Genomic DNA, 55,860 nt, shown 5'->3' with positions numbered 1-55,860 from the left:
AGACCGCGACGGCGGTGCGCCATCCCGGCTGGTAGCTCTCGCGCACGACCGCGGCGTAGGGGGCGGGGCTCACCGCGGCGCGCACGGCGAACTGCTTGTGCGGCTGGACGGTCGTCTTGCGGCTCCCGCCGTCCGGCTCGCCCCAGACCACCGTGACCTCGGCACCGAACGGGACGTCGGGGTTCACCGTCGCGAGCGACAGCGCCTTGCGCTCGTTCGCGCTGTAGCCGGTGAACAGCGACAGCCCGACCTGGTTGCCGTCGGCGTCCAGCACGGAGTCGAAGTTGGACGAGCCGTAGTTGGCGTTGGGCAGGTCGAAGAACTGGTAGCCGGGGCCGTCCAGGTCGACGGGGGAGGCCAGCAGCTTCGCGACGTCCTCGGCGTTCCAGGCGAGCGTCACCTTGCGGCGCTGGGTCTCCGGGTCGACGGCGGCGAGGGCGTCGCGGCCCACGAAGTCGTGGTCGAACTTCACGAAGGAGCCGTAGCCGAGCTCCCAGGGGTTGAGGTAGTAGTCCTCGATCCGGTCGGACACGAAGCTGCCGGCGAGTGCGTTGGTGGCCTCGTAGCCGTTCGCGGACAGCCACTCGCGGTACGAGCGCAGCTCCTCGCTCGTGTACACGGCGGGCAGCGGGGAGGGGATCCAGCCGGATTCGAGGGTGTTGCAGGAGTAGGCGCGGGCGGCGACGGGCTCCATGCCGAACTCGCGGCCCGCCTCGAGGATGGCCTCGCGGACCTTGTCGTAGGTCGCGTACGGGCCCCAGATCTCCAGGCCCGGCGCCCCGGCCATGCCGTGGCGCAGCGTGCGGATCTGCTCGCCGGCCACGTTCATGGTGCCCATGCGGAAGAACTTGACCTGCTCGACCGGCCCGCCGTTGACCTTCTCGATGACGTCCCAGGCACGCGGGCCCTGGATCTGGAAGCGCCACAGGTCGCGGGTGACCGGCTTGCCGTAGGGCCGCGACGGCGAGCGGTCGTCCTGGCGGATCTCGACGTTGTAGCCCTTGGTGGCCTGGTAGGTCAGCCAGTTGGCGACCGGCGCGCGGCCGACGAAGACGAACTCCTCCTCGGCGAGGCGGAAGAGGATGCCGTCGCCGATGACGCCGCCCTCGGGGGACACCGGGACGAACTGCTTGCCGGTGTCCACCGGGAACCTCGCCGTGCTGTTGATGCCGGTGTCGCTGATCAGCGCCAATGCGTCCGGCCCCGAGACGAAGAGGTTGACCATGTGGTGGGTCTGGTCGAACAGCACCGCGGTCTCGCGCCAGGCGATCACCTCGCGGCGGAAGTTCGTGAACTCGGCCGGGACGACCGGGTAGATGTAGGTGCCCAGTTGCGAGTTGCGGAGCAGCTCGACCGTGTTCCCCGCCCGATCCAACACGTCCTGCAGATTCTTCACGTTCATCGCCACCCGTTCTCGCTCGTGGTACTCGACGGGCCACGCTACGGACGCGCCGTGGCGGCCGGGACAGCGAAATGGCGGCATCGCACCGGCCACGGCGGGCAGCCCGGGCCACGTCATATGACGTACCGTCGCACCGTCATCCGCGAGATGGCCGGGAGCGCACCGCGCTCTACGGTCGACCGTCGAGCACCCTCGACGGTCAGGAAGCACCTCCATGAGCAGTGAGCCGAAGCCGGCCCCGCAGGGCACCTATGTCTTCGACGGCGCGACCAGCCGTCTGGGATACCGGATGAACAAACTGTTCATGACCTTGCGCGATGCATCGGCCCGCGAGGAGTTCCTCGCCGACGAGGCGGCCTACTGCGACCGTTTCGGGCTGCCGGCGGAGCAGAAGCGGGCGGTGCTGGACCGGGATTGGCAGGCGATGCTCGATCTCGGCGGCAGCATTTTCTACATCTACAAGCTGGCGATGATGGACGGGCGGTCCATGCAGTATCTCGGTGGTGTGTTCACCGGCATGAGCGAGGAGGAGTTCGTGGCGGCGATGCGGGCGGGAGGACGGACCGATGGCTGAGGTGATCTGGGGCCTGGCGACCTCGCACGTCCCGTCGATCGGGGCGGCGATGGACCGCGGCAAGACGCAGGACGACTACTGGAAGCCGCTGTTCGACGGGTACGCGCCCGCGCGCGAGTGGCTCGCCGGGAACGCGCCGGACGTCGCGATCCTGATCTACAACGACCACGCCAACGGCATCGACCTGGACATCGTCCCGACGTTCGGGATCGGCACCGCCGAGCGGTACCGGGTGGCCGACGAGGGATTCGGGCGGCGCCCGGTGCCGGACGTGGTCGGCGCGCCCGAGCTGTCCCAGCACCTGCTGCAGAACCTGATGGACGACGGCTTCGACCTCACCGTCTTCCAGGAGCTCGACGTCGACCACGGGTTCACCGTGCCGCTGTCGATCTGGACCCCGGACCCGGGCGACGCCTGGCCGTGCCCCGTCGTCCCGATCCTGGTCAACGTCATCCAGTACCCGCAGCCGACCGCGGCCAGGTGCTACGCGCTCGGGCAGGCGCTCGGCCGCGCGACCGCGAGCTTCGACGGCGCCGGCACGGTCGGGATCCTCGGCACCGGTGGCATGTCACACCAGCTGGCCGGGGCCCGCGCCGGGTTCGTCAACCCCACGTTCGACCACATGTTCCTCGACGCGATCGAGCACGACCCTGCGAAGCTCGCCGCCCTGACCCGCGAGGACTACATCCGCAAGGCCGGCTCCGAGGGGATCGAGATGATCATGTGGCTGGTCATGCGCGGGGCCATGAACGACCGGAGCCGCAAGGTGCACTCCACCTACCACGTGCCCGCGTCGAACACCGCCGCCGGACTGGCCCTCTTCGACAACCGCACCGCGCAGCCGGCCTGACCACCGCCCCGAGGAGAGGACCTGGATGCCCCCGTCGAGAACAGCTGAATCCCTGCTGGTGGTGAGCGCCCACGCCGGCGACTTCGTCTGGCGTGCGGGCGGGGCGATCGCCCTGACCACCTCGCGCGGCGGCCGGGCCACCGTCGTCTGCCTCAGCTACGGCGAGCGCGGCGAGTCGGCGCGCGCGTGGCGGGAGGGGAAGTCGCTCGAGGAGATCAAGGCGATCCGGCGGGCGGAGGCCGAGCAGGCCGCCGCGATCCTGGGCGCCGACATCCGGTTCCTCGACGCGGGGGACTACCCGCTGGTGGAGACGCCCGAGCTGACCGACCGGCTGGTGCGGGTCTTCCGCGAGACGGTGCCGACCGTCGTGCTCACCCACACGCTGACCGATCCCTACAACGGCGACCACCCTGCCGCGGCCCGGATGGCCGTGCAGGCGCGCATCCTCGCGCAGGCCATCGGCTACGACGCCCCCGGCGAGCCGCTCGGCGCCCCGCCGCTGTTCCACTTCGAGCCGCACCAGTCGGAGATGAGCGGGTTCACCCCCGACGTGCTGCTCGACATCACCGAGGTGTTCGACACCAAGCGCAAGGGGATGGAGAGCCTGCCGGCGCAGCAGCATATGTGGGACTACTACACCGACCTCGCCACGCGCCGCGGCGTGCAGCTCAAGCGCAACGGCGGCCCCAACCTCGGGCTGCCGGCGAACGCGATGGGCGAGGCGTACATGCGCCTCTACCCGCAGGTCACGGACCGGCTCGCATGAGGAGGACCGTCGTCGTCACCGACCCGCCGCGCGCCGACACCGGCGACGCGGAACGCCTCGGCGAGTACGGGGTGGCCACGGTGCACGAGGCGCTCGGGCGCGTCGGCTACCTCGGCCCGGCGTTCCGGCCGGCCTGGGCGGGCGCCCGGGCGGGCGGCACGGGGTCACCGTGCTGTGCTGGCCGGGGGACAACCTGATGATCCACGTGGCCGTGGAGCAGTGCCTGCCCGGCGACCTCCTCGTGGTGGCCACGAACTCCCCGTCGACCGACGGCCTGTTCGGCGAGCTGTTCGCCACCGCGCTGGCCCAGCGCGGCGTGCGCGGCGTGGTCCTCGCGAGCGGTGTCCGCGACGTCGCCGACCTCCGGGAGATGCGGTTCCCGGCGTGGTCGACCGCGGTGAGCGCGCAGGGCTCGGTGAAGGCCACGCCGGGCGCGGTCAACGTTCCCGTCGTCCTCGGCGGCCAGGTGGTGCAGCCCGGCGACGTCGTACTGGGTGACGACGACGGCGTCATGGTCGTCCCGCGGGCCGACGTGCCCCGTGCCCTGACCGCCGCCCAGGCCCGGATCGACAAGGAGGCGGCGTCGCGCGAGGCGTTCCGGAACGGCGAGCTCGGGCTCGACCGGTACGGGCTGCGCTCCCGGCTGCCCGACCTCGGCATCGAGTATCTGTCGCATGAGGAATGGGTGAAGGAGTCATGAGCACGTTCGTCCTCGTCCACGGGGCCTGGCACGGCGGCTGGTGCTGGGACCGCGTGGCCCCGCTGCTGCGCGCAACGGGCCACGAGGTCCACACCCCGACCCTCACCGGGCTGTCGGAGCGGGCGCACCTGCTGTCGCCGACGGTCGGCCTGGACACCCACGCCGAGGACGTCGTCCGGCTGCTCGACGTGCTCGACCTCCGCGAGGTGGTGCTCGTCGGGCACAGCTACGCCGGGCAGATCGTCACCGCGGTCGCCGACCGGCGCCCGGAGCGGATCGCCCGCCGGGTGTACCTGGACGCGTTCGTCGGCTCCGACGGCGAGGCCGCCCGCGACCTGCTGCCCGAGACGGTGGAGCACCACTGGGCGGAGTCGGCAGCGGAGGCCGGGTTCGGCTGGCTCGTGCCGGTGCGCAAGCTCTCCGTCCTGGGCGTCACCGAGCAGGCGGACGTGGACTGGCTGACCCCGAAGCTCACCCCGCACCCGTGGAAGACCTACACCAACCCGCTGCGCCTGACCGGCGCCGTCGACGGGGTCCCGGCCGCGTTCGTCGAGTGCGTCTCGTGGATGCGGGTGTTCCAGCGGCACGCCGACCGGGCCCGGGAGCGCGGCTGGCCGGTGCACGAGCTCGACACCGGCCACGAGGCGATGGTGACCGCGCCGAAGGCACTGGCCGAGGTGCTCCTCGAGCTCTGACCGCTACTGGAGCACCACGGTCTTCGTGCCGTTCAGGGCCACGCGGTTCTCGGTGTGCCAGCGCACCGCGCGGGCGAGTGCCCGGCACTCGACCTCCCGGCCGTGGGCGGCGAACTCCTCGGCGGTCATCGAGTGGTCCACGCGCATGAGCTCCTGCTCGATGATCGGGCCCTCGTCGAGGTCGGCGGTGACGTAGTGCGCCGTCGCGCCGATGTGCTTGACCCCGCGCGCGTGCGCCTGGTGGTAGGGCCGCGCGCCCTTGAAGCTGGGCAGCATCGAGTGGTGGATGTTGATGGCGCGCCCCTCCAGCTGCTTGCACAGGTCGTCGGAGAGGATCTGCATGTAGCGGGCGAGCACCACCAGGTCGACCTGCTCGTCACGGACCATGTCGAGCAGCGCGGCCTCGGCCTGCGGCTTGGTGTCCGGGGTGACCGGGATGTGCCGGAACGGGACGTCGTAGCTGTCGGCGAGGCGGCCGAGGTCGGGGTGGTTGGACACGACCGCGACCACGTCGAGGTTGAGCTCGCCGACCGAGGTGCGGAAGAGCAGGTCGTTGAGGCAGTGCGCGAACCTGCTCACCATGATGACCACGCGCTGTCGTTCGGCGGCGTCGACCATCCGCCAGGTCATCCCGAACAGCGCGGACGTGTCGGTGAAGGCGCCGCGCAGGCCGGCGACGGCGAGCGCGCCGCCGTCGACGCGGGCGAACTGGACGCGCATGAAGAAGGTGCCGCTGCCGGGATCGGTGAACTGCTGGCTCTGCACGATCGTGCACTGCTGATCGACGAGGAACCCGGTGACGGCGTGCACGATGCCGGGGGCGTCGGGGCAGGACAGCGTGAGGACGCAGTTGCGACCGATGGGGGCGGGGGTCACGATGCCTCCACGAGGGCTCGGGCCGGGCGGGCAGCCGTCACGGTGTTGCGCAGCAGCCACACGTCGGTGACGGGGCCGACGCCGCCGGGGACGGGGGTGATCGCCCGCACCCGCGGGGCGACCGAGGCGAAGTCGACGTCGCCGACCATGTGCACGCGGCCGGCCGGGCCCGTGCGGGGGTTGATGCCGACGTCGAGGACGACGGCGCCGGGCTTGACGTGTTCGGCCTTGATCAGCCCGGGCCGGCCGGCGGCGACGATGAGGACGTCGGCGCGGCGGGTGTGCCTGCCCAGGTTTCCGGTGCGGCTGGCCCATTCGTCCACCGATTCGACGGTGGCCTCCCGGTGGTAGCCGAGCGAGATCGCCGGCTTGCCCACGTTGTTCGACCGACCGACGACGACGATCAGCGAGCGGTGGTAGAAGTCGGTGCGGTCCTCCCCGGCCTGGTCCAGCCAGGTGTCCAGCAGGTGGAACACCGACGCCGCGGTGGAGGGGACGAAGCGCGGGACGCCGAGGGCGAGCAGCCCGGCGTTCTCCGGGTGGACGGCCTCGATGTCCTTGGCGGGGTCTATGGCCCGGAACACCGTGGCCTCGTCGATGTGCGCGGGGAGGGGGCGCAGCACGAGGATGCCCGATACCTCGGGTGCGGCGTTCAGCTCGGCGATCACGGCGAGCAGATCCGCCTCGGTGGCGGTGCCGGGCAGCGTCCGGGGGAGGTACCGCACGCCCAGTTCGGTGGCCAGCCGGCGCAGCCGTCGTTCGTAGGCCGCCGAGCTGAACCCGTCCCCGACGAGGACGGTGGCCAGCCCGACGCCGAGCCCGTCCTCCTGCAGCCGGGTGACCTCCGCGGTCAGGCCCTCCGTGAGCAGGCGGGCGGCGGCGCGGCCGTCGATGGTCCGGCCGCTCATCGGGACAGCTCCGCGAGCCGGGCGCGCCGCCAGGCCTCCGTCTTCTCCAGCTCGTTGAACGTGAAGACGTGGAAGCCCGCCAGGTTGTTGTCGGGCTGGCCGAAGCTGGGGGTGAGGCGCTCGACCAGGCGGTTCGGGCTGTAGCCGCCGGGGAGGAAGAACCGCCAGAACATGCTCTGCTGCTTCTTGAGGAAGCGGGCGGACTGGCCCAGCCCCAGCCCGGCCGAGATGCGCACCAGCTTCTGCCGGCTGACCGCGCCGGGGATGCCGACGCGGATCGGCAGGTCCACCCCCCGCGCACCCACGGTCCGGGCCCACCGGGCCGTCGTCTCCGCGTCGAAGCACAGCTGGGTGATGACGTGCGTCGCGTGCGGCGCCTTGCGCTCCAGCGCCTGCTCGATCAGCACGTCGCCGATGTGCCCGTGCCCTTCCGGGTAGCCGCCGATCCCCACCGTGCGGAAGGGGTGTCCGATGGCGTCGAGCCGCTCGAGCAGGGTCAGGGCTTCGGGGAAGGTACCGGCCGGTTCGGCGGCGTCCCCGCCGATGACGAACACGCTGTCGATGCCGGCCTCGCGCAGCTGCGCGACGATGTCGGTCAGGTGCGTGTCGTCGCGCACGAGCCGAGCTGCCAGGTGCGGCGCGGCCGAGTACCCGTGCCGGGAGAGGCGCTCGGCCAGGTCGAGGGTGGGACCGAGGCCCTTCGCCTCCGTCGTCGTGACGGTCAGCGCCACGTCGCGGGGGACGTGCGCGACGACCTTCTCCTCGGTGCTCGTGAACGGCAGGACCTCGTAGCTGGCGTTCCGCAGGGCCTGCGCCAGCGCCTCGCGCCGGCCCGCGCGGCCGCCGAGGCGTGGAAGTGCTCGACCCGGGGCTTCGTCGACGGACATGGTCGGTGCGGCCTTTCCTCGGTCGAATCGATCTCTCGTTCGACCGTACGAATCGGCGCCCCGGCCTTCATCGCGCGGATGACGGCATCTGCCCGGAGATCCGTCCATGGTCGAGTACGACAAGTGACGTAGGCGCGGAGGCCGGATCCGTGCCGTAGCTGCACAAGTCGGTGGGGGTGTGGCGCCCCCGGCCGAGCGTGTGCGCTCGAGCGGAACACCACAGTTGTTCGATCTTGCGCTGAGGACCGTGATGTTCCGTTCACCCGTCGAGCCCCATGACGACATCGACGGATGGCCCACCGCGCAATGGTCCCGCGTGGAGTCCGGAGCAACCCCCGCCTCAGCCCGGCGGGGGGATCAACCCCTCGCGGATGGCGAGCAGCGCCGCCTGCGTGCGCGACGACAGTTGCAGCTTGGTCAGCACGTTGCTGACGTGGGTGCGCGCGGTGCGCTCGCTGATGACCAGGATCCGCGCGATGTCCCGGTTGGAGTTGCCCTGTGCGACGAGCGTGAGGATCTCGCGTTCCCGGGCGGTGAGCTTGCCCAGCCCGGCGGGCGGTCCCGCCATCCGCCGGGTCAGCCGCCGGGCGACCGCGGAGTCGAGGTGCACCTCGCCCGCCGCCGCGGCCCGCACGGCCCTGGCGACCTCGTCGGGGTCGGCGTCCTTCAGCACGTAGCCGGCCGCCCCCGCGGCGAGGGCGGCGTGCACCCGCTCGACCTCGCCGAAGCTGGTGACCACCACGACCTTCACGCCCGGGAAGTCCCGGGTGATGGCGGCGGTGGCCTCGACGCCGTCGAGCCGCGGCATCTGCAGGTCCATCAACACCACCTCCGGCAGGGGCACCTCGAGCGTCCGGCGGCGCTCCAGCTCGGCGAGTGCCTCCTGACCGTCGGCGGCCTCGCCCACGACCTGCAGGTCGGCGACGGTGTCGACGTAGGCGAGGATGCCGCGGCGCACGATCGCGTGGTCGTCGACGACCATCAGCCGGATGACGTCCGTGCCGGGCGCAGAGCTCACCGTTGCGTTCCTCCCTCGGCGTGCGTGGACAGGGGGAGCCGGACCGTGACGGCCCACCCGCCCGTCTCCCGCGGCCCGGCCGTGAGCCGGCCGCCCCACCGCTGCGCCCGCTCCTGCATGGAGACCAGTCCCAGCGTCCGCCGTCCCGCGCCGGGAGGTGGGGCGGCGGATCCGTGGCCGTCGTCGGTGATCTCGACGAGCAGCGCGTCCGGGGGCTCGCCGACCGTGAACCGCACCGTCACCTCGCTCGCACCGGCGTGCTTGACCACGTTGTGCAGCGCCTCCTGCACGATGCGGTAGAGATCCTCCTGCATCGCGAGGTCGTCCGTCGGGGGAATCGCGGGCGGCGCGTCCACCGTGACGACCAGGCCCGCGCGCGCCTCGAGGCTCTCGGCGTGCGCCCGGACCGCCGCGACGAGCCCGCGCTCGGCGAGGTCGAGCGGCCGCAGCTCGAACACGAGGTCGCGCAGGTCGGCCAGCGCGCTCTGGGACAGCTGGGCCAGCTCGTGCGCGGCGGCGCGCAGCGAGGCCGGGTCGGGCGTCGCGTCGAGCCTGCCGCTGAGCGCCCTCGCCTGCATCCGCATGGAGAACAGCTGCTGGACGACCGAGTCGTGCAGGTCCCTGGCGAGCCGGTGGCGCTCGTCGTTGATCGCCTGGGAGCGGGTCTGCGCCAGCAGCGCGGCGGTGTCGATCGCGACCGCGGCGTGGTCGGCCATCGCCTCCAGGAAGGCCAGCGAGCTCGGTCCCGGGTCGTCGCCCGGCCGGTAGTAGGCGTTGATCACCCCGACGGTGCGGCCGCGGACGGTCAGCGGCATCGCCACGAAACTGTCCCAGTCCGGGTGGGCCATGATCTCGTGCAGCGGTGCCCAGCGCGGGTCGGCCAGTATCGCCGCCCTGCGGTGGAGGACGACCACCGGCTGCCCGGAGCGGAAGGCGTCCAGGAACCGCACCTGGGCGCCGAGGCGCCGGCAGGCGCTGAGCCGGTCGGTGAAGTCGGCGGCCGCGCCGAAGCCCGCCATGCCGAGGATCCGGATCTCCTGGCGCGGATCGTCGAGGGTGAGGATCTGCGCGGCGGCGATGCTCGCGGTCCGCGCCACCTCCTGGGCCACCGCGTCCAGGGTGGCGGCGAGCGAGCCCGTGCCCGCGACGCGGGACGCCGCGCGGATGATCGCGGTGAGCCGTTCCTGCTCGCGCAGGGCGTCGGTCACGTCGCTGAACCACACCGCATGGGCGCCGTCGGGCAACGGCAGCACGCGGTAGCGCAGCGTGCGCCTGCCGCCGTCCGGGGTGGGCCAGGTGGCGACCCGGCCGTCGTCGACGGCCTGCCCGCCCGCCGTGCGGAACGGCGCCTGCACACCGATGAGGTCGGACACGGGCCTGCCGAGCAGTTCCACGGCCGCCGGGTTGAGGAACGTGAAGCGGTCCTCGCCGTCGAGGACGCCGAGCCCGTCGGCCGAGACCGCCGCGAGGGCGTGCAGGAGGTCCGGCCCGAGGTCTGCGGGCGGCTCGGAGGGCCGTGCCATGGGCGGTAGTCTCCCGCACGCCGGTGGCGTGCTCAGGCGGGGAACCCGATCGCGCGGGTGTCCATGAACTCGCGGACCCCCTCGATGCCCATCTCCCGGCCCATCCCGCTGTGTGCGAAGCCGCCGAACGGCGCCCGCTCGTCAAGGTGCGCGGCGCCGTGCGCGTTGACGAAGACGTAGCCGGCGCGCAGCCTGCGGGCGGCCGCCGCGACGCGGTCGGGGTCGGCGCTCCACACCGAGGCGGCGAGCCCGGCCCACGTGTCGTTCGCCCGGGCCACGGCGTCGTCCTCGTCGTCGAAGGGCAGGATCGGCACAGTCGGGCCGAACTGCTCCTCCACCACGACGGGGGCGTCGTCGGCGGGGTCCAGCACCAGGGACGGCCGGAGGAAGTGACCGCGGGTGAGGTCGCCCGCCGCCTCGCCGAACTCCCGGACCTCCGCCCCCGAGGCGCGTGCGGCGGCGGTGAGCTCGCGGACGAACGCCTGCTGCCGGGCGCTGTGCAGCGGGCCCATCGTCACGCCGGCGTCGAGCCCGTGGCCCAGCCGGGTCCCGGTCAGCAGGGTCGAGAGCCCGTCCACCACCTCGTCGTAGCGCGAGCGGTGCACGTAGATCCGCTTGGCGGCCATGCAGATCTGGCCGGTGGAGTCGTAGACACCGGAGAAGAGGCGCTGCATCGCCTCGGGTCCGAGGTCGGCGTCGGCGAGCACGACGGCCGGGTCGTTGCCGCCGAGCTCGAGCGCGACGCGGGTCAGCGATCCGGCCGCCATCTCCATGATCCGCTTGCCGCCGCCGGGGCTGCCGGTGAAGCAGACCTTCGCCACCCGGTCGTCGCGGATCAGGGCCTGCCCGATCTCCGCGTCGGTGCCGGTGACGACGTTGACCACGCCCGGCGGCAGCGCCCGGGCGATCAGCTCGACGGTCCGGGTGGTCGCCAGCGGTGCCGTGGGCGGCGGCTTGACGACGACGGTGTTGCCGGCGAGCAGCGCATAGGGCAGCGACGCGGCGAGGATGGCCAGCGGCCAGCTGAACGGCACGATGATCGTCACGACGCCCAGCGGGAGGTGTCCGACCTCGGTGCGGTGCGGCTGGGCGGGCAGCTGCGTCACCTGCTCGACCCGGTCGGCGAGGCCGGCGGCGAGCGCGAAGCGGTGGGCGAACACGAGGGAGTCGATGACCGACTCGGCGAGGATCTTGCCGTTCTCCCGGGTGAGCACCTCGGCCGTGGCCTGCCGGTCGGCCTCCAGCGGCGCCAGCGCCGCGGTAAGCAGGGCGGCGCGCTCCTGGGGGCTGCGCGCGGCCCAGGCCGGGAACGCCCGGTGGGCGGCGGCGACCGCCGCGCTGGCCTGGTCGGCCGTCGCCGCGGCGGCGTGGCCCACGGTCGTCCCGTCGGCGGGGTCGAGCACCTGCAGCACGTCGTCCGTGCCGTGGGGAACACCGTCGACGAAGAGCTCGATCCTGATCTCGGTGAGCTGGTCCGCGGAGGCCATGAAGGGACCGTAGGCGTGTGCCCCGCCACCCTCCCGCGACCCTCGACGCGATGCGGCTGGTCCGGGCGGCAGGTCGGACCGAGACATTCGACTCGACATCCGGTCCGGTCCGGTCCGCGGGCGAGCCGGGGCGAGCGCGGTGCGGATAGCGTCGGCGGCCCCTGCCGCGTCGCCGAGCCCGAGGAGAGCACGACGTGCCGACCGTCCGCGAGACCACCTACGAGCTGCTTCGCGGATGGGGCCTCACCACCGTCTTCGGCAACCCGGGCTCGAACGAGCTGCCGTTCCTCGACGGCTTTCCGGCCGACTTCCGCTACGTCCTCGGGCTGCACGAGGGGGCGGTGCTCGCGATGGCCGACGGCTACGCGCAGGCGATGGGCCGCCCGGCCCTGGTCAACCTGCACTCCGCGGCCGGGCTCGGCAATGCGATGGGGAACCTCGCGAACGCCCGCGCGTCGCACACCCCGCTGGTGGTCACGGCAGGCCAGCAGACCAGGGCGATGATCGGGCTGGGCTCGGTCCTCGCCGAACCCGAGATGACGCGGGCCCCCGAGCCCCAGGTGAAGTGGGCGTACGAGCCGGCCCGCGCCGAGGACGTCCCGCGTGCGCTGTCGGAGGCCGTTCCACCGCGCGACGCTGCCGCCCGCCGGTCCGGTGTTCGTCTCCCTCCCGCTGGACGACTGGGCCCGGCCGGTGGACCCCGACGAGGTGGGCCTGTTGCCCGCCCGGCGGGTTCGCTGGGCGGGAGCCGCGGACCCGGACCTGGTCGCCGAGCTCGCCGGTCGGTTGGGCGCGGCGCGCACGCCCGCACTCGTGGTGGGGCCGGAGGCCGACGACGAGCGCGCCTTCCCCTCGTGGTCGAGCTGGCCGAGCGGCTGCGGGCCCCGGTGTGGACGGCCCCGACGCCGCCGCGCTGCCCGTTCCCCCACCACGCATCCCCTCTGGCAGGGGGTGCTGCCGCCGAGCATCGCGGGCGTGCGCGAGCACCTGGACGGCCACGACCTCGTGCTCGTCCTCGGGGCGGCCGTCTTCCGCTACCACGCCTACCGGCCCGGGCCGTGGCTCCCGGAGGGAACGGCCCTGGTCGCCGTGAGCAGCGACCCGGGGTCGGCGGCGCGGGCCGCGTTCGGGGACGCCGTCGTCGGCGACGTCGCCGCGATCGTCCCCCAGCTGCTGGCGGCGCTCACCCCGGCCGACCGCCCACAGCCCGCCGTTCGACGTCAGCCGGACGCGCCCGCCGCAGACGCGGCGCCGATCTCCGCCGATGCGCTGTTCGCCACGATGGCGCGGGTGCTACCCGCCGACGTGCGGCTGGTCAACGAGTCGACGGCCAACACGACCCAGTTCTGGGCACACCTGCCGATCCGGCACCCGCGGAGCCTGTTCTTCCCCGCGGCGGGCGGGCTGGGGTTCGGGCTCCCGGCCGCGGTGGGCGTGGCACTGGCCGACCCGGGGCGGCCCGTGGTCGCGGTGCTCGGCGACGGCGCCGTCCAGTACGGGGTGCCCGGGCTCTCGACCGCGGTGCAGCTCGGCCTGCCCGTCACGTTCGTGGTGCTGCGCAACGGGGGCTACGGGGCGCTGCGCAGCTTCGTGGCCCAGCTGGGCGTCGCCGACCCTCCGGGACTGGACCTGCCCGGCCTGGACGCGGTCCGGATCGCCGAGGGCTACGGGATGCCCGCCACGCGCATCCGGGACGGGGCGGAGCTCGCCGCCGCGCTCGCGTGCACGGCGTCGACGGAAGGGCCGCGCCTGCTCGAGGTGCCCGTGGTGACGGAGACACGGCCGCTGGGCTGAGGTGCCCGACACAGGACACATGACGTAGGCGGGATGGGCCCCCGCGCCCGTGAGCGGTGTCGGGTGACCTGCTTGCATTCCACCCGTCGTGCGGCCCACCCGACCGGCCCGCCACCCGCCGGGACGGCCGCGCCTGTCCCTGCCGGCGTCCAGAGGAGTGCGTCCCCGTGGCCCCACCAGAGTCCCGCTCCACCCCGTCGAAGCGGGGCATCTTCGCCGCGAGCTTCGTCGGCACCTCGATCGAGTGGTACGACTACTACATCTTCGGGACCGCCGCCGCCCTGGTGTTCGGTTCCCTGTTCTACCCGGGTGCCGATCCGGTCGCGGGCACGCTCGCGGCGTTCGCGACGTTCGCGGTCGGCTTTCTCGCCCGCCCGCTGGGCGCCGCCGTGATCGGCCACTTCGGTGACCGCATCGGGCGCAAGTCGATGCTCGTGCTCACCCTGCTGATGACCGGTGGCGCGACGTTCCTCATCGGCGTGCTGCCCACCTACGCCGCGATCGGCATCGGCGCGCCGATCCTGCTGGTGGTGCTGCGGCTCATCCAGGGCTTCGGCGTCGGCGGGGAGTGGGGCGGCGCGGTGCTCATCGCGACCGAGCACGCGTCCCCCCGGCAGCGGGCGGTGTACGGCAGCTTCGCGCAGTTCGGCGTCCCGGTCGGCGTGCTCACGTCGAACCTGGCGTTCCTCGCCGTGTCCGGGATGTCGAACGAGGACTTCCTCGCCTACGGCTGGCGGATCCCGTTCCTGCTGAGCCTCGCCCTGGTGGTCGTGGGCTTCCTGGTGCGCAGCAGGCTGCAGGACGCGCCGGAGTTCGAGAAGGTCAAGCAGCAGAAGGCGGTCAGCAAGGTGCCGGTCGCGGAGCTGCTGCGTCGGCAGCCGCGCAACCTCGTGCTCGGCAGCCTGGCCTCGATCGCCCCGCCCGCCGTCGGCTACACGGTGATCGTCTACATGCTCACCTACGGCACGACCGTCGTCGGTTTCGACCGCACCACGCTGCTGACCCTGATCCTCGCCTCGACCGCGCTCTGGATCGCCACCATCGTCGGGGCCGCTGTCGTCGCCGACCGGTTCGGCTCGAAGCGGACGTTCGCCGTGGGCGCATTGACCGCCGTGATCTGGCCGCTGCCGATGTTCGCCCTCGTCAACACCGGCGACACGTGGCTCGCGCTGCTGGCGTTCACCGTCGCCGCGATCGTGCAGGGGATCATGGCGGGTGCGCAGGGCGGGCTGTTCACCGAGATCTTCGACGTGCACGTCCGCTACAGCGGCATCTCCATCGCCTACCAGCTCGGCGGGATGATCGGCGGGGCGGTGACGCCCATCGCCGCCACCGCCCTCTACGGGGCCTACGGCTCGTCCACCCCGATCGCGATCTACGTGACGGTCCTGTGCCTGCTCAGCTTCGTCTCCGTGTTCGGGCTGCGGAGCATCCACCCGGAGCAGACGGAGCGCGCGGGGGCGGCACCGGCAGGCGAGCGCGTCCGCTGACGCCCGCCGTACCGACGCCGGGACGGCCGGGGCGAAGCTGCACATCATGCTCGTCACCGGTGCCCTCCCGGCCGACCTGGTCGAGACCCTCCGGCTGATCGACGGGCTGATCTCGGCACCGACCGCGCGGCTGCGGGTGTCGGGCCTGCGCTGCGCCGAGTTGTTCCGCGACCGCTGGGTTTGCATGGTCGCCGCCGACACCGTGCCCGCCGCGTGCACGCGGCTGCCGGCGACCGAGCTCGAGCGGCGGCCGTGGGCCGTGCGCAACTCCGGGTTCCGGCTGGACGCGTGGCCCGAGGGCGGCTTCCCGGGCAGCGACCTGCTTCACCCCGACCGCGCCCACCCCCGACAACCCGGACCTCGTCGCGCAGGAGGGGCCCGGCGGCGTCCTCGACCGGCCGCGGCGGGGCGGCGGCATCGGCGGGGAGACCGGGGACGAGCCGTGGCGGCGCCCGGCGCGCTGGGCGGGGGAGCGGACGCCGCTGGTCCCCATGGGCACGACCGGCACCCCGACCGACATCGGCCACGCGGTGGCCTGGCTGTGCTCGGACTACGCCCGGTTGATCATCGGGTGCGACCTCGTGGTCGACGGGGGCGCGCGAGCGAAGAACTTCGCCTACACGCCCGCGACCCCCGCCGACCTGGCGGGTCCCGCGCCGCTGATCCCCCTCGACCTCTGAGCGGAACACCACGGTAGTTCGATCTTGCCCTGACGACCGTGGTGTTCCGTTCACCCGTCGAGTTCGGTGAAATGGCCCCGCGCGAGGGGCGTGGTGCCGGAGCCTGTGCGGCATGGGCGTGGCGGGATGGCCGGAGGTGTTCCGCGGTTCGGAGGCCGTCGCGGCAGGGCTGGTCACCCCGGGCATGCTGCGGGGGCCGCGGTTCGACCGGCTCTTCCCGGACGTCTACGCGCCGATGCGGGCCGAGGCCCCCGATCTCGCGGTGCGGTCCCGGGCTGCGGCGCTGCTCGTCGCGGGACGCGGGGTGGTGTCGGGGTACTCGGCGGCCGAGCTGCTCGGCGCGTCCTGTGCCCCGCCCGGGGCCCCCGCCGAGGTGACGCTGCTGCACGGCCGCCGGCGCGCCCACCCGGGACTGCTCGTGCACCGGGACCGGGTGGCGGCGGGTGAGCTGTGGCAGGTCGGGGAGGTCCGGCTCACCGGCCCGGCCCGCACGGCCTACGACCTGGCCCGCCGCTGCGATCTCGTCGAGGCTGTGGTCGCGGTCGACGCGCTGGCGAACGGCCACCGCTTCGCTCCCGACCTCCTGCTCAACTTCGCCGTCCACTATCCCCGGGCCCGCGGCAACGCCCAGGTCGCCGACGTCCTCGCGCACGCGAACCCGTACGCCGGATCGCCGATGGAGTCCCGGCTGAGGATGCTCCTCGTCGGCGCCGGCCTGCCGCGGCCGGAGGTGCAGTGGGTGGTGCAGGACCCGGCGGCGCGCACCGCGGTGTGGCTCGATCTGGCCTACCCGGACCTGATGATCGGGATCGAGTACGAGGGCGAGGACCACACGACGCGGGAGGGGGTGCTGCGCGACGTGGGGCGCTACACGCGCCTCGTGGATCGAGGCTGGCGGATCTACCGCTACACGAAGTACGAGATCCGGGGCGAACCCGACCGCATCGTCGCCGAGATCAGCAGGGCGCTCACCCGGTGAGCGCGGGTGAGCGGAACACCAGCGCTGTTCGATCTTGCTGTGAGGACCGTGGTGTTCCGTTCACCCGTCGAACCGCGGCAGGACCTGCCGGCGCACCCTCACAGCGCCCGGCGCCCGCCGCGACGACCCCGTGCGGGGTCTCGATGCGAAACCCGTAGGACGGGAAGACCGGCGGGTGGTGGACCAGGCTCGCGCGGATCCGCACCTTGTCGTCGCGGTAGACCTCGAAGGGCTCCATCTCCGGCGCGAGGTCGGCGCGCGGGCCGGCGGCGATCCCGCGCGGGAGCGCGATGTCGGTCGGCCGGACGAGCTCGTCGAGCGGCGGGCGTGCCTCGTCGTGGGTCCGCACGTTGATGTCGTAGGCGTACGCCGACATCAGGTTCCGCACGAGCTCCGCCGTGCCCGGTGCCGGGGGCGCGACGACGGGGCGGGCGCCCTCCGGCAACGCGCCCGCCGACCCCGGGCCGATGATCGGGAACGGCTCGCCGAACCCGCCGACCTGGGTGCCCCAGTTGTAGAGCAGCAGGGCGGGCAGCTCGGCGATGTGGTCGGAGTGCAGGTGGGTGAGCAGGACCGCGCGCAGGCGGTTCACCGGGAGCTCCGTCTCGGCGATCTGGCGGACGACCCCGAGGCCGCAGTCGACGAGGTAGAGGTCACCGTCGACGACGACGCCCGTCGCGATGCCCCGGCGCGGGCTGCGCACCACGGGGCCCGCGGCCGTGCCGAGGGTCACCACGTGCGTCCCGGTCGGCGGGACGGGCGCGGCCGGCGTGGCCGCGGCGGCGGAGACCGGAGGCGAGCACCGCGGCTCCGGCCGCCGACCCGGTCAGGAACGTCCGCCTCGGGAGAGTGCGTGTCACGCGCTGCGTCCTTCCGTCGTGCGGCGGACGGCGACCCGTCCCCGCTCGTGGTTCGTCGTCCGACGCTAGGGGGACGGCCCCTCGACGGCACCACTCATCCGACGTGGCGACGACGCGCCGCCGTGGCCGGGCCGGGCGGGACGTTCGACGTAGCCGCACTGCAACGGGACCGTACGCGGCGTCCCGATCTCCGCCTTCCGCGTCGCGAAAGCACTCTCGCTCCTGGTGACGCGGGCCCGGCATCGTGAGATCACGCCAGGAGCCGCAGCGGACGGCGACGCCGGCCCGGAGGAGATGTCCGGCGGTCCGGCCACTGCAGGCGGTCACCCCGCAGAAAGAAGCCCACATGAGCATGACCACCCGCGCCGCGATCTGCCGGGAACCCGGCAGGCCCTGGGAGATCACCGACGTCGAGCTCGACGAGCCGAGGGCCAACGAGGTCCGCATCCGGTTCCACGCCGCGGGGCTGTGCCACTCCGACGACCACATCCAGAAGGGCGACGCCCGGATGCGGTTCCCGGTCGTCGGGGGCCACGAGGGCGCGGGCGTCGTCGAGGCGGTCGGCGAGGGCGTCACCCGGGTCGCCGTCGGTGACCACGTCGTCTGCTCGTTCATCCCGGCCTGCGGCTCGTGCCGGTACTGCTCGACGGCGCAGCAGAACCTCTGCGACGCCGGCAAGAACGCCTCCACCGGGGAGTTCCCGGACGGGACGTTCCGGTTCCACCTCGACGGCGAGGACCTGGGCGGGCTGTGCGTGCTCGGCACGTTCTCCCGGCACGCGGTGGTGTCGGAGTTCTCCTGCATCCCGATCCCGGACGACATCCCCTTCGGCGTCGCCTCCCTGGTCGGCTGCGGGGTCCCGACCGGCTGGGGGTCCGCCGTGCACGCGGCGGGTGTGCGCGCGGGACAGACGGTCGTGGTCTACGGCGCGGGCGGGGTGGGCAGCAACGCGGTGCAGGGCGCGCGGTACGCGGGCGCGAAGAACGTCGTCGTGGTGGACCCGGTGGAGTTCAAGCGGGACATGGCGAAGGTCTTCGGCGCCACCCACACGTTCGCCGACGCGCAGTCCGCGCACGACTTCGTCGTGGAGACGACCTGGGGTGAGCTCGCCGACCACGCGATCATCACGGTCGGCGTGCTGCACGACGAGGTCATCGACCGGGCGGTGCAGATCGTCGGCAAGAGCGGGCAGGTGACGATCACCGCCGTCGGCAACGGGTCGCTGAGCACGGGCGCCGGAATGCTGATCGGCTACCAGCGGCGCGTGCAGGGCGCGATCTTCGGCGCCTGCAACCCGCTCTACGACGTCCCGCGGCTGCTCGGCCTCTACCGCTCCGGCGACCTCAAGCTCGACGAGCTGATCACCCGCCGCTACCGGCTCGACGAGGTCAACCAGGGCTATCGGGACATGTTGGACGGCAAGAACGTCCGCGGTGTCATCATCCACGAACACTGAGGAGCCGAGCCATGACGACCGCCCCTCCCGCTCCGCTCCTCGTCGAGGACACCCACCTGATCGGTGGTGACTGGGTCCCCGCGGCGAGCGGGGAGACCATCGAGGTGATCAACCCGGCCACCGGTGAGCTGCTGGCCAGGGTGCCGCGCGGAACCGCAGCCGACGTCGACGCGGCGGTGACGGCCGCCGAGGCCGCCTTCCCGGCGTGGCGCGACACCAACGCGACGGCCCGCGGTGCCCTGGTCGCCCGCTGGGCCGAGCTGATCCAGCAGCACGAGGCGGAGCTGGACCGGCTCGAGTCGCAGGAGGTCGGCCGCCCGCACTGGGGCCCGCCGCCGATGGCCCGCATCCTCACCTTCATCGCGGGCCAGGCCGACAAGGTGCAGGGCCACTCCCTGCCGACCTACACCCCGGACGTGCTGGGGCTGACCCTGCGCGAGCCGTTCGGCGTGGTCGGCAGCGTCATCCCGTGGAACGCGCCCGGCCCGATGTTCGTGAACGACGTCGGTGCCGCGATCGCCGCGGGCAACACCATCGTGATCAAGCCGGCCGAGGACGCCCCGCTCACCCCGCTGGCGCTGGCGAAGCTCGCCCTGGAGGCCGGGATCCCGCCGGGCGTCGTCAACGTCGTCAGCGGCTACGGCGCCGAGGCCGGCGCGGCGATCCCGGCCCACCCGGGGATCCGGCGCATGAGCTTCACCGGCTCACCGGAGACGGGCGCACTGGTGATGGCGGCGTGCGCGGCGAACCTGGTGCCGCTGCACCTGGAGCTGGGCGGCAAGTCGCCGCAGGTGATCTTCCCCGATGCCGACCTCGACGCCGCGATCCCGGCGATCGTCGCGGGCATCACTCTCAACACCGGGCAGATCTGCGCCGCGGGTTCCCGGGTGGTCGTCGACCGCTCGGTGCACGGCGAGGTGGTGCGGCGGCTCGCCGAGCACATGGGGCGGGTGCGCGTGGGCCCGTGGCACGAGCAGGTGCAGATGGGCCCGCTGATCAATGCCAAGCAGCACGCGCGGGTGCTCGACTACGTGCGCGCGGGCCGGGAGGAGGGCGCCGAGCTCGTCACGGGCGGCGGCCGCCCGGCGGGCGAGGCGTTCGAGCACGGCTTCTTCGTCGAGCCCACGCTGTTCGACCGGGTCGCCCCGGACATGCGGATCGCCCGGGAGGAGATCTTCGGGCCGGTGCTGTCGGTGATCGGAGTCGACGGCGAGCGGGAGGCCCTGGAGGTCGCCAACGGCACCGACTACGGGCTGGTGGCCTCGGTGTGGACGCGCGACGTGGGGCGGGCAGTGCGGATGGCGCGCGGGCTGCAGGCCGGACAGGTCGCGGTGAACGCCGCGCTCGGCGCGGGCGTGATCGGCGGGCCGTTCGGCGGCTACAAGCGCAGCGGCTTCGGCCGGACGATGGGCGCCGACGCCGTGCTGGAGTACACGCAGGTGAAGACGGTGTCGTTCCGTGGGTGATCTGCGGCTGCGGGTGCTCATGGAGCCGCGCCACGGCGCCCGCTACGACGAGGTCCTGGCGCTCGCGCTGGCCACCGAGCACGCCGGCTTCGACGCGTTCTTCCGGTCCGACCACCTCATGGGCGTCGACCCGACCGACCCGTCCTACCGGCCCACGGACTGCTGGACGACGCTCGGCGGGCTCGCCCGTGACACCGCGCGCGTGCGGCTGGGTGCGCTGGTGGGCGCGGCGACGTTCCGGGCGCCCGGGCTGCTCGCCACGATCGTCGCTTCGGTCGACGAGATGAGCGGCGGCCGCGTCGAGCTGGGGCTGGGCACCGGCTGGTACGCCCGCGAGCACGCGGCGTTCGGGTTGCCGTTCCCGGGCACGGGGGAGCGGTTCGACCGGCTGGAGGAGCAGCTGGCGATCATCACCGGCCTGTGGGGTGCCGGTGACGGCCGCGGCTTCTCCTTCGACGGCACGCACTACCGCGTCGAGGACAACCGCACCCCACCGCGGCCGGCGCAGGACCCGCACCCGCCGATCATCATCGGCGGCACCGGGCCGAAGCGGACCCCGGCCATCGCGGCCCGCTACGCCAGCGAGTTCAACGGGGCGCTGACCGTCGACGGCGGGCTCGCCGGCCTGCGCGAGCGGTTCGCCGTGTTCGCCCGGGCCTGCGAAGCGATCGGCCGCGACCCGGCCGGTGCGCGCCGGTCGGCCGTGCTGCCGGTCGCCTGCGGGGCCACGGCGGCCGAGGTCGAGCGGCGCGGGGCCGTCATCGGGTCCGAGCTGATGCGGGCCAACGCCGCGATCGGCTCGCCGGAGCAGGTCGCCGAGCGGATCACCGACCTCGCCGACGCCGGCGCCGACACCGTCTACCTGCACATCTACGACATCCACGACCTCGACCACATCGCGCTGATCGGTGCCGAGGTGCTGCCGCACGTCGCATCCGTCCCGCTTTCGAGAACGGGAGCACTGTCATGAGCCTGACCACCCGTGCCGCGATCGCGCGGCAACCGCACACCGGCTGGGAGCTCGTCGACCTGCAGCTGGACGAGCCGAAGGCGCACGAGGTGCGCGTGAAGTTCCACGCGGCGGGCCTGTGCCACTCCGACGATCACATCACGCAGGGTGACGCCCCGGTGCGGTTCCCGGTCGTCGGGGGGCACGAGGGCGCCGGCGTGGTGGAATCGGTCGGCCCGGACGTGCGGCGGGTCAAGCCCGGCGACCGGATCGTCTGCTCCTACATCCCGGCCTGCGGGGCCTGCCGACCGTGCTCCACCGGCCACCAGAACATGTGCGTGAAGGGGCTCAACGCGGGCACCGGGATGTTCCTCGACGGGACGTTCCGGTTCCACCTCGGCGACGAGGATCTGGGTGGCTTCTGCACGCTCGGCACGTTCTCCCAGTACGCGGTGGTGTCGGAGTGGGCGTGCATCCCGCTGCCCGACGACATCCCGTTCGAGGTCGGCGCGCTGGTCGGCTGCGGAGTCCCCACCGGATGGGGGTCGGCGGTGCACGCCGCGGGCGTCCGCGCCGGGGACACCGTGGTGATCTACGGCGCGGGCGGGGTGGGCAGCAACGCGGTGCAGGGCGCGCGGTACGCGGGCGCGAAGAACGTCGTCGTGGTGGACCCGGTGGAGTTCAAGCGGGACATGGCGAAGGTCTTCGGCGCCACCCACACGTTCGCCGACGCCCGCGAGGCGCACGACTTCGTCGTCGAGACCACCTGGGGGCAGCTCGCCGACCACGCGATCTGCACCCCCGGCGTCCTCACGGAGGAGGTCGTGGACTCGGCGGTGCAGGTGGTCGGCAAGGGCGGCAAGGTCACTCTCACGGCGGTCGGGAAGCTCGGCGTGAACACCGTGCAGGTGCACGCCGGCCACATGATCGGCTACCAGCGGCAGGTCCGCGGCGCGCTGTTCGGCGACTGCAACCCGCTCTACGACGTGCCCAAGCTGCTCGGGCTCTACCGGTCCGGCGACCTGAAGCTCGACGAGCTGATCACCCGCAGGTACCGGCTGGAGGAGCTGAACGACGGCTACCGGGACATGGCCGAGGGCAAGAACATCCGCGGCGTCGTCGTCCACGAGTCGTAGAAGGGACCATCGTGGTCACACCGAGTTTCATCGCGCCCGAGGACTGCGACGCCGTCGCCGAGCTGCTGCGGGCCCAGCTCGAGGGGCTGCCCGCGCGGTCACCGCTGTACGCCGACCTGTTCGCCGAGCACGGGGTGACACCCGCCGCGTTCTCCTCGCTCGAGGACCTGCGCAAGCTGCCGTTCACCAGCAAGCAGATGCTGCGCGACTCCCAGGCCGCCGCCCCGCCGCTCGGCAGGCACGCCGGCGTGCCGATGAGCGAGATCGTCCGGGTGCACGCCTCCACGGGCACGACGGGCCGGCCCAGCTGGGTCGGCGTCACCCGCCGCGACGCCGCCGCCTGGACCGACATGGTGGCCCGCGCGTTCCGCACGATGGGGGCGACGCGCGAGGACGTCGTGCTGCACGGCGCCGGGCTCACGCTGTTCGTCGGCGGGCTCCCGATCCGCGACGCGCTGGAGCGGATCGGGTCGACGATGGTGCCGATCGGGACCGGCGCGTCGGAGAAGGCGGTGCTGGCGCTGGAGACGCTCGGTGTCACCGCCCTGCACTCGACCCCGTCCTACGCCCGCTACCTCGCCGAGCACCTGCGCAGCCTGGGCCGCGACCCCAAGGAGTTCGGCCTGCGGAAGATCTTCGTGGGCGGCGAGCCCGGTGGCGGGGAGCCGGCCTTCCGCGCCCACGTCGAGCAGGAGTGGGGCGCCCCGGTGACCGAGGGCCTCGGCAACGCCGACATGGCCCCGGTGTTGTTCGGGGAGGCGCCGGGCAGCGGCGGAATGCGGTTCACCGGCGGACGGCACGTCGTGGTCGAGCTGATCGACCCCGAGAGCGGCGAGCCGATCGACGCCGAGCCGGGCGCGTCCGGCGAGCTCGTCTACACCTCAGTCGACCGGGAGTGCTGCCCGCTGGTCCGGTTCCGCACCCGCGACCGGGTGGTCGTCACCGGGCTCACGACCGACGGGGCGCCGTTGATCCGCTGCATCGGGCGGACCGACGACATGCTCATCGTGCTGGGCGTCAACGTCTTCCCCTCGGCGGTGCGGGACCTGGTGCAGACCCTGCACCCGCGCACGACCGGCGCGGTGCAGATCGTCCTGCCCGAGCCGGGCCCGCGCGTCGAGCCCCCGCTCTGCGTCGAGGTCGAGTGGGGCGAGCAGCCGGGGGAGCGCGACCAGCTCAGCCGCGAGATCGAGGGGTTGATCCGGACCCGCTTGTCCGTGCGGGCAGCGGTGTCGCTCGTCCCGCCCGGCTCGCTCGAGCGCTCCGAGATGAAGTCCCGGCTCACCCGGCTCGCCGGCTGACAGGAGGTCCCGCATGCCGAACACCATTCTCGATCCCACCGGGCGCGGCGGCGCCGCTGCGACTCCGCCCGCGCCGGCGGCGGTGCGCGCCCCCCGGTGCGGGCTCGCCGGGGCCCGGGTGGGCCTGATGGAGAACACCAAGCATAACGCCGCGCTGCTGCTCGACGAGATCGGCGCGCTGCTCGTGGCCGAGCACGGCGCCGCCGCGGTCACCCTGCGGCGCACGAAGACCACGATCGCCCTGCCCGCGTCCGCGGAGCTCGTCGCCGAGTTCGCGCAGGAGTGCGACGTCGTGATCACCGGGGTCGGCGACTGCGGCTCGTGCAGCGCCTCCGCCGTGGCCGACGGCGTGCAGTTCGAGCAGGCAGGCCTGCCCGCCGCCGTCATCTGCAGCGACGCCTTCGTCACGACGGCGGACGCGATGGCGCAGCTGCGGGGCGCCCCCGGATACCGCTACGTGACGACCGAGCACCCGGTCGCCGTCCTCACGCCGCAGCAGGTCGCCGACCGGGCGAAGCAGGTCCTGCCCGGCGTCGTCGCGCTGCTCACCGGGGGTGGAGCATGAGCCTGGACCCGGACGCCGCGCAGGCGGCGATCGAGCACTGCTACGACCAGGGCTGGTCGGACGGGCTGCCGCTGGTGCCGGTCACCCGGCCGCTCGTGGACCGCTTCCTCGCCACCGTCGACCGCCCGCGCGACGAGGTGATCGGGCGGCAGGTGCAGTTCGACCGCACGGTCACCGTCGAGCTGGCCGCGATCAACGCCGCGATGGCGGGCTGCCGCCCGGAGTACTTCCCGGTGGTGCTCGCGGCGTGGGACGCGCTCGTGCGCGAGCGGGCCACCGGAGGCGGGGGCTGGCAGTCGACGAGCGGGCCGGCGCCGCTGATCGTCGTCAACGGCCCGGTGCGCGACGAGCTGGGGTTCAACAAGGCAGGCGGGGTGTTCGGCCCGGGCTTCCGGGCGAACGCGACCGTGCCGCGGGCGATCGGGCTGATCGTGCGCAACGCCTTCGGCATCCACCCCCACGTGCTCGAGCAGGCCACCCAGGGCCTGCCGGGGCGCTGGTCGATCTGCCTGGCTGAGAACGAGGAGGAGAGCCCCTGGGAGCCGCTGGCCGTCGAGGCGGGGCTGCCGGCCGGCACGTCCGCGGTGTCGGCGACGCTGCTGCGCACGTCGGAGTTCGTGGACAACCGCCACACCGGCAGTGCCGAGCAGTTGCTCGCCGACTTCGCCGACACGATCTCCCGCACCGGCGCCTGGATCTTCCGGCACGCCTCGGCCGGGATCGTGTTCTGCCCCGAGCACGCCCAGCTCCTCGCGTCCGCCGGGTTCGGCCGGGCGGAGGTGCGCGCCTGGCTCGCCGAGCACTGCGGGCGCACCGTCGCCGACCTCGCCGCGGCCGGAAAGGACGGCCTGGGGGACACCGGCGTCCGGCACGCGAGCGGGGAGCGGGCCGACGGCTTCGACCCGTTGCTGCCGAACGGCGACCCGAGCAACCTGCTGATCGCCGTGGCCGGCGCCCGCAACGCCGGGATCTCGATGGTGGTGCGGCTGTTCGCCGGGTGGTCCGGGAGCGCCGTTCCCGTCGCGACCCGCGTGGCCGCGCCCGAACTCCAGGAGGTGGCTCCATGACGGAAGACCCGCTCGCCGACCCGTTCGCCGCCGCGGGTCCGCGCTGGATGGCGGGCCGCACGGCCCTCGTCACCGGGGCCGGACAGAACGGCGACCTGCCCGGCGTCGGGTACGCGATCAGCCGGATGGTCGCCGCGCACGGGGCGCGCGTGGCCGTGCTCGACCGGGACCCCGCCGCGGCCGCCCGCACCGTCGAGCGGATCACCGCCGAGGGCGGCGAGGCCGTCGCGGTGGTGGCCGACGTGACCGACGACCGCGCGTGCGCCCGGACCGTCGCCGAGGTGACCGACCGGTTCGGGGCACTCAACGCCCTGGTCAACAACGTGGCGGTCGGCGATCGGGCCGGCCTGTTCGAGGTGACCCCGGAGCGGTTCGACGAGCTCGTCTCCATCAACCTCAAGTCGGCGTGGCAGATGACCCGCCACGCGGTGCCGCGGTTGCCGGCGGGCAGCGCGATCGTCAACATCTCCTCGGTCGGCGTGCGGATGCGCGGGCCCGGGATGGTCTACTGCGTGGCCAAGGCCGGCCTGGAGAACATGACCGAGGGCGCCGCCACGACGCTCGGCCCGCAGGGCATCCGGGTCAACTGTGTGCAGGTCGGCGCGATCTGGGGCGCGTTCGCGGCGGCGAACATGGCCGAGGAGATGCGCGGCCCCCGCCGCGACGGCACCGCGCTGAAGACCGAGGGCACCTCCTGGGACATCGCCGCGGCGGCCCTGTTCCTGCTCAGCGACCACGCCCGCTGGATCTCCGGGCACATCCTCCCCGTCGAGGGAGGGCCGCCGCACAGGTTCCCGCCGGCCCCGCCGATCACGGAGGTCCCCGGGTCTGCCGAGCCTGCTGTCGATGGGGCGGTGCGGGTGTGACGCCCCGGGTCGCGCTCGTGACCGGCTGCGGCAAGGGCGACGGGATGGGGCAGGCCATCGCGCACCGGCTCGCCGCGGCGGGCCACGCGGTCGTCGTCACCGACCTCGCGCCGACCGGCGTGCTGAACGTCCGCCAGGAACGGGCCGGCGTGCCGGAGCGGCACCGCTGGGACGGGCTGGACGCGCTCGTCGCGGAGATCCGCGCGGCGGGCGGGTCGGCCGAGGCCGTCCTCGGCGACATCGCCGACCCGGTGGACGCCGAGCGGATGGTCGCCGCAGCGCCGGCGTACTTGGCGTCGAAGGCCGGCGTGATCGGCCTGACCCGCTCGCTCGCGATGGACGTGGCCGCGTGGGGGATCACGGTCAACGCGATCTGCCCCGGCCTGGTCGGCACCAGCCGCGCGATCCTCGACCCGGACCCGGACCCCGACCTCGACCCCGACGCCACGCTGGCCGCCCGCGGCCGGGCCATCCCGGTCGGCCGGGTCGGGCTGCCCACCGACATCGCCGCTGCGGTCCAGTACCTCGCCGGCGAGGACGCCGGCTACGTCACCGCACAGACCCTCGTCCTGGACGGCGGCGGGCTCACCCCGTTCCCGCTGCCCCGCCCCGCCGAAGGAGCCGCTCATGGCTGAGACCGTTCGCGCCGCCGTGCAGGTCGGCCCGCGCACGATCGAGATGCGGGAGTTCCCGCGCCCGGAGATCGGGCCGGACGACGGCCTGCTGCGCCTGGAGGCCAACGGCATCTGCGGCAGCGACGTCGAGGTGTTCAAGGGCCACATGGGGATGGGCCGCGGCCCGATGATCCCCGGGCACGAGCCGATGGGCATCGTCGAGGAGGTCGGCGAGCGGGCGGCGGCCCAGTGGGGCGTGCAGCCCGGCGACCGGGTGGCGCTCGAGGTGATCGTGCCGTGCCGGGCCTGCCACGACTGCCTGACCGGGCGCTACCAGTCGTGCCGGAACCGGCAGTACGGGCACGGCGTCACCGGCATCGACGTCGCGCCGTCCCTGTGGGGCGGGCTCGCCGAGTACATGTATCTGTCCCCGAACTCCGTCCTGCACAAGATCGACAAGACGCTGCCCGCCGAGCTCGCGGTGATGTACAACCCGCTCGGCGCGGGCGTGCGCTGGGCCGTGCACCTCGGCGGCGTCGGCCTCGGCGACACCGTGCTCGTGCTCGGCGCCGGGCAGCGCGGCCTCGCCTCGGTGGTCGCCGCCCGCGCCGCGGGCGCCGGGACGATCATCGCCACCGGGCTGGAGGCCGACGCGCACAAGCTCGCGCTGGCGCGGGAGTTCGGCGCCGACCACACGATCGTCGTCGACGGTGACGGAGCCGAGGACACGGTCGAGCGGGTCCGGGAGATCACCGGCGGGGTCGGCGCGGACGTCGTGCTGGAGCTGACCCCGATGGCCACCGCCCCGCTCACGCACGCGCTGCTCGCGGCGCGGCACGGCGGCCGCGTGGTGCTGGCCGGGCTCAAGGGCGGCGCGGAGGTGCCGCTGCAGACCGACCTGATCATCAACCGGGCGCTCGCCGTCCAGGGCGCGTTCGGCGTGGACGCCCGCGGCTACGCGGAGGCGATCGCGATCATCGAGTCCGGCCGGTTCCCGCTGGAGAAGATGCACACCCACTCGTTCGGCCTGGACGACACCGCACTGGCCATGGAGACCCTCGCCGGCGAGGTGCCGGGCGAGGCCGCGGTGCACGTCTCGGTCCACCCGAATCGCTAGGAGATCCCGCGTGCTCGTCGACGCCCACGCCCACCTGCTGCCCCGCGACTACCCGGCCGACGCGCCGGAGTGCTTCCCGCGGATGGAACCGATCGACGGCGAGACGGCACGGCAGCTGCTGTTCGGCGCGATGACGTTCCGCGCCCGCGACGCGTTCTTCGACGGTGAGCGGCGCATCGAGGAACAGGACGCCGCGCAAGTCGACGCCGAGGTCATCACCCCGATGCCCCCGCTGCTGCGCTACGACCTGTCCGCGGCCGACGGCCTGTCGCTCGCGCGGCACGTCAACGAGTTCACCGCGACCCTGTGCGCGGCCGACCCGGCCCGGCTGATCGGGTTCGGCATCGTGCCGATGCAGGACCCGGACGCCGCCACCACCGAGCTGAAGGCCATCCGGGACCAGGGCCTCGCCGGCGTCGAGATCGCCTCGAACATCCTCGGCCGCTCGATCGGCGACGAGCGGTTCCTGCCGTTCTTCGCCGAGGCGCAGCGGCTCGACCTCCCGGTGTTCGTGCACGCCATGCCCGCCCCGATCGACCGGCTCCCGATGTCGGCGATGGGCACCTACGTCGTGGGGCTGGAGGGCGCACTCGCCGCGGCGTCGATGATCACCGGGGGCACGGCCGCGGCGTGCCCGGACCTGCGGATCTCGTTCAGCCACGCCGCAGGCGGGTTCCCGCTCATGCTGCCGAGGGCCCAGTACTTCTGGAGCGGCGCCTGGAACGAGGAGCCGCCGGTCCCCGAGCGGGCACTCGCCCACGACGACGGGCCGTCCCCGGTGGAGTACGCCCGCCGCTTCTACTACGACTCGATGGTCTTCGACCGCAGGGCGCTGCGCTACCTCATCGACCTGCTGGGCCACGACCGGCTGCTCGTCGGCTCCGACTTCCCGGCCATGCCGCGCGAGGAGCCCGCGGGCCGCACGCTGCGGTCGATGGGGCTGCCCGCCGTCGTGCTGGAGGACATCACCTGGCACAACGCCTTCCGCTGGCTGGGGATCGACCCGCCGGCGTGACGGCAACGGGGTCAGGGCCGGGCGGCCGGCCGCGGGCCGAGGGTCCGGGAGATCGCCCGCGACGCCTGCGTGAGCACTCCGGCGAGCTCCCGCGGGCGGGCCTTCTCCGCCTCCACGACCACGCTGATCGCGGCGGTGACCTCCCGGGCGGCGTCGAGCACGGGCACCGCGACCACGAGGTCGGGCACCGTGATCTGCCCGCGGGCGACGGCCACCCCGGTCTGCCGGATGTGGGCGAGCCGGCGGCGCAGCTCGGCCGGGTCGACGACCGTCAGCGGGCTGAACCGCTCCAGCGGGGACTGCAGCACCTGCTCCTGGAAGTCCGGGTCGGAGTGCGCGAGCAGCACCAGCCCGGTGCCGGTGGCATGCATCGGCCACCGGTCCCCGACGCGGCTCGTGACGGGGTTGCGGACCCGCGCGCGGATCGCCTCGACGTAGACGACCTCCATGCCGTCCCGCACGCCGAGGTGGACGTTGCCCCGGGTGACCTGGTGCAGGTCCTCGAGGTGGGGGAAGGCCGCCTCGCGCAGCTCCAGCCCGCGCGGGGCGAGCGCGGACAGCTCCAGCAGGCGCAGCCCGACGGAGTAGCGCCCGTCGCGGTCGCGTTCAAGCGCCCCCCAGCCCACGAGCTCGCGGACGAGCCGGTGCGCGGTCGGCAGGGTCAGCCCGGCCCGCCGCGCGATGTCGCTGAGCGACAGGCAGCGGTGCCGCGGGCCGAACGCGTCGAGCACGGAGAGCATCCGGCCGGCGGCGGTGGGCCGCAGTGCCGTCGGTGAGGGAGCCGTCGGTGAGGGGGCCGTCGGTGAGGGGGACGTCGGTTGTGGGGGAGTAGGCGCAGTCGGGCTCACGGTCATCTCGCACCTCCGTTGGCACTGGCCGTTCGCGAGGGGTGGCCTCCGTTCCGCATCCGACGGCGCTGGCGGCCCGCCGGAGATCAGCCAGTGTCGTCAGTCGGAATGCGCTCTCACAAGGCCCTGTGGCGGCGCCCGGCGAGATCGGGCGGGACGTCGCACGCCGGCCGGGACAAATGACCTGCGCAGCGCGGGAGGGCCGCGCCGGCCGTCCCCGGCGGTGGCTGTGGACCCGCCCGAACTTGTCTTCCGTCCGACGAAAGCGGACTGCACCGCGGGTCGGCGGCTCGTCGACCCTGGACCGGAGATTCCGTGAGGCCGACCACGCCGGGCCGCGGGTGCGCTCCGCACCCCGACGCCGGCTGCGGCCCGACCTTCCGCACCGATCGGCCCCCGCGGCTCCTGGGAGCCAGCACCGATCGCTACCGAACGGGAGTATCCACGTGAGACGACGGATGCACAGGGTGTCGCTCCTCCTGGCCGGGCTCCTCGTCGTCGCCGGCTGTGGAGGCGGCGCCGGGTCCGCGGCCACGCCCGACGCCCCCACCGGCCCGCCGCAGCGCGGCGGGGAGCTCGTCGTCCTCGAGGACGCGGCCTTCGCCGGCGGCTGGCCGACCGGGCTCGACCCCGCGACCAACACCACCGGCGGGGCGAACATCTCGCAGATGAGCGCGATCTACGGAGGGCTGTTCCGGCTGCAGGCCGACGAGGACGGCTCGAACGCCGAGGTCGTCCCGCACCAGGCCGAGAGCTACGAGCTGCTCGACGGCGGGCAGACGGTGCGGATCACGCTCCGCGACGGGATCACCTTCACCGACGGCACCCCGTTCGACGCCGAGGCGGTGGCGTTCAACTTCCGGCGGGCCATCGAGTCCCCGTGCACCTGCTCACCGACGTGGCCGCTGGCGGAGAACGGCATCACGACCGATGGCCCGCTGACGGTGGTGCTGCAGTTCACCCGGCCCTACGCCGCGGTGATCAACGCGTTCCCCGTCTCGAACGTCAACTGGATCGCCTCGCCGACCGCACTCGAGACGCTCGGCGAGGAGCAGTTCAAGGTCACCCCGGTGGGCGCGGGCCCGTTCACGGTCGTGTCCAACCAGCTGAGCTCCGAGCTCGTGCTGGAGCGCAACCCGGACTACTTCCGGGAGGGGCTGCCGTATCTCGACACGCTGACCTTCCAGTCGATCGGCGGGGACCAGCCCGCCTACCAGGCGTTGCTCGCCGGGCAGGCGCAGGCCTATGAGGGCCTGAGCACCACGCCGCTGCTGGAGCAGGCGCAGTCGGCGGGCCGGCTCACCGTGACGGTGCAGCCGGCGACCTCGCCCTACGTCGTGCAGCTGAACACGAAGACCGCGCCCTTCGACGACGAGCGGGCCCGGGAGGCGATCTACCGCGCCACCGACTTCGCGGCGATCTCCCAGGGCCTGTTCCGCGGCCAGGACTACCCGGTCAGCCAGATGTTCACCGCCCCGGGCGGGCTGTTCCACCACGAGACCGTGGAGGGCTACCCCACCTACGACCTCGAGCGGGCCAAGGAGCTGGTCACCGAGCTCGGCGGCCTGACCGTCAAGCTGGGCACCCTCGGCAACTACGTGGCCGAGCAGGTGATGACTGCCCTGCAGACCCAGTGGCAGGACGCCGGCATCACGGTGGACATCGAGACCTACGAGCTGTCGACGCTGGTGCAGCAGTTCACCTCCGGCGAGTGGCAGGCGATGCTGCAGACCGCGGGCGCGTGGGACCCGGCGGCCGGTGTCGGCGTCGGCTTCCGCTTCGCGGCCACGTCGCCGTTCAGCGGCGTGGCCGACCCCGAGCTGGACCGGCTGCTCGACGCCGCCGCGGCCACCATCGACCCGGCCGAGCGGGAGCGGCTCTACGTCGAGGCCGGTCGCCTGATCAGCGACAACGCCTACGCCCCGTTCGGGCTGGCGTTCGCCCCGGCTAACCTCGCGGTCGAGGGGGTGTACGGCCCGGGGCTGACCACGAAGATCCCACCGATCGTCGTCAACACCGGGGTCCTGTGGGACGAGGTCTGGCGGGTGCAGCAGTGACGGGCGCCCTTGCCCCGTCCCCGTCCCGGCTCGCGCGGGCGGCCGGTTCGCCGAGCCTGCGGCTGGTCGCCCAGCGGCTGCTCATGGCCGTGCCGATCATCCTCGGGGTGAGCATCCTGACGTTCTGGGTGCTCAACCTCATCCCCGGGGGTGCCGCGCAGCAACTGCTCGGCCCCGAGGCCACGCCGGAACAGATCCGCGCGCTGGAGATCGAGCTCGGGCTCGACCAGCCCGCCCCGCTGCGCTACCTCGACTGGCTCGGCGGGGCCGTCACCGGCGACCTCGGCAGCTCGATCGTGAGCGGCCAGCCGGTCACCGCCCTGCTCGGTGACCGCCTCGCCGTCACCGGTGAGCTGGTGGCGCTGGCGTTCGTCGTGTCGCTCGGGCTCGCGGTGCCGGTCGCCCTGCTCGCCGCCTACCGGCCGAACCGGATGTTCGACCGGCTCAGCATGATCGTGAGCATCACCGGGCTGTCGGTCGCCAACTACGTGCTGGCCCTGCTGCTGGTGCTGGTGTTCGCGGTGCAGCTGGCGATGTTCCCGGCGATCGGGTTCGTCCCGCTGTCGGAGAGCGTCGTGGGCAACCTGCACGCGCTGGCCCTGCCGGCCGCCGCGATCGCCTTTCCGCTGTTCTGCTTCTACACCCGCTTCCTGCGCGGTGACCTGGTCGACCAGCTGCAGGGGGAGGACTACATCACCACGGCCAGGGCGAAGGGCATCGGCTCGTGGCAGGTGCTGCTGCGGCACGCCTTCCGCAACTCGTCGTTCGGCCTGATCACCGTGGTCGGGCTGAACCTCGGCACGCTGATCGGTGGCACCGTGATCATCGAGCAGATCTTCGCGCTGCCCGGGATCGGCCAGCTCATGCTGCAGGCGATCAACACCCGCGACTACGTGGTCGTGCAGGCGTGCGTCGTCGTGTTCGCCGTGATCGCGGTGCTGGCGAACCTGCTCGCCGACCTGCTCTACGCCGTACTCGACCCGAGGATCCGCTATGGCAGTCGTTTGATCAGGGCCTCGTGCTCGACGCAGGCCCCGTACTCCAGTGCGGTGCGGCCGGGCCAGATCGGCTCGCCGATGATCCGCACGTGCCGGTCGGGGTGCGGGTCGGCCGCGGCGTGCAGCACCTCGGCCAGGATCCGGCCCGGGTTGCGGCCTCGCTCGCTCATGTCGAGAAGCTGCACGCGGTCGGCCGCGGAGCCCAGCTCGGTCCGCAGCAGCGCCAGGTTCCCCGGCGGAACGGCCACCGCGACGGGGTCACCGGCGGCGAGCCCGTCGAGGACGAACGGGACCGTTCCGGCGAGGTACTCCGCGTCGCCGCGGTAGAACAGGGCGGGATGGGTGAAGGGATCGGCGGCGGGCGCTGCCGGAGACCGCTCCATCCGCCCCGTCCCGTCCCCGGTGTCCGTGTCGCCGCCCGGACCTCGATGGTACGCCCAGCGCCCGCGTCCACAGCGACCGGACCTGTCGAGAACCTTGCATCAGCGCCGGCGGCCATGGAGGAGGGCACCGGCAGGAGTGGGACGTGGCGCTGTGGGGTAAGTCCTTCGGACTGCGGCAGGCCGCCGGACACGAGGGCGGCAGCGCGGGCGGCCGGTTGGAGGATCCCGATGCTCGGCGACGAGCGAACGAGCGCAGCCGCGACGCCGTTGGTGCCCGCCGTGGTGCGGGTCCGGCTTCCCCGCCCCGCCGCGCCTGCTGCGGTGGAGGCGGTGCTGACCCGGGCGATCGCGGACACCGACCCGCCGATGATCCCCGAGGTCGTCTGGATCCCGGTGTTCGGTGCCGCTCGTGCGGCCCGTCGGCGTCCCGAGCTGACCTACGCCGTGGTGCTCGAGCCCGCAGCCGGATGCGTGGGCGAGAGCGACGAGCGGATCCTGCGGACCGCGAGGCGAGCGGCCAAGTCCGCGTTGCGGCGCGCCTTCGGGAAGAGGTCCGAGGTCGCGGTCAGGCTCGCGCGCGAGCCCGAGGAAGTGGCGGCATGCTTCCGGGCGATGATCGGTAATCCGCGGGACGGGTGTCCCTGATCTCCGAGGGGAGGGGTGCGGGCCGGGGCGCCGGGTCGCCGCTGCTGGTTCAGCCCGCGCAACACCGCGGCCAGCACGGCGCCGTAGACGACGTGCCCAGCGACGAGTGCGGCCTGGCGGCCCGGGGCGTCGCGGTCCGGTGGGGCCATCGCCCCCGTCGCGGGGACCCACCCGATGTAGCTGATCGCCCAGAGCAAAAGGGCGTAGCCGACCCCCACGCCCGGGCCCGCCTCGGGGCGACGGCGTCGGGTGAGCAGGGCGAACAGCGCGCCGCACGAGGTGCCGTAGCCGAAGTGCGCCAGCACCGCGAGCAGTCCCTCGGCGGTGACGCCGTGGGCGGGGCTGCCCGTCAGCACGGTCCGGACGATCAGCGTCGGTGGTTGGCGGGTGAACGCGGTCGCGCGGCGTCCCGCCTCGAGGACGCCGCTCATGACGGTGGTCGCGACGACACCGGCGGCGGCCCCCCGGATCACGGCTACGGATGTGCGCACGTTGTGCTCCACCTCTCTCGGGTCCTCCGGCGGGTGCGCGCAGCCCTGCACAGGCTCCGGCGAACCCTGGTCTGTGCGCCCCGCCCCCGTCCCGAGCGCCTCCCGTCGACGGTCAGGTGCCCGCGGGTCCGCCTCCACAAACGCCGGCACCCCCTGCCTGCGCCGCACGTCCTGCCGTGACCGATCAGCATGGACGTCATCTCCGGGCGGTTAGCCCGTGGTGGCAGGGGGAGCCTGTTGCTGTGGCGCAAGTAGGGACGGGGACCATCGAGACCCACGTGCCCGCGCGGATGGACCGCCTGCCATCGGCGCGGTGGCACGAGCGCGTCCTCGGCGGGCCGGCACCGTGGCGACAGGAGCATCGACCGCGAAGGGTGGCGGTCCCGATCGGGCGCGACGACGACCTCGCCGCACCGGGAACCCGGTGATGGGTGCACCGAGCGGCTTCAGCAGCCGGTGGCGGCGGGTCGGGGCGCTGCGCATGCACGCGCTGCAGGCCGACGGTCCCGAGTCGGCGCCGCCGGTCGTCCTCCTGCCCGGCCTGGTCACGGGCAGCCGGTCCCTGGTGCCGTTGGCACGCGCGCTGACGCGGTACGGGCTGCGGCCGTGGCTGCCCGACCCGGCGGGGTTCGGCTACAGCGACAAGCCGGCCCGGGCGTTGGCGATCAGGGAGCAGGCCGACATCGTCGCGGAGTGGCTGCACGACGAAGGCCTGGCACCGGCCCGGCTGCTGGGCAACTCGGTCGGCTCGCAGCTCGCGGTCGCGGTGGCGGCGGGGCACGGCGACATCGCGTCCCGGCTGGTGTTGCTCGCCCCGACACTGTGGCCGGCGCTCCGGCGGGCGTTCGGGTGGCTGCGCGCACTGCCGCAGCCGAGGGGCAGCCGTGACCGGCCCACGGGGCGCACCCGGATCCGGTTGCTCGCCGACGCGCACGACCGCATGGGCGACGACCCCTCGCTGCGCCTGCTCAACGTCGCCTCGTACGCGTTCGCGAGTGTTCCGCGAGCGGTGAGCACCGCGCGCTTCGCGGTGTCGGAGGAGATGGAGCGCGGCCTGCCGCGGGTGGCGGCGCCGACGCTGCTCGTGCGCGCCGACCGGGACCCCATGTCGTCACTGCCCTGGGCGCGGCACCTCGTCGGGCTGCTCCCCGACGGCCGGTTGGCCCGGTTGCCGGGCCACGGCCACACCGCCTTCTACTTCGCCCCCGACGCGGTCGCCGGCGTCGTCGGGCCGTTCCTCCGGCCGGACGCACCGGGGCGGCTCCCGCCTCCCGAACGCGGGAGCGGGTAGGACGGGGCATCAGCGCAGGGCGCGGTGGCCCGCGACCAGGCGGTGGGCGGCCCCGATCGCGACGACGGCCGCCCAGCCGAGCGCGATCTCCCCCGCCCAGAACGGCAGGAGCAGCCATGCCGTGTGCACGACGATCGTCTCCGTGCCCTCGGCGAGGCCACCCAGGAACGACAGCGAGCGCCCGTCGTCCAGACGTCGACCGGCGCGTTCGGCGATCGAGGAGAAGGCCAGGAACGCGGCGCCGTTGACGTAGTACGCGAGCAGCACGAGCAGGAACGGCCACAGCGGGCCGCCGGCGCCGATCGCCACCCCGACCACGGTGGCCCCGTAGACGGTGAAGTCGGCCGTGATGTCGAAGAACCCGCCTGCCCCGGCGTCCCAGTGTCCCTGCGCACGCCGTCGCCGGGCGAGCGGACCGTCGAGCCCGTCGGCCACCCGGGAGACCAGCCACAGCACCACCGACGCGGTCCACCAGCCGGCCGCCGCCGTGGCGGCGCTGGCGAGGCCGAGCACGAGTCCCGCGGCGGTGAGCCGGTCGGGGGAGATCCAGGGCCGGTCGAGCGTCGCCGCGACGCGGGTCAGCGGCCCGTCCAGCACCCGCCGGACCGGTGCGTCCAGCATCAGTTCTCCGCCCCCGCGGTGGCCCGTCGCCTGCGGCGGGCCACGAGCGCGCCCGCGACGGCCAGCACCGCGAGCCCGCCGACCGCGAGCAGGAACGGGACGGATCCGGGCGTCGCGCCGTACGCGCCGATGGTGACGTAGGCCGTGGCGCCGGGGAGGATCCCGACGGCCGTGCCGAGCACGTAGTCGCGGAAGCGGACGGCGCTGAGTCCGTAGGCGTAGTTGAGGGTGGTGAACGGCAGCAGCGGAACGAGCCGGGTGCCGATCACGGCGAGCAGCCCGCGGCGGCGCAGCAGCGCGTCGAGGGCGCGCAGCCGCCTGCTGTCCACCCGTTCCACCGCGGCGCGGCCGAGCACGCGGGCCAGCCCGAACCCGGCGACCGCGCCCGCGAGCGCCCCGGCCATGACGACGGTGAGCCCGGTGGCGAGCCCGAACAGGACCCCGGCCCCGACACTCAGGACGGTCGTCGGGGCAGGCGTGAGCGACAACGCCGTGTAGACCCCCGCGTACAGCACGGGCCCGGCCCATCCCGCGGCGGCGACGTCGGCCCGCACCGCGTCCACCGTGGGAAGGTCGACCGTCAGCGCCACGGCAACCCCGGCCACGACCACGGCCAGCAGGATCAGGGGGCGGACCCACCAGCGTTCGCGCATGCTCCTCCTCGTCCGATCGACCCCTCCCGGCCGGCGGCAGGTGGGCAACCCGCTCGGGATCCGGATTCTTCCGCGGGGATCGGGAAGCAGAATGCGGCATCCGCGGGTTTCGTCCGCGGCCTGGAACCCGACACCCCCTGGAGCCGCCCGTGCCCCGCCCGTTCGCCCGCCGGATCGCCATCGCGTTCGCCGCCGCGCTCGCCCTCGCCGGCTGCGCGGGAGCCGAGGCCGAGCAGGCGGCCGCCGCCCCCGACCCGGACGACTGGTCTGCCGTGCTGGACGCGACGCGCGGGCAGACGCTGGACTGGTACATGTACACCGGCGACGAGGCGATCAACGCCGTCGTGGAGGGCTATGTCGCCCGCCGGCTCGCCGACGAGTACGGGATCACGCTCGAGGTCATCGGGGTCGCCGACACCGCCGACGCGGTGAACAAGGTGCTCGCCGAGCGGCAGGCGGGCGTCGACGCCGGCGGTGCCGTGGACGCGATCTGGATCAACGGCGAGAACTTCGTCACCGGGAAGCAGGCCGGGCTGTGGCTCTGCGGCTACCCGGAACGGCTGCCGAACGCTCGCTTCGTCGACCTGACCGACCCGGCCGTGCGCAACGACTTCGGCGTCCCGGTCGACGGGTGTGAGGCGGCCTGGATGCGCGCGGACTCGGCGCTGGTCTACGACAGCGCGCGGCTGGGCGCCGACGACGTGGCGTCGCTGGCCGCCCTGGGCGATTGGGCGCGCGCGAACCCCGGCCTGTTCACCTACCCGGCGCCGCCCGACTTCACCGGGTCGATGGTGGTGCGCACGTACCTCTACGACACCGCGGACGACCCGGCGGTCGTCGCCGGTCCGTTCGACGAGGCGGCGTTCGCGCCGCTGGCGGAGCGGCTGTGGGCCCGGCTGGAGGCGCTGGAGCCCGCGCTGTGGCGTGGCGGCGAGACCTATCCGACCAGCCAGACGGCCGTGGAGCAGCTGTTCGCCGCCGGGGAGATCGCCGCCTACTTCACCTACGGGCCCGGCACCGTCGCTGCCAAGGTGGACGACGGTGTGTTCCCGGCGACCACCCGGCAGGCGGTGCCGAGCGTCGGCAACATCGGCAACGTCAGCAACATCGCGATCCCGGCGAACGCGTCGGACCCGGCGGCCGCGCTGGTGCTGGCGAACCTGCTGCAGGACCCGGAGACCCAGCTGCGCTTCTACGTCGACGCCGGCATCCACCCCGTGATCGAGCTCGACCGGACCGCCCCGGACATCCAGCAGCGGTTCGCGGCGGTGTCGCCCGGCCCGTCGGTGCTCCCGATCCGGGAGCTCACGGCGAACACGCTGCCCGAACCGGAGCCCGCGTACATCACCGCCGTCGAGGACGGCTGGACCACGCACGTGCTGCAGCAGTGACGAGCGGTCGTCCCCGTCGCCCGGCAGCCCGACCGCAGCTGCAGCGCGGGCTGCGGATCGCGCTCCTGCTCGCCCCGGCGCTGACGGTCGTGGTCGTGCTGTTCCTCGGCGGCCTCGGCCAGGCCGTCGCCCAGAGCCTGGGGTACCAGCCGTTCCTGCCGGCGCGTCCGCTCGGCCTCGACGCCTACCGCGCGCTGTGGGCCGATCCCGCGGTGCGGGCGTCGGTCGGGCTGACCCTGCGCATCGGGCTGCTGTCCACCGTGCTCGCCGCCGTGCTGGGCGTGGCGGCGGCGCTGCTGGTGCGCTCGCTCGGGCGCACCCGGCCCGCGTTCGCGGCGCTGCTGCAGGTGAGCCTGCCGGTGCCGCACATTGTCGCGGCGCTGTGCATGGTGCTGCTGCTCGGGCAGAGCGGCCTGCTGTCCCGGCTGGCCCACGCCGCCGGGCTGACCGGGGCGCCGTCGGAGTTCCCGCCGCTCACCCAGGACGCGTTCGGCTGGGGGATCATCGCTTCGTACGTGTGGAAGGAGGCGCCGTTCGTCGCCGTCGTGGTGCTCGCCGTGCTGTCGTCGGGGGTCGCCGACCTCGAGGACGCCGCGCGTGCACTCGGCGCCGGTGCCTGGCAGCGGCTCGGGCACGTCGTGCTGCCTGCGGTCGCGCCGGCGGTGGGAGCGGCGTCGGTGCTGGTCTTCGCCTTCACGGTGGGGTCCTACGAGGTGCCGTTCCTGCTGGGGCGCCCGTTCCCCACCACCCTGCCCGTGGTGGCCTACCAGCAGTTCCGCGACCCGGACCTGACCGCGCGTCCGCTCGCCATGGCGATCAGCGTGCTCACCGCGGTGCTCGTGGGACTGTGCGCGCTGGCCTACCTCGCGCTGACCGAACGACTGAGGAAGGTGACCCGGTGAGACGCGCCGTCGGACCGCTGCTGCTGGGGTCGGGGGTGCTGCTGCCGCTGGCCCCGCTGCTGCTGTGGGCCGGAACCGGGCAGTGGCGCCATCCGGCGCTGCTGCCGCAGGAGCTCTCGGCCAGAGGGCTGCAGCTCGTCCTCGACCCGGCGGTGCGCGAGGCGCTCGCGACCTCGGCGGTGATCGCCGGGTCGGTGGCGGCGCTCGCCGCCGTCATCGGGTGCGCGGCGGGCCGGGCGCTGGGCTCGTACTCCTTCCCCGGTCGACGGGCCGTGCAGTTCCTCCTGCTGGCCCCGGCGATCGTGCCGACGATCGCGGTGACGCTCGGCATCCAGGTCTTCTTCCTGCGCTACGGCCTCGCCGACACCGTCGCGGGCGTCGTGCTGGTGCACCTCGTGCCCACGGTGCCCTACGTGAGCCTGGTGATGGGCGCCGCGTTCGCGAACCTCGATCCCGGACTCGAGGAGCAGGCCCGGGTGCTCGGCGCCGGCCCGGTCCGGCGGCTGCTGCTGGTCACGCTGCCGGCCGTGCGGCCGGGGCTGGTGGTGGCCGCGTTCTTCGCGTTCCTCATCTCCTGGAGCGAGTACATCCTCACGCTGCTCGTCGGCGGGGGCGCCGTCCGGACGCTCCCGCTGCTGCTCTTCGCCGCGATCGGCGCCGCCGACCACACCGCAGCCGCCGCGCTGGCGCTCGTCATCGCGCTGCCGCCACTGGTGCTGGTGGGGCTGACCGCGCGGCATCTCACCGGGCGCACACCCGCCGTCATCGGGTTCGGCAGGCTGTGAGCGCACCCGCTCCGCGCGACCTGACGGTGGCCGGGCTCCGGGTCGCCTACCGGCCGGGAGTCGCCGTGGTCGACGGCGTCGACCTCACGGTGCCGGCCGCCACCCTCACCGCCCTGCTCGGCGCTTCGGGCTGTGGCAAGACGACGCTGCTCAAGACCGTCGCCGGCCTGCTGACCGCCGACGGCGGGGACGTCCGCATCGGCGGCGGCTCCGTGCTCGACGTCCCGGCCGAGCGCCGGCCGGTCGGGCTGGTCTTCCAGAAGCCGCTGCTGTTCCCCCACCTGTCCGTCGGCGACAACGTGGCGTTCGGGCTGCGCATGTCCGGGGTGCGCAAGCGGGAACGGCGGCGGCGCGCGGCCGAGATGCTGGACCTGGTGGGGCTGGCCGGGTTCGCGGGGCGGGGCGTCCGGGAGCTGTCGGGCGGCCAGGAGCAGCGGGTGGCGCTGGCCCGTGCGCTCGTGCTCGACCCACAGGTCCTCCTGCTCGACGAGCCGTTCTCCCAGCTCGACGCGCAGCTGCGGGCACGGATGCGCGAGCTGGTCCGGGACCTCCAGCGGGAGCTGTCGATCACGACCCTGTTCGTCACACACGACCAGCAGGAGGCCGTCGAGGTCGCCGACCGCATCGCGCTGATGGTCGAGGGCCGCATCGAGGCCCACGAGGAACCCCCCGAGTTCTACTCCCGGCCCCCGACGCTGCGTGCCGCCCGTTTCTTCGGGGCCACCAACGAGATCCCGGGCACGCTCGCGGGCACGACGTTCGCGTGCGCCGCCGGGGACCTGCGCGTCGCGGCGGGCGACCGGGACGGCCCGGGGGTGCTCGTGGTGCGGCCCGAGGCGCTGCTCCTGCACACCGGTGTGTCCGAGCCGTCGGCGACGACCGACCCGGTGCCCGCGCGCGTCACCGAGGCCCGCTTCCGCGGCACCCACCGATCGGTGGAGGTGCTGCTGCGCGGGGACGTCCCGGTGACCGTCACCGTGCCCCCGGCGCTCCGCCTCGCGCCCGGGGACGCGGTGGCGATCGAGTTCCCCCCGGCGGCCTGCCGGGTACTGCCGCCGGACGGACCGCAGCAGCAGGTTCCGGCCGCGGCCCACACCCCATCGACGACGGAAGGCGAGCGATCCCGTGCGTCATGAGTCCGTCCGGCTGCGCCTCGCCGGCATCGTGCTGACCGATGCCGGCACCGGAGCACCCACCGACCTGACGGGGTTGCCCGGCGTCGCAGTGCTCACGTTGATCCGCCACCGCTTCTGACTGCCCTGCCAGCAGCACCTGGTCCAGGTGCAGCAGCAGCTCGACGGGGCGGTCCCGCTGGTCACCGTCGGGTTCAGTCCGCCGGCGGCCCTCGACGCGCTCGCCGACCACCTGGGGCTCACCGGCACGGTGCTGTCGGATCCGGACCGCGACCTGTACCGGCTGCTGGGGCTGGGGCGCGCACCCGTCTGGCAGGTGTACTCGCCGGGCACCCTCCTGCACTACGCGCGCGCCGTCGCGCGGGGCAGGCGGCTGCAGAAGCCCGTGGAGGACACCCGGCAGCTGGGGGGCGACGCGCTCGTCGTCGACGGGGTGGTCCGCCGGATCTGGCGTCCGCGGACCCCAGACGACCGCGCCGACCCCAGGGTGATCGCGGCCGGCGCCCGTGCCATCGGCGGAGGCGCGGCCTAGCCTGGCCGATCGGCTGCCTGCGCGATCGCCCAGGCCGCGTTGATCAGCCCGATGTGCGAGAGCGCCTGTGGGAAGTTGCCGATCAAGGTGTGGTCGCCCAGGTCGATCTCCTCCGACAGCAGCCCGACGTCGTTGGCGTACCCGGTGACGCGTTCGAAGATCTCGGTGGCGCGGTCGACCTGCCCGGCGAGGGCCCGGCACGCGGCCAGCCAGTACGAGCAGATGACGAACGCGCCCTCGTCACTCGCGCCGGTCCAGCGCTGCACCAGGCCGTCCCGGGACAGGTCCCGCTCGATCGTGTCCACCGTGGCCAGGACGCGGTCGTCGTCGCCCGGGAGGAATCCGACGATGGGCATGAGCAGCACCGCCGCGTCGAGGTGATCGGACCCGAACGCCCCGGTGAACGCCCCGACGTCGCCGTTCCAACCGCGGTCCAGGATCGCTTTGCGGATCTCCTCCCGTGCCGTCTCCCACCGCGCGACGTCGGCCCCGGCACCCAGCCGGTCGGCGAGCCGCACGGCGCGGTCGAGGGCGACCCAGCACATCAGCTTCGACGTCAGGTAGTCGCGTTCGCCTTCGCGGCCCTCCCAGATCCCGGCGTCGGGCTCCCGCCAGCTCGCCGCGGCGCGATCGGCGAGCGCACGCAGGAAAGCGGCGGTGGCCGGGGGCGGATCACCCAGCTGGTCCCGCAGCACCCAGGCGCATTCGAGCACCTCACCGAGCACGTCGAGCTGCTTCTGCCGCCAGGCGTCGTTGCCGACCCGCACCGGCCTGCTGCAGGCGTGACCGTTGAGGTGCTCGAGCCGGTGTTCGGTCAGGTCGCGCTCCCCGCCGGCGCCGAGGATGACGGGCACGGGCCCGTCGCCGAGGGGACCGGCGGAGGCGGTCATCCAGTCGAAGAACTGCTGGGCCTCGTCGGGGCAGGCCGCCACCCACAGCGCCTTGAGCGTGAAGCTGCCGTCGCGCAGCCAGCCGAACCGGTAGTCCCAGTTCGCGTCGCCCCCCACCACCTCCGGCAGCGAGGTGGTGGGAGCGGCGATCACCGCGCCGGTCGGCTGGTAGGTCAGCGCCTGCAGCACCAGGCCGCTGCGGATCACCTGCTCCCGGTACGGCCCCTCGTAGGTGCGGTGCATCCGAGCCCACGACCGCCACCCCTCGGTCGTGTCCCGCAGCGCGGCGCGCGCGTCCAGCGGAGGGCCGACCGGATCGACGGCCCGCCGGTGGCGCAGGGCGAACACGGCGTCGTCCCCAGCACGCAGGGTGAACCGCGCGACCACGCCGGCTCCTTCGGGCGTCACGGGCCGGTCGCCGGTGAGCGTCAGCCGGTCGGCGCCACGGCGAGCTCGACCCCGCTCGCCGTGGGCGTGACCTGCGGGGTGATCAAGCCGTACTCCGGGCGCGCGGCGAGCTCGAGCTCAACGTCGACGTCGCCGTGCACGGCCTCGACCTGCCGCAGCAGCACGTGGGGTGACGCCTGGCCGATCCCGTGTCCCCGCTCACCCGGGCCGAACGCGAGCGCGTCGGTGAGCCACAGCACGCCGCTCCCGGTCGTGAACTCCGTCCGCACAACCATCGTCTCGGGAAGGTAGTGGCGACGCACCGACGACGGCCCGGACGGCCGGATCGACCAGTGCCCCGCGCCCGGGTCGAGCAGCCGGGCGAACACGCTCGGCGCGTCGAACCGGGCCGGGCACCACCAGTCCACGGAGCCCTCGCGCGACACCAGCGCGGCACTTTGACAGTCCCCGAGCAGCGCGTGGTCGGCGATGGACGTCATCTGAGCCCTGTACCCCGGTTCCTGCCGACCACCCCGTCCGTTCCGGCTCACTCCGGATCGGTGACACCCCCGGACCGGGCGAGCGACCGGTTGAACGCGCGGAGGCGGTGCAGCGCGAGTTCGTCGACGTCCTGGGTCCCGCTGCGCAGGGCCTGCTTGATCGCCCGATAGGTCTGCGCGTGCAGGCCGCAGCGGCGGCACTCCTCGAGGTGCTCGGCGACGCGGGCCGCCGTGAGCTCGTCGGCCTCGCCGTCGAGGTAGCGCTGCAACACGCGGGACGTCCGGAAGCAGCGGGCCATCTCGGACAGCGACATGAGGGTCATCATCGGCTCCGGCGGGGGACGAGCCCGGTTGCCACCAGGCGGGTGCGGATGCGGGCGCGGGCGCGATGCAGGCGGCTCATCACGGTGCCGCGGGGGATGCCGAGGGCCTGGGCCGCCTCGGCATAGGTGAGGCCGTCGACGTCGACGAGCTGGACCACGACGCGGTGCGCGGTGGGCAGTACGGCCAGTGCCTCGGCGACCACGGCCTCGAACTGCGCATCGACCACGACCTCCTCGGCGCTGTCCGCGGCGCCGCTTCGCTCGAGCAGCCCGGCGGCCTCCTCGTCGGCGTGCAGCAGGCTCGGCAGCCGGGTGCGCGCCCGGTTGCGGTGGGTGTTGCGCAGGATGGTCAGCAGCCACGCGCGCGGGGGTGAGCACCGTCGAAGCGGTCGACGGCTCGGTAGGCGCGGACGAGGGTGTCCTGCACGAGGTCCTCGGCGTCGGCCCGTTGTCCCGCGAGGGTGAGCGCCACGCGGTAGAGGACGGCGACCTCCGGTTCCACGTAGCGGGCGAACGCCGCCGTGCGGGCCCGCCTCGCGTCGTCCGGTGCCGGGGCCGGTTGGTCGGTCACGTCGTCGGAACCCGCGGCGGCGCCGGGGCGATTCCCTCCCGGCCGCACCACGACCGGACGGTCGCCGTTGTGTAACCCACGTCACCGACAGCCGCCGACGCACTCGCCATGCTCGCCGGAGCCGGCGCGCAACCGGCGGGCCGGCGGCCTTCGGAGGCGACGATGGCGACGAACATGCGGGCGGATGCAGGACTCGTGTCGCGGGCGGCGAACGGGGTGGTGGCCGGGATCGCCGGTGGGATCGTGTTCGGGATCCTGATGGCGATGATGGGGATGCTGCCGATGGTGGCGATGCTCGTCGGATCCTCCAGTGCCGTGGTGGGCGCGGTGATGCACCTGGTGATCTCGGCCGCGTTCGGGCTGGTGTTCGCTGTGGCCGTGCCGGCCACCGGCACCGGCGCGCTGTTGGGCGCAGGCGCGATCTACGGGGTTCTGCTGTGGGTGGTCGGTCCATTGCTGATCATGCCGGCGTGGCTGGGCATGCCACTGTTCATGATCAACGGAATGACGCTGATGAGCCTGCTGGGACACGTGCTCTACGGGCTGGTCGCCGCCGGTGTCCTGGCGGCGCTGCGGCGGCGGACCGTGCGGGCGTGACGGCCCGCGCTCCGCTGCGGGTGATCGTGGCGGCGGGGTGCGCCGGCTGCCGCTACGCGCGCGACCTCGTCGACGCGGTCCGGCGGCTGCGTCCCCGGCAACCGGTCGAGGTGATCGACCTCGCCGATCGCACGGCCCACGTCCCGCCCGGCGTGATCGGCACACCCACGTTCATGCTCGGGGAGCGGATCGTCTCGCTCGGCAATCCTGCATTGGACGATCTGCTCGCCACACTGGACCGAACACACGCATGAGCGGCGCGCGTGGGCGGCGAGCGAACGGGGTGCCCGATGGACGACGACCACTACTGTCTGGCGGAGGTGGCACTGTTCCGCGACCTGTCCCGACGGGAGATGTCCGCGATGGCGGCCGCGGCCCCGATGCGGACCGTTTCAGCGGGACAGGTGGTCTACGACCCCGGGCGCCCGGTGAGCGTGCTGTTCATCGTCAAGACCGGCCGGTTCCGGCTGTACCGGGTACTGGCCGACGGGCGCACCGTCACCACGGCCGTGCCCGGTCCCGGTGCGGTGTTCGGTGAGATGGACCTGCTGGGCATGCGCATGGGCGGAACGTGGGCGGAGGCGCTGGAGGCGGGCGACCTATGCCTGATGAGCCGCGCCGACGTCCGGGGCATGCTGCTGAGCGATCCGCGGATCGCCACCCGGATCGCCGAGCAGCTCGGCGCCCGGATCGCCGAGCTGGAGCAGCGGCTGACCGATGTGGTGGGCAAGTCCGTCGTCGAGCGCACGGCGCACACGCTGTGCGCATTGACGGGAGAGGCCGCGGCCGGCCACGAACCGGAACCGGTGCGGCTCACCCACGGGCAGCTGGCCGGGCTGGTCGGAGCAACCCGCGAGCGCACCACGACGGCGCTCGGCGAGCTCGCCGACCGCGGGCTGGTGTCGTTGCACCGCGGCAAGGTCCGCATCCGGGACCGGAACCGCCTCGCGGCGGTGGCCGACGGGGCCGACCGCCGGGCGACGGGGTGACCGCTAGAGGTCAGGACACGGCCGGGGCGCGCGGCACGTCCAGGTCGGTGCGCACGTAGTGGTTGAAGTAGTTCGTGAACAGGTTCACGGCCAGGTGGGCGAACGCCTCCGTCAGCTCGGCCTCGCTCCAGCCGGCGTCCACGGCCTGCTTCCAGGTGCGGTCCTCGACCTCCCCGGTCCGGCCTGCGGCCTCCCGGACGACGTCGAGCAGGGCATCGAGCTTGTCGTCGCCGGCGGCCCGCCCGCCGCGGATGGCGACCATCTGCTCCTCGCCCAGTCCGGCGGCCTTGCCTCCGAGCGTGTGGGCGGCCTGGCAGTAGTCGCAGTGGTCCACCGCGCCGACGGTCAGGGCGATCGCCTCGCGGGTCGCGGCGTCGAAGCTCCCGTGCGTCGCGATGGCGTCCTGCATGCCGGTGTAGGCGGCGAGCACGACGGGGGAGTGCGCCATCTCGGCGTGGATGTTGAGCAGCTTGCCCATCTTCTTCTGCAACTTCTCGAGGGCCGGACGGGTCTGCTCGGGGGCGGTGTCCATGCTGTGGACGGGGATGCGGGGCACGTGGTCCTCCAACCGGTCGCTTCCGGACAACCCGGGGGTAACCCGTCGGGCCCGCGCCGGCCTTCACCGATCCCCGGTGACGTGCGTCACGCCACCCGGGGCGGCGGCACCGGCGGCGGCTCGCCGACGCATCAGCACCTCGTATCGGACGGGCCCGGTGCGGGTAGCCGGGCAGCATGATGGAGCGGGAACGAACGGTCGACGGCGAGCCGATCCGATGGCTCGAGCACGGCGCTGGGCCGCCGGTCGTGCTGGTGCACGGCATCCCGACCTCGCCGCGGCTGTGGCGCCACGTGGTCCCGCTGGTACGGGGGCGCTGTCTTGCACTGGAGATGCGCGGCTACGGGGCGGGCATCCCGGACGGGGAGGGGCGCGATCTCGGCCTCGCTGCGCAGGCGCAGCGACTGCTGCGGTGGCTGGACGCGCTCGAGATCGAGGCACCGGTCCTGGTCGGCCACGACCTCGGCGGCGGGGTGGCGCAGATCGCCGCGGTGCACGCGCCCGGCCGGTTCGCGGGGCTCGTGCTCACCAACGCGGTGTGCTACGACTCCTGGCCCATCCCGAGCGTCAAGGCGATGCAGCGCACCGCCCCCGTCCTGCGCCACCTGCCCGAGGTCGGGCTCTACCCGAGCTTCGTGCAACTGCTGCACCGTGGACACGACGACCGGAGGCGGGCGCTGGAGTCGATCGGCGTGCACTGGCAGCACTACGTCACCCACGGCGCGGCGCGCGGCCTGATGCGGCAGGTCCGCGCCCTCGACGTGCGGGACACCCTGGCGGTGGCCGACCGGCTGCCCACGCTCGGCCTGCCCGCGCGGGTGGTGTGGGGCGAGGCCGACCGGTTCCAGAAGGTCGGGTACGGCCGGCGCCTCGCCGCCGACCTGGGCACCGACCTGCGGCCCATCCGCGGCGGAAGGCACTTCACGCCCGAGGACCACCCGGGCGCGATCGCCGAGGCCGTGAACGAGCTGCTGCCGGCCGGCCCTCCGTGAGCCGTCACCTCGTCAGGTCGGCCTCCACGGCCTCGAACGCCTTGCGCGCCGCGATGAGCACCGGGTCCCACACCGGCGCGAAGGGTGGCGCGTAGGACAGGTCGAGCCCGAGGATCTCGTCGACGCCCATCTCGTTCCAGATCGTCGCGGCCAGCACGTCGATCCGCTTGGCCGCGCCCTCCCGGCCGACGATCTGCGCGCCGAGCAGCCGCCCGCTGCGCTTCTCGGCGAGGAGCTTGGTCCGGATGGGCCGGGCGCCCGGGAAGTAGCCCGCCCGCGTCGTGGAGTCCACCGACGCGGTGACGTAGCAGAAGCCGGCTTCCTCCGCCTCCGCCTCGGACAGCCCGGTGCGGGCCACCTCCAGGTCGCACACCTTGGTGACCGCCGTGCCGATGACGCCCGGGAAGGTCGCGTAGCCGCCGCCGAGGTTGATCCCGGCGACGCGGCCCTGCTTGTTGGCGTGGGTGCCGAGCGCCACGACCACGCGCCTGCCGGACAGGCGGTGCAGCGACTCGACGCAGTCACCCGCCGCCCACACACCCTCGACCTGCGTGCGCATCCGGTTGTCGACGGCGATGCCGCCGGACGGGCCGAGCGGGATCCCGGCGTCGCGGGCGAGTGCGACGTTCGGGCGCACGCCCAGGCCGAGCACGACGAGGTCGGCGGGCAGGGTGCGGCCGGCCTCCGTGTGCACCGCGACGGCCCGCCCGTCCGGGTCGGTCTCGATCCCGGCGACCGCCTCGGAGAGGACGAGCGAGACCCCGCGGCCGCGCACGGCGTCGGCGATGAACTCCCCGACGTCGGGGTCGAACGTGCCGACCGGGGTGGCCGCCTGGTCGACGACGGTGGCCTCGAGCCCGCGGACCACGCACGCCTCGGCGATCTCCAGGCCGATGTAGCCGCCCCCGATCACGACGACCCGGCGCACCCGGCCGCTCGTCAGCTCGGCCCGCAGCGCGGCGCCGTCGTCGAGGGTCTGCACGCCGTACACCCCGCCGGCGTCGATCCCGGGGACCGGCGGGCGCATCGGCACGCTGCCCGCCGCGTAGACCAGGTCGTCGAACGGCTCGTCGTACTCCCGGCCGCGTTCGAGGTCCCGCGCGCGCACCGTCCGGGCGGCCAGGTCGATCGCGACGACCTCGGTGCGGATGCGCACGTCGATCCCGTTCGCCCGGTGCTGGTCGGGGCTGCGCGAGACGAGGTCCTCCTCGTGCTCCACGGCGCCACTGATCCAGTAGGGGACACCGCAGGCCGAGTACGACGTGGCCCGGCCGCGTTCGAACGCCACCACGTCCAGGTCGTCCCGGCCGCGTTTCCTGCGGGCCTGGCTGGCCGCGCTCATCCCCGCCGCGTCGCCGCCGACCACCACGAGCCGCTTGCGTGACATGCCCCGAACCTGCCACCCACGAGCACCCCTTGCCGGACGGGGTGCGGGGCACCACCCTCGTCGTGGTGGTCACCGAGCCCCTGGACGAGCGCGCCACCTGGCGGCCCGGGCACGGCTCGCGACCGTTCCGACGAGACTGGAGTGCGATGACCGTGCAGGCCGACAACCCGGTGCAGCACCCGATCCGGATCTTCCGCGCTCAGCGGGTGATCACCATGGCCGGCCCGGACGCCACCGCGTTCGCCACCTGCGGTGAGCGGGTCGTGGCCACGGGCAGCGCCGAGGAGATGCGGGGCCGGTTCCCCGACGCGGAGACCGTCGATCTCGGTCACGGCAGGGGGCATGTCGTCGTCCCCGGCTTCCACGACGCCCACGCCCACCCGTCCTGGGGCGCCGAGGCGAAGCTGCACGTCGACCTCTCGCCGGAGCGGGTGGGCTCGCTGGCCGAGCTGACGGCGGCGCTCACCGACGCCGTCGCCGGCACGCCCCGCGGCCAGTGGGTGCGCGCCGGGCGCTACGACCAGATGCGCACCACCGGCGGGCAGAGCATCGACCGCGCCTTCCTGGACGGCATCTCGCGCGAGCACCCCATCCTCGTCGTGCACATCGCCGGGCACTGGGCCGTCACGAACTCCGCGGGCCTCGCCGCGGGCGGCCTCGACGACGACGCCGTCGCCCCGGCGGGCGGCGACCTCGGCCGGGACGGCGCGGGGCGGCTCAACGGGCTGCTCTACGAGCAGGCGCTGTTCGACTACGCCTACCCCGCGGTGGCGAAGCGACCGCCGATCCTGCCGGATCCGGACCCGGAGGACCTCCTCGACGGGCTCGACCGGTTCGCCGGTGAGCTGCACGCCGCGGGCATCACCTCGGTGTGCGACGCGCTGGTGAGCCCGCAGTGGCTGCGGCTCTACCAGGAGGCCGAGCGGCGTGGGCAGCTGCCGCTGCGGATCGGTGCGCTGGTCGGGCACCCGTTCCTCGACGGGCTCGCCGACGTGGGTGTCATGTCCGGGCTCGGTGGCGACCGGGTGCGGGTCGTGGGCGTCAAGGCGTTCGTCGACGGTGCCGTCGCCGGGCGCACCTGCCTCGTGGACGAGCCGTTCTGCGGCAGCGAGGACCACGGCATCCAGGTGGCCGACGTCGAGGCGCTCACCGACCTGGCCACCCGGGCGCACCGGGCGGGGATCCGGCTCGGGGTGCACGCCAACGGCGACCGGGCGATCGGTGTGCTGCTCGACGCCTTCGAGGCGGCGCAGAAGGAGGCGGCGCAGAAGGAGGTGCCCGCGACGACGGGACAGGCCGGGCCAAGGCACCGGATCGAGCACTGCTCGATCGTCACCCCCGAGATCCTCGCGCGGATGCGGGCCCTGGACCTGGTGGCGGTGCCGTTCAGCAGCTACGTCTGGTACCACGGCGACGCGCTGCTGGGGTGGTACGGGGCCGACCGGCTCGAGCGGATGTTCGCCCACCGCAGCTTCCTCGACGCCGGTATCGCCGTCGCCGGGTCCAGCGACTACCCCTGCGGGCCGTTCGAGCCGCTGCTGGGCGTGCAGAGCTGCGTCACCCGCACGTCGTCCAGTGGGGACGTACTCGGGCCGTCGCAGCGCATCTCGGTGCGCGAGGCCCTGGCGCTCTACACGGTCGGTGCGGCGGTCGCGACCGGTGAGGAAGGGACGAAGGGCCGCCTGGCGCCCGGCTACCTCGCCGACTTCGTCGTGCTCGGCGCCGACCCCGAGGTCGTCGCGCCCGAGGAGATCGGCCGGATCCCGGTCGTGTCCACGTGGGTCGGTGCCGAGCGGGTGTCGGGAGGCACGCCGGGGACATGACCTCGCGTCCGTCACCGCGCGCCGCCCTCCGATCACCTCGCTCGATCGCGCGGCTGTTCGGTAGGCTCGCGGCGCGGGTCGAGAGGCGCTGCGACGGACGGTGGTCCGCCACGCTCGGCCCGACGACACCGCAGCAAGGGCGCCTCCGATCACGGAGGGCGTGGTGGCTGTGTCGCAGGCGTTGCGGGAGCTGCTGGACCGGCGGATCGCGGTGCTCGACGGCGCCTGGGGCACGATGCTGCAGGGCGCCGGTCTCACCCCTGCCGACTACCGCGGCGAGCGCTTCGCCGAGCACCCGCACGATCCGACCGGCGACCCGGACCTGCTGAACCTGACCCGGCCCGACGTCGTGCTCGACGTCCATCGCCGGTACCTGGCCGCGGGCGCGGACATCACCACGACGAACACGTTCACGGCCACCGCGATCGGCCAGGCGGACTACGGGCTGCAGTCCGCGGTGCGGGAGATGAACCTGCGCGGCGCGCAGCTGGCCCGCCAGGCGGCCGACGAGGTGGGCGGCCGGTTCGTCGCCGGGTCGGTCGGGCCGCTGAACGTCACGCTCTCGCTGTCGCCGGACGTGAACGACCCGGCCCACCGCGCGGTCTCCTTCGACGAGGTCCGCGCCGCGTACGCCGAGCAGATCGCCGCGCTCGCCGAGGGCGGTGTCGACCTGCTGCTCATCGAGACGATCTTCGACACGCTCAACGCGAAGGCCGCGATCGCCGCCGCCCGCGAGGTAGCCCCGCAGCTGCCGCTGTGGATCTCGGTCACCATCGTCGATCTCAGCGGGCGCACCCTGTCGGGGCAGACGGTCGAGGCGTTCTGGAGCTCCGTCCGCCACGCCGAGCCGCTCGTCGTCGGCGTGAACTGTTCCCTCGGCGCGGCCGAGATGCGTCCCCACGTCGCCGAGCTGGCCCGCTTCGCCGACACGTTCGTCGCCTGCCACCCCAACGCGGGCCTGCCCAACGCGTTCGGCGGCTACGACCAGACGCCCGACGAGACCGCGCGGCTGCTGGGCGAGTTCGCCGGGGCCGGGATGGTCAACGTGGTGGGCGGGTGCTGCGGCACCACGCCCGACCACATCGCGCGGCTCGCGGCGGCGGTCTCGGGGCTGGCGCCGCGTCCGGTCGCCGCCGTGCCGGCGATGTCGCGGTTCAGCGGCCTCGAGCCGTTGAACCCCGGCGCTGACACCGGGTTCCTCATGGTCGGCGAGCGCACCAACGTCACCGGCTCGGCGCGGTTCCGGCGGCTGATCGAGGCGGGCGACCACCAGGCTGCGGTGGACGTGGCGCTGGAGCAGGTGCGCGGCGGTGCCAACCTGCTCGACGTCAACATGGACGCCGACCTGCTCGACGGCGAGCAGGAGATGACGACCTTCCTCAACCTGGTCGCGACCGAGCCCGAGGTCGCCCGGGTGCCCGTCATGATCGACAGCTCCCGGTGGTGCGTGCTCGAGGCCGGGCTGAAGTGCGTGCAGGGTAAGGGGATCGTCAACTCGATCAGCCTGAAGGAGGGCGAGCAGGTCTTCCTCGAGCAGGCCCGGCGGATCCGCGAGTTCGGCGCGGGCGTCGTCGTCATGGCGTTCGACGAGCAGGGGCAGGCCGACACCGCCGACCGCAAGGTGGCGATCTGCGCACGGGCGTACCGGCTGCTCACCCGCGAGGCCGGGTTCCCGCCCGAGGGACATCGTCTTCGACCCCAACGTGCTCGCCGTGGCCACCGGCATCGCCGAGCACAACGGTTACGCGAAGGCGTTCCTCGACGCGCTGCCGCTGATCCGCGAGGCCTGCCCGGGCGCGCACCTGTCCGGTGGGATCTCCAACCTGTCGTTCTCCTTCCGGGGCAACGACGTGGTGCGCGAGGCGATGCACTCGGCGTTCCTGTTCCACGCGGTGCGCGCGGGCCTGGACATGGGCATCGTGAACGCCGGCCAGCTGGCCGTGTACGAGGACATCCCGGCGGAGCTGCTGGAGCTCGTCGAGGACGTGCTGTTCGACCGCCGCGAGGACGCCACCGATCGGCTGGTCGCCTTCGCCGAGACGGTGACCGGGTCCGGGACGCAGCGGGTGGTGGACCTGTCGTGGCGCGACGCCCCGGTGGCACAGCGCCTCCAGCACGCCCTGGTGCACGGCATCGTCGACTTCGTCGAGGCCGACACCGAGGAGGCCCGCACGCAGGCCGCCCGGCCGCTCGACGTGATCGAAGGCCCGCTGATGGACGGGATGAAGGTGGTCGGCGACCTGTTCGGCGCCGGCAAGATGTTCCTGCCGCAGGTGGTGAAGAGCGCGCGGGTGATGAAGCGCTCCGTCGCCTACCTGGAGCCGTTCATGGAGGCGGAGAAGGAGCAGGCGCGGCGCGAGGGGCGCACCGACACCGGGCGCGGCCAGGGCAAGGTCGTGCTCGCCACCGTCAAGGGCGACGTGCACGACATCGGCAAGAACATCGTGGGCGTGGTCCTGGCCTGCAACAACTACGAGGTCGTCGACCTCGGGGTGATGGTGCCGGCGAACGTCGTCCTGGACACGGCGGTGGCCGAGGGCGCCGACGCCGTGGGGCTGTCCGGGCTGATCACGCCGTCGCTGGACGAGATGGTCGGTGTGGCGCAGGAGATGCAGCGCCGCGGGCTGAAGCTGCCGCTGCTGATCGGCGGGGCCACGACCTCGCGCCAGCACACCGCGGTCCGGATCGCCCCGGCCTACGACGCCGCCACCGTGCACGTGCTGGACGCCTCCCGCGTCACCGGGGTGGTGGCGGACCTCCTCGATCCGGAGCGCGCGGAGCGGCTCGACGCCGCCAACCGCGCCGAGCAGGAACGGCTGCGGGAGCAGCACGCCGGCCGCCAGCAGCGCCCGATGCTCACGCTCGCGCAGGCGCGCGCCAACCCGGAGCAGGTGTCGTTCGACGACCTGCCGGTGCCCGCCTTCACCGGCACCCGCACCGTCACCCCGGGCCTGGACGTGCTCCGCCCCATGATCGACTGGCAGTTCTTCTTCCTCGCCTGGGAGCTCAAGGGCAAGTTCCCGGCGATCCTCGACCAGCCGGTGGCGCGCGAGCTGTACGACGACGGCAACCGCCTGCTCGACGAGATCATCGCCCAGGGCTCGCTGCAGGCGCGCGGGGTGTACGGCTTCTGGCCCGCGCACGCCGACGGCGACGACATCGTCCTGGACCGTGTTCCCGACAGCGCCGGCGTCCGCCTGCCGATGCTGCGCCAGCAGACCGTGAAGCCGGAGGGCCGGGCCAACCGCTGCCTCGCCGACTACATCGCCCCCGCGGGCGACCACCTCGGCGGGTTCGGGGTGGCCGTCCACGGGGCCGACGAGCTCGCCGCCCGGTTCGAGGCCGAACACGACGACTACCGGGCGATCATGGTGAAGGCCCTGGCCGACCGCCTCGCCGAGGCGTTCGCCGAGCACATCCACCTGGAGGCGCGGCGGGCGTGGTTCGAGCCGGACGCCGAGCCCGTGATCGAGGACCTGCACGCCGAGCGGTTCCGCGGGATCCGGCCCGCGATGGGCTACCCGGCCAGCCCGGACCACAGCCTCAAGCGCGAGCTGTTCGCGCTGCTCGACGCCGAGCGCATCGGCATGGGCCTGACGGAGTCCTTCGCGATGACCCCGGCCGCGAGCGTGAGCGGCCTGATCTTCGCCCACCCCGGGTCCCGCTACTTCGCCGTCGGCCGCATCGGGCGGGACCAGGCGCGGGAGTACGCCGACCGCCGCGGCTGCGCACTGACGGAGATCGAGACCTGGCTGCGCCCCAACCTGGAGTGACCAGCTGCGCGAACGGCACTTTCGATCGATAGGTTTGCGCGAGAGTGCCGTTCGCGCTGGTTCACCGCGGGGCCCCGTCGCCGCGCCCGCCTGAGCGCCGCCGTCAGTGGCCCCGGAAGACCGGGGTGCGGCGTTCGAGGCTCGCGGCGACCCCTTCGGCGCTGTCCTCGGTGGCCCACAGCCGGGCCTGCTCCGCGAGCTCGTGCTCGAGCGCCGCGCGCACGCGGTCGGCGAGTCCGGCGCGCAGGGTCGCGCGGATCGAGGCGACAGCGAGCGGCGCCGCGGCCGCGATGGTGCGTGCCCAGGCGACGGCGACCTCGCACTGTGTACCGGGCTCGGCCAGGCGGTCGGCCAGCCCGATCCGGTGGGCCTCCTCGCCGCCGATGCGCCTGCCGGTGTAGAGCATGTCGGCGGCGGCCTGCTGGCCGACGATCTCGGGCAGGGTGACGCTGAGTCCGAAGCCCTGGTGGAAGCCGAGTAGGGCGAAGTTCGCGACGAACCGGCTGGCCGGGTCGGCGACCCGGAAGTCGGCCGCGCAGGCCAGGCCGAGCCCGCCGCCGACCGCGCTGCCCTGCACCGCGGCGATCATCGGGGTGCGGACCGTGAACAGCCGCGCCGCCGCACGGTAGAGCCGTTCTGCCGCCGTCGCACGGTCCTCGTCGAACCCGCCGCCCGCGCCGAGGTCGGCGCCCGCGCAGAAGTGCTTGCCCTCCGAGCAGAGCACGAGCGCGCGGCAGCCCGGGTCGTCGTCGAGCGCGGCCGCGGCGTCGGCGAGCCGGTCGACGAGGTCGGCGTCGACGTGGTTGGCCGGGGGCCGGCGCAGCTCCAGGACGCCGACGCCGTCGTCGACCGTGACGGCGAGCGGCGACCCGGCCGCCGGGGGTGCTCGAGGGTGCGGTCATGCCCCTGATCGTGCCGCGGCCCGCCGGTGCCTCAGATGCGCGGGTCGACCGGGCCGGGTGGCGGGTCCGGGATCGGCGGCGCCGGCTCCGGCCCGGGGGTCGGGAGCGGGTCCGGCGGAGGGATCGGCGGCGTCGGCTCGGGCCCGGGGGTCGGCGTCGGCGGGACCGGGGGCGGGTTCGGGCCGGGGCCGGGCAGCGGTGGCTCGGTGGCGGTGGGATGCGGTCGCATGCGGTGGGGGTACCCGCACACACTGTGACGCACCGCCGACCCGACGGCACACACCGTCCGTGCTCGGCACACATGGCCGGCGCTGTGTGCCGAAGACGGACGGTGTGTGCGGCCCGGACGCGCCGGCGTCAGCGGCCGCCCCGTCCGGAGGGGGAGGGAAGCCACGGTCC

The 55,860-nt window shown here is 73.7% G+C and carries 51 protein-coding genes and 6 pseudogenes (1 of these 57 only partly in view); 36 read left to right on the top strand and 21 right to left on the bottom strand.

The genetic code is table 11. The annotated features are described in order from the left end of the window. Positions 1-1,402 carry the 5' portion of a vanillate/3-O-methylgallate O-demethylase gene (gene ligM, locus KME75_RS07105; protein WP_219413744.1) on the bottom strand. It extends 2 nt beyond the left edge of the window, so only the first 1,402 of its 1,404 coding nucleotides appear in the window; its start codon is at positions 1,400-1,402; only part of the stop codon is in view: it crosses the left edge, with 1 base visible at position 1. Between the two features lie 214 nt (positions 1,403-1,616). Here ligM and KME75_RS07100 point away from each other — a divergent pair, with 214 nt between their 5' ends. From KME75_RS07100 to KME75_RS07080, 5 genes and pseudogenes are all read left to right on the top strand, one after another. Then, a complete protein-coding gene (locus KME75_RS07100; RefSeq protein ID WP_219413723.1) occupies positions 1,617-1,976 on the top strand; it encodes a protocatechuate 3,4-dioxygenase in 360 nt (119 codons plus the stop codon). After that, the gene (locus KME75_RS07095) at positions 1,969-2,826 is read left to right on the top strand and encodes a class III extradiol dioxygenase subunit beta (protein ID WP_219413722.1); all 858 of its coding nucleotides are present in this window, start codon (positions 1,969-1,971) and stop codon (positions 2,824-2,826) included. The genes KME75_RS07100 and KME75_RS07095 overlap by 8 nt, the downstream gene beginning before the upstream one ends. Before the next feature lie 25 nt (positions 2,827-2,851). Continuing rightward, entirely contained in the window at positions 2,852-3,592 is a 741-nt protein-coding gene (locus KME75_RS07090) for a PIG-L deacetylase family protein (protein ID WP_219413721.1), read from the top strand. Next, a pseudogene (locus KME75_RS07085) lies at positions 3,589-4,292 on the top strand (4-carboxy-4-hydroxy-2-oxoadipate aldolase/oxaloacetate decarboxylase). Before KME75_RS07090 ends, KME75_RS07085 begins: the two are co-directional and overlap by 4 nt. Next, positions 4,289-4,987, top strand: coding sequence for an alpha/beta fold hydrolase (locus KME75_RS07080; RefSeq protein ID WP_219413720.1), 699 nt, complete (start codon positions 4,289-4,291; stop codon positions 4,985-4,987). Before KME75_RS07085 ends, KME75_RS07080 begins: the two are co-directional and overlap by 4 nt. 3 nt (positions 4,988-4,990) lie before the next feature. Here KME75_RS07080 and purU read toward each other — a convergent pair whose 3' ends face one another. From purU to KME75_RS07050, 6 genes are all read right to left on the bottom strand, one after another. Next, positions 4,991-5,848 carry a formyltetrahydrofolate deformylase gene (gene purU, locus KME75_RS07075; RefSeq protein WP_219413743.1) on the bottom strand — a complete coding sequence of 286 codons (858 nt, stop codon included), beginning with the start codon at positions 5,846-5,848 and terminating at the stop codon, positions 4,991-4,993. Between the two features lie 11 nt (positions 5,849-5,859). Continuing rightward, positions 5,860-6,771, bottom strand: coding sequence for a bifunctional 5,10-methylenetetrahydrofolate dehydrogenase/5,10-methenyltetrahydrofolate cyclohydrolase (locus KME75_RS07070; protein ID WP_219413719.1), 912 nt, complete (start codon positions 6,769-6,771; stop codon positions 5,860-5,862). Then, positions 6,768-7,658 (bottom strand): methylenetetrahydrofolate reductase, encoded by an 891-nt coding sequence (locus KME75_RS07065; protein WP_219413718.1) that lies wholly within the window; start codon positions 7,656-7,658, stop codon positions 6,768-6,770. Before KME75_RS07065 ends, KME75_RS07070 begins: the two co-directional genes overlap by 4 nt. 340 nt (positions 7,659-7,998) lie before the next feature. Beyond that, a complete protein-coding gene (locus KME75_RS07060) occupies positions 7,999-8,640 on the bottom strand; it encodes a response regulator transcription factor (protein WP_219413742.1) in 642 nt (213 codons plus the stop codon). Positions 8,641-8,672: 32 nt separating this feature from the next. Beyond that, positions 8,673-10,199 carry a sensor histidine kinase gene (locus tag KME75_RS07055; RefSeq protein WP_219413717.1) on the bottom strand — a complete coding sequence of 509 codons (1,527 nt, stop codon included), beginning with the start codon at positions 10,197-10,199 and terminating at the stop codon, positions 8,673-8,675. 32 nt (positions 10,200-10,231) lie between these two features. Beyond that, positions 10,232-11,686 (bottom strand): aldehyde dehydrogenase family protein, encoded by a 1,455-nt coding sequence (locus KME75_RS07050; protein WP_219413716.1) that lies wholly within the window; start codon positions 11,684-11,686, stop codon positions 10,232-10,234. Positions 11,687-11,880: 194 nt separating this feature from the next. Here KME75_RS07050 and KME75_RS42775 point away from each other — a divergent pair. The 5 genes and pseudogenes from KME75_RS42775 to KME75_RS07030 all read left to right on the top strand — a co-directional run. Continuing rightward, positions 11,881-12,135, top strand: a pseudogene (locus tag KME75_RS42775) (thiamine pyrophosphate-binding protein); the annotation flags it as partial. Between the two features lie 154 nt (positions 12,136-12,289). Then, a complete protein-coding gene (locus KME75_RS42770) occupies positions 12,290-13,480 on the top strand; it encodes a thiamine pyrophosphate-dependent enzyme (RefSeq protein WP_308282621.1) in 1,191 nt (396 codons plus the stop codon). Between the two features lie 167 nt (positions 13,481-13,647). Then, entirely contained in the window at positions 13,648-14,970 is a 1,323-nt protein-coding gene (locus tag KME75_RS07040) for an MFS transporter (RefSeq protein WP_219413715.1), read from the top strand. Between the two features lie 491 nt (positions 14,971-15,461). Next, on the top strand, positions 15,462-15,650 hold the full coding sequence (locus tag KME75_RS42765; protein ID WP_246631631.1) for an SDR family oxidoreductase: 189 nt from the start codon (positions 15,462-15,464) through the stop codon (positions 15,648-15,650). A gap of 112 nt (positions 15,651-15,762) precedes the next feature. Next, positions 15,763-16,629 carry a hypothetical protein gene (locus tag KME75_RS07030; protein WP_219413714.1) on the top strand — a complete coding sequence of 289 codons (867 nt, stop codon included), beginning with the start codon at positions 15,763-15,765 and terminating at the stop codon, positions 16,627-16,629. On the opposite strand, the gene KME75_RS07025 is transcribed toward KME75_RS07030, so the two are convergent. Beyond that, complete coding sequence (locus KME75_RS07025; protein ID WP_308282620.1) at positions 16,619-17,362, bottom strand: MBL fold metallo-hydrolase; 744 nt, start codon at positions 17,360-17,362, stop codon at positions 16,619-16,621. The genes KME75_RS07030 and KME75_RS07025 overlap by 11 nt on opposite strands. A gap of 473 nt (positions 17,363-17,835) precedes the next feature. Here KME75_RS07025 and KME75_RS07020 point away from each other — a divergent pair, with 473 nt between their 5' ends. The 11 genes from KME75_RS07020 to KME75_RS06970 are packed head-to-tail and all read left to right on the top strand — an operon-like array spanning position 17,836 to position 29,041. After that, positions 17,836-18,945, top strand: coding sequence for an NDMA-dependent alcohol dehydrogenase (locus KME75_RS07020; RefSeq protein WP_219413712.1), 1,110 nt, complete (start codon positions 17,836-17,838; stop codon positions 18,943-18,945). Positions 18,946-18,956: 11 nt separating this feature from the next. Continuing rightward, positions 18,957-20,411 (top strand): aldehyde dehydrogenase family protein, encoded by a 1,455-nt coding sequence (locus KME75_RS07015; protein ID WP_219413711.1) that lies wholly within the window; start codon positions 18,957-18,959, stop codon positions 20,409-20,411. 19 nt (positions 20,412-20,430) lie between these two features. Continuing rightward, positions 20,431-21,381, top strand: coding sequence for a TIGR03560 family F420-dependent LLM class oxidoreductase (locus KME75_RS07010; RefSeq protein ID WP_219413741.1), 951 nt, complete (start codon positions 20,431-20,433; stop codon positions 21,379-21,381). Next, positions 21,378-22,496, top strand: a complete 1,119-nt coding sequence (locus KME75_RS07005) for an NDMA-dependent alcohol dehydrogenase (protein ID WP_219413710.1) — start codon at positions 21,378-21,380, stop codon at positions 22,494-22,496. Before KME75_RS07010 ends, KME75_RS07005 begins: the two co-directional genes overlap by 4 nt. Before the next feature lie 11 nt (positions 22,497-22,507). After that, complete coding sequence (locus KME75_RS07000) at positions 22,508-23,797, top strand: phenylacetate--CoA ligase family protein (protein WP_219413709.1); 1,290 nt, start codon at positions 22,508-22,510, stop codon at positions 23,795-23,797. A 13-nt stretch (positions 23,798-23,810) separates the two neighbouring features. Next, a complete protein-coding gene (locus KME75_RS06995; protein WP_219413708.1) occupies positions 23,811-24,362 on the top strand; it encodes a UGSC family (seleno)protein in 552 nt (183 codons plus the stop codon). Then, a complete protein-coding gene (locus tag KME75_RS06990; RefSeq protein WP_219413707.1) occupies positions 24,359-25,429 on the top strand; it encodes a hypothetical protein in 1,071 nt (356 codons plus the stop codon). The genes KME75_RS06995 and KME75_RS06990 overlap by 4 nt, the downstream gene beginning before the upstream one ends. Further along, positions 25,426-26,295: an SDR family NAD(P)-dependent oxidoreductase gene (locus tag KME75_RS06985; RefSeq protein ID WP_246631630.1), complete on the top strand. Its 870-nt coding sequence runs from the start codon at positions 25,426-25,428 to the stop codon at positions 26,293-26,295. The genes KME75_RS06990 and KME75_RS06985 overlap by 4 nt, the downstream gene beginning before the upstream one ends. Continuing rightward, the gene (locus tag KME75_RS06980) at positions 26,292-26,930 is read left to right on the top strand and encodes an SDR family NAD(P)-dependent oxidoreductase (RefSeq protein ID WP_308282619.1); all 639 of its coding nucleotides are present in this window, start codon (positions 26,292-26,294) and stop codon (positions 26,928-26,930) included. Before KME75_RS06985 ends, KME75_RS06980 begins: the two co-directional genes overlap by 4 nt. Beyond that, the gene (locus tag KME75_RS06975) at positions 26,923-28,026 is read left to right on the top strand and encodes a zinc-dependent alcohol dehydrogenase (protein ID WP_219413706.1); all 1,104 of its coding nucleotides are present in this window, start codon (positions 26,923-26,925) and stop codon (positions 28,024-28,026) included. Before KME75_RS06980 ends, KME75_RS06975 begins: the two co-directional genes overlap by 8 nt. A gap of 10 nt (positions 28,027-28,036) precedes the next feature. Then, the gene (locus KME75_RS06970) at positions 28,037-29,041 is read left to right on the top strand and encodes an amidohydrolase family protein (protein ID WP_219413705.1); all 1,005 of its coding nucleotides are present in this window, start codon (positions 28,037-28,039) and stop codon (positions 29,039-29,041) included. A gap of 11 nt (positions 29,042-29,052) precedes the next feature. Here the strand turns inward: KME75_RS06970 and KME75_RS06965 are convergent, their stop codons facing one another. Next, positions 29,053-29,781: an IclR family transcriptional regulator gene (locus KME75_RS06965; RefSeq protein ID WP_246631629.1), complete on the bottom strand. Its 729-nt coding sequence runs from the start codon at positions 29,779-29,781 to the stop codon at positions 29,053-29,055. Between the two features lie 575 nt (positions 29,782-30,356). Here KME75_RS06965 and KME75_RS06960 point away from each other — a divergent pair. Together KME75_RS06960 and KME75_RS06955 are read left to right on the top strand one after the other, a co-directional pair. Next, positions 30,357-31,946, top strand: a complete 1,590-nt coding sequence (locus KME75_RS06960; RefSeq protein ID WP_372452571.1) for an ABC transporter substrate-binding protein — start codon at positions 30,357-30,359, stop codon at positions 31,944-31,946. Next, positions 31,916-32,926 (top strand): annotated as a pseudogene (locus KME75_RS06955) (ABC transporter permease); the annotation flags it as partial. The gene KME75_RS06960 and the pseudogene KME75_RS06955, both read left to right, overlap by 31 nt. A 26-nt stretch (positions 32,927-32,952) precedes the next feature. Here KME75_RS06955 and KME75_RS06950 read toward each other — a convergent pair. Both KME75_RS06950 and KME75_RS06945 read right to left on the bottom strand, forming a co-directional pair. After that, positions 32,953-33,327: pseudogene (locus KME75_RS06950) on the bottom strand (MEDS domain-containing protein); the annotation flags it as partial. Between the two features lie 437 nt (positions 33,328-33,764). Next, positions 33,765-34,463, bottom strand: coding sequence for a DUF6789 family protein (locus KME75_RS06945; protein WP_219413702.1), 699 nt, complete (start codon positions 34,461-34,463; stop codon positions 33,765-33,767). Positions 34,464-34,890: 427 nt separating this feature from the next. On the opposite strand from KME75_RS06945, the gene KME75_RS06940 reads away from it, so the two are divergent. After that, positions 34,891-35,754, top strand: coding sequence for an alpha/beta fold hydrolase (locus KME75_RS06940; RefSeq protein ID WP_219413701.1), 864 nt, complete (start codon positions 34,891-34,893; stop codon positions 35,752-35,754). A gap of 9 nt (positions 35,755-35,763) precedes the next feature. On the opposite strand, the gene KME75_RS06935 is transcribed toward KME75_RS06940, so the two are convergent. Beyond that, a complete protein-coding gene (locus KME75_RS06935) occupies positions 35,764-36,375 on the bottom strand; it encodes a CDP-alcohol phosphatidyltransferase family protein (protein ID WP_219413700.1) in 612 nt (203 codons plus the stop codon). Further along, positions 36,375-37,028 carry a TVP38/TMEM64 family protein gene (locus KME75_RS06930; RefSeq protein WP_219413699.1) on the bottom strand — a complete coding sequence of 218 codons (654 nt, stop codon included), beginning with the start codon at positions 37,026-37,028 and terminating at the stop codon, positions 36,375-36,377. The genes KME75_RS06935 and KME75_RS06930 overlap by 1 nt, the downstream gene beginning before the upstream one ends. 149 nt (positions 37,029-37,177) lie before the next feature. Between KME75_RS06930 and KME75_RS06925 the strand changes: the two genes are divergently transcribed. Genes KME75_RS06925 through KME75_RS06905 form a run of 6 tightly spaced genes read left to right on the top strand, consistent with a single transcriptional unit; the run spans position 37,178 to position 41,771 of the window. Next, positions 37,178-38,419 carry an ABC transporter substrate-binding protein gene (locus KME75_RS06925; RefSeq protein ID WP_219413698.1) on the top strand — a complete coding sequence of 414 codons (1,242 nt, stop codon included), beginning with the start codon at positions 37,178-37,180 and terminating at the stop codon, positions 38,417-38,419. Next, positions 38,416-39,321, top strand: a complete 906-nt coding sequence (locus KME75_RS06920; RefSeq protein WP_219413697.1) for an ABC transporter permease subunit — start codon at positions 38,416-38,418, stop codon at positions 39,319-39,321. The genes KME75_RS06925 and KME75_RS06920 overlap by 4 nt, the downstream gene beginning before the upstream one ends. Further along, positions 39,318-40,106, top strand: coding sequence for an ABC transporter permease (locus tag KME75_RS42760; RefSeq protein WP_219413696.1), 789 nt, complete (start codon positions 39,318-39,320; stop codon positions 40,104-40,106). The genes KME75_RS06920 and KME75_RS42760 overlap by 4 nt, the downstream gene beginning before the upstream one ends. Next, positions 40,103-41,242, top strand: a complete 1,140-nt coding sequence (locus KME75_RS06910; protein ID WP_219413695.1) for an ABC transporter ATP-binding protein — start codon at positions 40,103-40,105, stop codon at positions 41,240-41,242. Before KME75_RS42760 ends, KME75_RS06910 begins: the two co-directional genes overlap by 4 nt. Further along, positions 41,232-41,360 (top strand): hypothetical protein, encoded by a 129-nt coding sequence (locus KME75_RS44815; RefSeq protein ID WP_281424442.1) that lies wholly within the window; start codon positions 41,232-41,234, stop codon positions 41,358-41,360. Before KME75_RS06910 ends, KME75_RS44815 begins: the two co-directional genes overlap by 11 nt. Before the next feature lie 27 nt (positions 41,361-41,387). Continuing rightward, positions 41,388-41,771, top strand: coding sequence for an AhpC/TSA family protein (locus tag KME75_RS06905; RefSeq protein WP_219413694.1), 384 nt, complete (start codon positions 41,388-41,390; stop codon positions 41,769-41,771). Here KME75_RS06905 and KME75_RS42755 read toward each other — a convergent pair. From KME75_RS42755 to KME75_RS45695, 5 genes are read right to left on the bottom strand one after another with little or no spacing between them, the layout of a single operon-like run. Further along, positions 41,768-43,048 carry a glycoside hydrolase family 15 protein gene (locus KME75_RS42755; RefSeq protein WP_308282618.1) on the bottom strand — a complete coding sequence of 427 codons (1,281 nt, stop codon included), beginning with the start codon at positions 43,046-43,048 and terminating at the stop codon, positions 41,768-41,770. The two genes, KME75_RS06905 and KME75_RS42755, sit on opposite strands and share 4 nt — an antisense overlap. A gap of 41 nt (positions 43,049-43,089) precedes the next feature. Continuing rightward, complete coding sequence (locus KME75_RS42750; RefSeq protein ID WP_246631628.1) at positions 43,090-43,548, bottom strand: trehalase-like domain-containing protein; 459 nt, start codon at positions 43,546-43,548, stop codon at positions 43,090-43,092. A 47-nt stretch (positions 43,549-43,595) separates the two neighbouring features. Next, entirely contained in the window at positions 43,596-43,862 is a 267-nt protein-coding gene (locus tag KME75_RS06895; RefSeq protein WP_219413693.1) for an anti-sigma factor family protein, read from the bottom strand. Between the two features lie 8 nt (positions 43,863-43,870). Further along, entirely contained in the window at positions 43,871-44,215 is a 345-nt protein-coding gene (locus tag KME75_RS42745; RefSeq protein ID WP_246631636.1) for a sigma-70 family RNA polymerase sigma factor, read from the bottom strand. Positions 44,216-44,220: 5 nt separating this feature from the next. Beyond that, complete coding sequence (locus tag KME75_RS45695; RefSeq protein WP_308282617.1) at positions 44,221-44,442, bottom strand: sigma factor; 222 nt, start codon at positions 44,440-44,442, stop codon at positions 44,221-44,223. 162 nt (positions 44,443-44,604) lie between these two features. Here KME75_RS45695 and KME75_RS06885 point away from each other — a divergent pair, with 162 nt between their 5' ends. The 3 genes from KME75_RS06885 to KME75_RS06875 are packed head-to-tail and all read left to right on the top strand — an operon-like array spanning position 44,605 to position 46,028. Continuing rightward, positions 44,605-45,039, top strand: coding sequence for a hypothetical protein (locus KME75_RS06885; protein ID WP_246631627.1), 435 nt, complete (start codon positions 44,605-44,607; stop codon positions 45,037-45,039). Then, positions 45,036-45,293, top strand: coding sequence for a hypothetical protein (locus KME75_RS06880; RefSeq protein ID WP_219413691.1), 258 nt, complete (start codon positions 45,036-45,038; stop codon positions 45,291-45,293). Before KME75_RS06885 ends, KME75_RS06880 begins: the two co-directional genes overlap by 4 nt. A 36-nt stretch (positions 45,294-45,329) precedes the next feature. Continuing rightward, the gene (locus KME75_RS06875; RefSeq protein ID WP_219413690.1) at positions 45,330-46,028 is read left to right on the top strand and encodes a Crp/Fnr family transcriptional regulator; all 699 of its coding nucleotides are present in this window, start codon (positions 45,330-45,332) and stop codon (positions 46,026-46,028) included. A gap of 10 nt (positions 46,029-46,038) precedes the next feature. Here the strand turns inward: KME75_RS06875 and KME75_RS06870 are convergent, their stop codons facing one another. Continuing rightward, positions 46,039-46,584 (bottom strand): carboxymuconolactone decarboxylase family protein, encoded by a 546-nt coding sequence (locus KME75_RS06870; RefSeq protein ID WP_219413689.1) that lies wholly within the window; start codon positions 46,582-46,584, stop codon positions 46,039-46,041. Between the two features lie 176 nt (positions 46,585-46,760). On the opposite strand from KME75_RS06870, the gene KME75_RS06865 reads away from it, so the two are divergent. Then, positions 46,761-47,576: an alpha/beta fold hydrolase gene (locus KME75_RS06865; protein WP_219413688.1), complete on the top strand. Its 816-nt coding sequence runs from the start codon at positions 46,761-46,763 to the stop codon at positions 47,574-47,576. 4 nt (positions 47,577-47,580) lie between these two features. Here KME75_RS06865 and KME75_RS06860 read toward each other — a convergent pair whose 3' ends face one another. Beyond that, complete coding sequence (locus tag KME75_RS06860) at positions 47,581-48,963, bottom strand: FAD-dependent oxidoreductase (protein WP_219413687.1); 1,383 nt, start codon at positions 48,961-48,963, stop codon at positions 47,581-47,583. 29 nt (positions 48,964-48,992) lie between these two features. Here KME75_RS06860 and KME75_RS06855 point away from each other — a divergent pair, with 29 nt between their 5' ends. Further along, positions 48,993-50,786 (top strand): amidohydrolase, encoded by a 1,794-nt coding sequence (locus KME75_RS06855; protein WP_246631626.1) that lies wholly within the window; start codon positions 48,993-48,995, stop codon positions 50,784-50,786. A gap of 235 nt (positions 50,787-51,021) precedes the next feature. Then, positions 51,022-54,559: pseudogene (metH, locus tag KME75_RS06850) on the top strand (methionine synthase). Positions 54,560-54,662: 103 nt separating this feature from the next. Here metH and KME75_RS06845 read toward each other — a convergent pair. Next, positions 54,663-55,391: pseudogene (locus KME75_RS06845) on the bottom strand (enoyl-CoA hydratase/isomerase family protein); the annotation flags it as partial. Between the last annotated feature and the right edge of the window lie 469 nt (positions 55,392-55,860).

The organism is Pseudonocardia nigra (assembly GCF_019396355.1).
Lineage (GTDB): Bacteria > Actinomycetota > Actinomycetes > Mycobacteriales > Pseudonocardiaceae > Pseudonocardia > Pseudonocardia nigra.
Note: the sequence above shows the minus strand (reverse complement) of the source record. Positions and strands in the feature narration are given on the sequence as shown.

Excerpts from the sequence above, each read along its gene's own strand:
- KME75_RS07100 (WP_219413723.1), top strand. The coding sequence starts at position 1,617 with ATGAGCAGTGAGCCGAAGCCGGCCCCGCAGGGCACCTATGTCTTCGAC.
- KME75_RS07095 (WP_219413722.1), top strand. The coding sequence starts at position 1,969 with ATGGCTGAGGTGATCTGGGGCCTGGCGACCTCGCACGTCCCGTCGATC.
- KME75_RS07090 (WP_219413721.1), top strand. The coding sequence starts at position 2,852 with ATGCCCCCGTCGAGAACAGCTGAATCCCTGCTGGTGGTGAGCGCCCAC.
- KME75_RS07080 (WP_219413720.1), top strand. The coding sequence starts at position 4,289 with ATGAGCACGTTCGTCCTCGTCCACGGGGCCTGGCACGGCGGCTGGTGC.
- KME75_RS07070 (WP_219413719.1), bottom strand. The coding sequence starts at position 6,771 with ATGAGCGGCCGGACCATCGACGGCCGCGCCGCCGCCCGCCTGCTCACG.
- KME75_RS07065 (WP_219413718.1), bottom strand. The coding sequence starts at position 7,658 with ATGTCCGTCGACGAAGCCCCGGGTCGAGCACTTCCACGCCTCGGCGGC.
- KME75_RS07060 (WP_219413742.1), bottom strand. The coding sequence starts at position 8,640 with ATGGTCGTCGACGACCACGCGATCGTGCGCCGCGGCATCCTCGCCTAC.
- KME75_RS07055 (WP_219413717.1), bottom strand. The coding sequence starts at position 10,199 with ATGGCACGGCCCTCCGAGCCGCCCGCAGACCTCGGGCCGGACCTCCTG.
- KME75_RS07050 (WP_219413716.1), bottom strand. The coding sequence starts at position 11,686 with ATGGCCTCCGCGGACCAGCTCACCGAGATCAGGATCGAGCTCTTCGTC.
- KME75_RS42765 (WP_246631631.1), top strand. The coding sequence starts at position 15,462 with ATGGGCACGACCGGCACCCCGACCGACATCGGCCACGCGGTGGCCTGG.
- KME75_RS07030 (WP_219413714.1), top strand. The coding sequence starts at position 15,763 with ATGGGCGTGGCGGGATGGCCGGAGGTGTTCCGCGGTTCGGAGGCCGTC.
- KME75_RS07020 (WP_219413712.1), top strand. The coding sequence starts at position 17,836 with ATGAGCATGACCACCCGCGCCGCGATCTGCCGGGAACCCGGCAGGCCC.
- KME75_RS07015 (WP_219413711.1), top strand. The coding sequence starts at position 18,957 with ATGACGACCGCCCCTCCCGCTCCGCTCCTCGTCGAGGACACCCACCTG.
- KME75_RS07010 (WP_219413741.1), top strand. The coding sequence starts at position 20,431 with ATGGAGCCGCGCCACGGCGCCCGCTACGACGAGGTCCTGGCGCTCGCG.
- KME75_RS07005 (WP_219413710.1), top strand. The coding sequence starts at position 21,378 with ATGAGCCTGACCACCCGTGCCGCGATCGCGCGGCAACCGCACACCGGC.
- KME75_RS06995 (WP_219413708.1), top strand. The coding sequence starts at position 23,811 with ATGCCGAACACCATTCTCGATCCCACCGGGCGCGGCGGCGCCGCTGCG.
- KME75_RS06990 (WP_219413707.1), top strand. The coding sequence starts at position 24,359 with ATGAGCCTGGACCCGGACGCCGCGCAGGCGGCGATCGAGCACTGCTAC.
- KME75_RS06985 (WP_246631630.1), top strand. The coding sequence starts at position 25,426 with ATGACGGAAGACCCGCTCGCCGACCCGTTCGCCGCCGCGGGTCCGCGC.
- KME75_RS06975 (WP_219413706.1), top strand. The coding sequence starts at position 26,923 with ATGGCTGAGACCGTTCGCGCCGCCGTGCAGGTCGGCCCGCGCACGATC.
- KME75_RS06965 (WP_246631629.1), bottom strand. The coding sequence starts at position 29,781 with ATGCTCTCCGTGCTCGACGCGTTCGGCCCGCGGCACCGCTGCCTGTCG.
- KME75_RS06940 (WP_219413701.1), top strand. The coding sequence starts at position 34,891 with ATGGGTGCACCGAGCGGCTTCAGCAGCCGGTGGCGGCGGGTCGGGGCG.
- KME75_RS06935 (WP_219413700.1), bottom strand. The coding sequence starts at position 36,375 with ATGCTGGACGCACCGGTCCGGCGGGTGCTGGACGGGCCGCTGACCCGC.
- KME75_RS06930 (WP_219413699.1), bottom strand. The coding sequence starts at position 37,028 with ATGCGCGAACGCTGGTGGGTCCGCCCCCTGATCCTGCTGGCCGTGGTC.
- KME75_RS42750 (WP_246631628.1), bottom strand. The coding sequence starts at position 43,548 with ATGACGTCCATCGCCGACCACGCGCTGCTCGGGGACTGTCAAAGTGCC.
- KME75_RS06895 (WP_219413693.1), bottom strand. The coding sequence starts at position 43,862 with ATGTCGCTGTCCGAGATGGCCCGCTGCTTCCGGACGTCCCGCGTGTTG.
- KME75_RS06885 (WP_246631627.1), top strand. The coding sequence starts at position 44,605 with ATGGCGACGAACATGCGGGCGGATGCAGGACTCGTGTCGCGGGCGGCG.
- KME75_RS06875 (WP_219413690.1), top strand. The coding sequence starts at position 45,330 with ATGGACGACGACCACTACTGTCTGGCGGAGGTGGCACTGTTCCGCGAC.
- KME75_RS06865 (WP_219413688.1), top strand. The coding sequence starts at position 46,761 with ATGATGGAGCGGGAACGAACGGTCGACGGCGAGCCGATCCGATGGCTC.
- KME75_RS06860 (WP_219413687.1), bottom strand. The coding sequence starts at position 48,963 with ATGTCACGCAAGCGGCTCGTGGTGGTCGGCGGCGACGCGGCGGGGATG.